Annotated in this window: 42 protein-coding genes and 2 tRNA genes; 22 read left to right on the top strand and 22 right to left on the bottom strand. The window is 66.4% G+C overall.

Annotated features, from left to right (window positions below):
- Window positions 1-214: 214 nt before the first annotated feature.
- From RH91_RS13925 to RH91_RS13940, 4 genes are all read right to left on the bottom strand, one after another.
- The gene (locus tag RH91_RS13925) at window positions 215-976 is read right to left on the bottom strand and encodes a class II aldolase/adducin family protein (RefSeq protein WP_010163455.1); all 762 of its coding nucleotides are present in this window, start codon (window positions 974-976) and stop codon (window positions 215-217) included.
- 58 nt (window positions 977-1,034) lie between these two features.
- The gene (locus tag RH91_RS13930; protein WP_010163456.1) at window positions 1,035-2,153 is read right to left on the bottom strand and encodes a CaiB/BaiF CoA transferase family protein; all 1,119 of its coding nucleotides are present in this window, start codon (window positions 2,151-2,153) and stop codon (window positions 1,035-1,037) included.
- Window positions 2,153-3,337: an acyl-CoA dehydrogenase gene (locus RH91_RS13935; RefSeq protein WP_010163457.1), complete on the bottom strand. Its 1,185-nt coding sequence runs from the start codon at window positions 3,335-3,337 to the stop codon at window positions 2,153-2,155. The genes RH91_RS13930 and RH91_RS13935 overlap by 1 nt, the downstream gene beginning before the upstream one ends.
- Window positions 3,338-3,468: 131 nt before the next feature.
- Window positions 3,469-4,725, bottom strand: a complete 1,257-nt coding sequence (locus tag RH91_RS13940; protein WP_010163458.1) for a TetR/AcrR family transcriptional regulator — start codon at window positions 4,723-4,725, stop codon at window positions 3,469-3,471.
- 156 nt (window positions 4,726-4,881) lie between these two features.
- Between RH91_RS13940 and RH91_RS13945 the strand changes: the two genes are divergently transcribed.
- The 5 genes from RH91_RS13945 to RH91_RS13965 all read left to right on the top strand — a co-directional run bounded on the left by RH91_RS13945 (window position 4,882) and on the right by RH91_RS13965 (window position 10,039).
- Complete coding sequence (locus RH91_RS13945) at window positions 4,882-6,159, top strand: acyl-CoA dehydrogenase family protein (protein WP_010163460.1); 1,278 nt, start codon at window positions 4,882-4,884, stop codon at window positions 6,157-6,159.
- Between the two features lie 111 nt (window positions 6,160-6,270).
- A complete protein-coding gene (locus RH91_RS13950; protein WP_010163461.1) occupies window positions 6,271-7,356 on the top strand; it encodes a Zn-dependent alcohol dehydrogenase in 1,086 nt (361 codons plus the stop codon).
- Window positions 7,356-8,408: a phosphotransferase family protein gene (locus RH91_RS13955; protein ID WP_010163462.1), complete on the top strand. Its 1,053-nt coding sequence runs from the start codon at window positions 7,356-7,358 to the stop codon at window positions 8,406-8,408. Before RH91_RS13950 ends, RH91_RS13955 begins: the two co-directional genes overlap by 1 nt.
- A 43-nt stretch (window positions 8,409-8,451) precedes the next feature.
- Window positions 8,452-9,216 carry an SDR family NAD(P)-dependent oxidoreductase gene (locus RH91_RS13960; protein WP_010163463.1) on the top strand — a complete coding sequence of 255 codons (765 nt, stop codon included), beginning with the start codon at window positions 8,452-8,454 and terminating at the stop codon, window positions 9,214-9,216.
- A 19-nt stretch (window positions 9,217-9,235) separates the two neighbouring features.
- Window positions 9,236-10,039 carry an SDR family NAD(P)-dependent oxidoreductase gene (locus RH91_RS13965; RefSeq protein ID WP_010163464.1) on the top strand — a complete coding sequence of 268 codons (804 nt, stop codon included), beginning with the start codon at window positions 9,236-9,238 and terminating at the stop codon, window positions 10,037-10,039.
- 158 nt (window positions 10,040-10,197) lie between these two features.
- Here the strand turns inward: RH91_RS13965 and RH91_RS13970 are convergent, their stop codons facing one another.
- The 6 genes from RH91_RS13970 to RH91_RS13995 all read right to left on the bottom strand — a co-directional run bounded on the left by RH91_RS13970 (window position 10,198) and on the right by RH91_RS13995 (window position 18,539).
- Window positions 10,198-11,073, bottom strand: a complete 876-nt coding sequence (locus RH91_RS13970; protein ID WP_010163465.1) for an acyl-CoA thioesterase — start codon at window positions 11,071-11,073, stop codon at window positions 10,198-10,200.
- A gap of 146 nt (window positions 11,074-11,219) precedes the next feature.
- A complete protein-coding gene (locus tag RH91_RS13975) occupies window positions 11,220-12,347 on the bottom strand; it encodes an acyl-CoA dehydrogenase family protein (RefSeq protein WP_010163466.1) in 1,128 nt (375 codons plus the stop codon).
- Between the two features lie 141 nt (window positions 12,348-12,488).
- Window positions 12,489-13,670: an acyl-CoA dehydrogenase family protein gene (locus RH91_RS13980; RefSeq protein ID WP_010163467.1), complete on the bottom strand. Its 1,182-nt coding sequence runs from the start codon at window positions 13,668-13,670 to the stop codon at window positions 12,489-12,491.
- Window positions 13,671-13,674: 4 nt separating this feature from the next.
- Window positions 13,675-14,982, bottom strand: coding sequence for an amidase family protein (locus RH91_RS13985; RefSeq protein ID WP_010163469.1), 1,308 nt, complete (start codon window positions 14,980-14,982; stop codon window positions 13,675-13,677).
- A 147-nt stretch (window positions 14,983-15,129) separates the two neighbouring features.
- The gene (locus RH91_RS13990; RefSeq protein WP_010163471.1) at window positions 15,130-17,175 is read right to left on the bottom strand and encodes a 3-hydroxyacyl-CoA dehydrogenase NAD-binding domain-containing protein; all 2,046 of its coding nucleotides are present in this window, start codon (window positions 17,173-17,175) and stop codon (window positions 15,130-15,132) included.
- 128 nt (window positions 17,176-17,303) lie between these two features.
- Window positions 17,304-18,539 (bottom strand): serine hydrolase domain-containing protein, encoded by a 1,236-nt coding sequence (locus RH91_RS13995; RefSeq protein WP_010163472.1) that lies wholly within the window; start codon window positions 18,537-18,539, stop codon window positions 17,304-17,306.
- Window positions 18,540-18,679: 140 nt separating this feature from the next.
- Here RH91_RS13995 and RH91_RS14000 point away from each other — a divergent pair, with 140 nt between their 5' ends.
- Both RH91_RS14000 and RH91_RS14005 read left to right on the top strand, forming a co-directional pair.
- Window positions 18,680-20,425 carry a class I adenylate-forming enzyme family protein gene (locus tag RH91_RS14000; protein ID WP_010163473.1) on the top strand — a complete coding sequence of 582 codons (1,746 nt, stop codon included), beginning with the start codon at window positions 18,680-18,682 and terminating at the stop codon, window positions 20,423-20,425.
- 48 nt (window positions 20,426-20,473) lie between these two features.
- Complete coding sequence (locus RH91_RS14005; RefSeq protein WP_010163474.1) at window positions 20,474-22,222, top strand: chloride channel protein; 1,749 nt, start codon at window positions 20,474-20,476, stop codon at window positions 22,220-22,222.
- A 231-nt stretch (window positions 22,223-22,453) separates the two neighbouring features.
- On the opposite strand, the gene RH91_RS23190 is transcribed toward RH91_RS14005, so the two are convergent.
- Complete coding sequence (locus tag RH91_RS23190; RefSeq protein ID WP_232283511.1) at window positions 22,454-22,681, bottom strand: hypothetical protein; 228 nt, start codon at window positions 22,679-22,681, stop codon at window positions 22,454-22,456.
- A gap of 51 nt (window positions 22,682-22,732) precedes the next feature.
- Between RH91_RS23190 and RH91_RS14010 the strand changes: the two genes are divergently transcribed.
- On the top strand, window positions 22,733-23,785 hold the full coding sequence (locus tag RH91_RS14010; RefSeq protein WP_232283512.1) for a hypothetical protein: 1,053 nt from the start codon (window positions 22,733-22,735) through the stop codon (window positions 23,783-23,785).
- A gap of 438 nt (window positions 23,786-24,223) precedes the next feature.
- Here RH91_RS14010 and RH91_RS14015 read toward each other — a convergent pair whose 3' ends face one another.
- From RH91_RS14015 to RH91_RS14030, 4 genes are all read right to left on the bottom strand, one after another.
- On the bottom strand, window positions 24,224-25,156 hold the full coding sequence (locus RH91_RS14015; protein WP_138995638.1) for a glycosyltransferase family 2 protein: 933 nt from the start codon (window positions 25,154-25,156) through the stop codon (window positions 24,224-24,226).
- A gap of 217 nt (window positions 25,157-25,373) precedes the next feature.
- Window positions 25,374-25,559 carry a hypothetical protein gene (locus tag RH91_RS14020; RefSeq protein WP_010163477.1) on the bottom strand — a complete coding sequence of 62 codons (186 nt, stop codon included), beginning with the start codon at window positions 25,557-25,559 and terminating at the stop codon, window positions 25,374-25,376.
- Window positions 25,560-25,693: 134 nt separating this feature from the next.
- On the bottom strand, window positions 25,694-27,085 hold the full coding sequence (locus tag RH91_RS14025; RefSeq protein WP_010163479.1) for a carbohydrate porin: 1,392 nt from the start codon (window positions 27,083-27,085) through the stop codon (window positions 25,694-25,696).
- A gap of 148 nt (window positions 27,086-27,233) precedes the next feature.
- Window positions 27,234-28,715, bottom strand: coding sequence for an FGGY family carbohydrate kinase (locus RH91_RS14030; protein ID WP_010163481.1), 1,482 nt, complete (start codon window positions 28,713-28,715; stop codon window positions 27,234-27,236).
- Between the two features lie 54 nt (window positions 28,716-28,769).
- On the opposite strand from RH91_RS14030, the gene RH91_RS14035 reads away from it, so the two are divergent.
- The 3 genes from RH91_RS14035 to RH91_RS14045 all read left to right on the top strand — a co-directional run bounded on the left by RH91_RS14035 (window position 28,770) and on the right by RH91_RS14045 (window position 30,257).
- A complete protein-coding gene (locus RH91_RS14035) occupies window positions 28,770-30,002 on the top strand; it encodes an AI-2E family transporter (RefSeq protein WP_010163483.1) in 1,233 nt (410 codons plus the stop codon).
- Between the two features lie 23 nt (window positions 30,003-30,025).
- Window positions 30,026-30,102: transfer RNA gene (locus tag RH91_RS14040), tRNA-Asp, on the top strand.
- A 78-nt stretch (window positions 30,103-30,180) separates the two neighbouring features.
- Window positions 30,181-30,257 (top strand) — tRNA-Asp (locus RH91_RS14045).
- Between the two features lie 56 nt (window positions 30,258-30,313).
- Here RH91_RS14045 and RH91_RS14050 read toward each other — a convergent pair.
- From RH91_RS14050 to RH91_RS23195, 4 genes are all read right to left on the bottom strand, one after another.
- Window positions 30,314-30,526: a DUF2842 domain-containing protein gene (locus RH91_RS14050; protein ID WP_010163484.1), complete on the bottom strand. Its 213-nt coding sequence runs from the start codon at window positions 30,524-30,526 to the stop codon at window positions 30,314-30,316.
- Window positions 30,523-31,104, bottom strand: a complete 582-nt coding sequence (locus RH91_RS14055; protein ID WP_010163485.1) for a 5-formyltetrahydrofolate cyclo-ligase — start codon at window positions 31,102-31,104, stop codon at window positions 30,523-30,525. The genes RH91_RS14050 and RH91_RS14055 overlap by 4 nt, the downstream gene beginning before the upstream one ends.
- Before the next feature lie 459 nt (window positions 31,105-31,563).
- Entirely contained in the window at window positions 31,564-31,863 is a 300-nt protein-coding gene (locus RH91_RS14060) for a cell division protein ZapA (RefSeq protein WP_010163486.1), read from the bottom strand.
- Complete coding sequence (locus RH91_RS23195) at window positions 31,863-32,198, bottom strand: hypothetical protein (protein WP_232283513.1); 336 nt, start codon at window positions 32,196-32,198, stop codon at window positions 31,863-31,865. Before RH91_RS23195 ends, RH91_RS14060 begins: the two co-directional genes overlap by 1 nt.
- Window positions 32,199-32,366: 168 nt before the next feature.
- Here RH91_RS23195 and gap point away from each other — a divergent pair, with 168 nt between their 5' ends.
- The 3 genes from gap to RH91_RS14080 are packed head-to-tail and all read left to right on the top strand — an operon-like array spanning window position 32,367 to window position 35,034.
- Entirely contained in the window at window positions 32,367-33,377 is a 1,011-nt protein-coding gene (gene gap, locus RH91_RS14070; protein WP_010163488.1) for a type I glyceraldehyde-3-phosphate dehydrogenase, read from the top strand.
- Complete coding sequence (locus RH91_RS14075; protein WP_010163489.1) at window positions 33,377-33,835, top strand: MOSC domain-containing protein; 459 nt, start codon at window positions 33,377-33,379, stop codon at window positions 33,833-33,835. Before gap ends, RH91_RS14075 begins: the two co-directional genes overlap by 1 nt.
- Window positions 33,836-33,840: 5 nt before the next feature.
- Window positions 33,841-35,034, top strand: a complete 1,194-nt coding sequence (locus RH91_RS14080) for a phosphoglycerate kinase (protein ID WP_029623878.1) — start codon at window positions 33,841-33,843, stop codon at window positions 35,032-35,034.
- 28 nt (window positions 35,035-35,062) lie between these two features.
- On the opposite strand, the gene RH91_RS14085 is transcribed toward RH91_RS14080, so the two are convergent.
- Both RH91_RS14085 and RH91_RS14090 read right to left on the bottom strand, forming a co-directional pair.
- The gene (locus RH91_RS14085) at window positions 35,063-35,569 is read right to left on the bottom strand and encodes a TlpA family protein disulfide reductase (RefSeq protein WP_010163494.1); all 507 of its coding nucleotides are present in this window, start codon (window positions 35,567-35,569) and stop codon (window positions 35,063-35,065) included.
- A gap of 53 nt (window positions 35,570-35,622) precedes the next feature.
- Entirely contained in the window at window positions 35,623-36,819 is a 1,197-nt protein-coding gene (locus RH91_RS14090) for an MFS transporter (protein ID WP_010163496.1), read from the bottom strand.
- Window positions 36,820-36,955: 136 nt separating this feature from the next.
- Here RH91_RS14090 and RH91_RS14095 point away from each other — a divergent pair, with 136 nt between their 5' ends.
- From RH91_RS14095 to RH91_RS14115, 5 genes are read left to right on the top strand one after another with little or no spacing between them, the layout of a single operon-like run.
- Window positions 36,956-37,864: a class I fructose-bisphosphate aldolase gene (locus RH91_RS14095; protein ID WP_029623879.1), complete on the top strand. Its 909-nt coding sequence runs from the start codon at window positions 36,956-36,958 to the stop codon at window positions 37,862-37,864.
- Between the two features lie 40 nt (window positions 37,865-37,904).
- Window positions 37,905-38,354 carry a hypothetical protein gene (locus tag RH91_RS14100; RefSeq protein WP_010163498.1) on the top strand — a complete coding sequence of 150 codons (450 nt, stop codon included), beginning with the start codon at window positions 37,905-37,907 and terminating at the stop codon, window positions 38,352-38,354.
- Entirely contained in the window at window positions 38,344-39,027 is a 684-nt protein-coding gene (gene thiE, locus RH91_RS14105) for a thiamine phosphate synthase (RefSeq protein ID WP_010163499.1), read from the top strand. Before RH91_RS14100 ends, thiE begins: the two co-directional genes overlap by 11 nt.
- Window positions 39,028-39,059: 32 nt before the next feature.
- Entirely contained in the window at window positions 39,060-39,254 is a 195-nt protein-coding gene (relB, locus tag RH91_RS14110; protein ID WP_010163500.1) for a type II toxin-antitoxin system RelB family antitoxin, read from the top strand.
- On the top strand, window positions 39,232-39,504 hold the full coding sequence (locus tag RH91_RS14115) for a type II toxin-antitoxin system RelE/ParE family toxin (protein WP_010163502.1): 273 nt from the start codon (window positions 39,232-39,234) through the stop codon (window positions 39,502-39,504). Before relB ends, RH91_RS14115 begins: the two co-directional genes overlap by 23 nt.
- A gap of 1 nt (window position 39,505) precedes the next feature.
- Here the strand turns inward: RH91_RS14115 and RH91_RS14120 are convergent, their stop codons facing one another.
- Complete coding sequence (locus tag RH91_RS14120) at window positions 39,506-40,030, bottom strand: DUF882 domain-containing protein (RefSeq protein WP_010163503.1); 525 nt, start codon at window positions 40,028-40,030, stop codon at window positions 39,506-39,508.
- Window positions 40,031-40,233: 203 nt separating this feature from the next.
- Between RH91_RS14120 and RH91_RS14125 the strand changes: the two genes are divergently transcribed.
- The 3 genes from RH91_RS14125 (at window position 40,234) to efp (ending at window position 42,432) form a co-directional block, all read left to right on the top strand.
- Window positions 40,234-41,160 carry a L,D-transpeptidase family protein gene (locus RH91_RS14125; protein ID WP_010163504.1) on the top strand — a complete coding sequence of 309 codons (927 nt, stop codon included), beginning with the start codon at window positions 40,234-40,236 and terminating at the stop codon, window positions 41,158-41,160.
- 16 nt (window positions 41,161-41,176) lie between these two features.
- Complete coding sequence (locus RH91_RS14130; RefSeq protein ID WP_010163505.1) at window positions 41,177-41,803, top strand: M23 family metallopeptidase; 627 nt, start codon at window positions 41,177-41,179, stop codon at window positions 41,801-41,803.
- A 65-nt stretch (window positions 41,804-41,868) separates the two neighbouring features.
- Complete coding sequence (gene efp / locus RH91_RS14135; RefSeq protein ID WP_010163506.1) at window positions 41,869-42,432, top strand: elongation factor P; 564 nt, start codon at window positions 41,869-41,871, stop codon at window positions 42,430-42,432.
- Window positions 42,433-42,534 lie beyond the last annotated feature (102 nt).

Raw genomic sequence — 42,534 nt, forward strand, 5'->3', positions numbered from 1 at the left:
GATTCGGCGTCGGACGTAAAGCAGACGGTGACCGTCACCGTGCCCGCGCGGAAGATGCCCGCGACGTGGCGCGCCCGGTAACGCGTCGAACATAATCCCGTCATCCCGGCGAGGGCCGGGGCCGGTGGGTGGTGGGTAGCGACATCGGACGCACCCACCACCATCACCCGGCCACTACGAGCCCAGCCTGCGCCGGATGGCCGGTCGACGAACGCTAATTCCGCCACCCCGTGTCGATCTTGTCGACCAGCCGCACCATTGCGTCGAAGTCGGCCTTGCCCGGGCCGCCGGGGATCTGGACCATGTGCAGGTCGCGCTGATGGACCGCGACGACCTCGAGCGAGACTTCGAGCGGCGTTCCCATGCTCGCGGTCGCGACCTGGATCTCGCACGCGCGCTGGAGCGACCAATGCTTCAGGAACGCCTCGGGCAAGGTCCGGCCCATCACGAGGATCCCGTGGTTCTTCAGCAACATCACGCGCTTGTTGCCGAGATGCTCGAGCAGTCGCGCCCCTTCCTCGTCGCGCACCGTCACGCCTTCGAAATCATGGTACGCAATCTGCCCGGCGAAATTGCAGGCGTAGAAATTGGTCGGCCGCAGCCCGCCCTCGACCGAGCTCACCGCCATCCCGGCGGTCGTATGCGTGTGCATGATGCAGTGCGCGTCGGGCAGGTGGCGGTGGAACAGCGCGTGCTGGACAAAGCCGGCGCGGTTGACGGGGTAGGGGCTGTCGTCGAGCTTGTTGCCGTCGATGTCGATCTTGACGAGGCTCGACGCGGTCACCTCGCTGAAGTGCAGCCCGAACGGATTGATCAGGAACGCGCCGTCTTCCTCCGGCAGCTTGAGCGTGATGTGGTTGTAGATCATTTCCGACCAGCCAAGCATCGCGAACACGCGGTAGCAGGCGGCGAGTTGCTGGCGGGCTTCCCATTCGGCTTCGGTCATGGGCGCGGTGCGGACGGCGGCAGTGGCCATGGATCGTCTCCTGAGCTGACTTTTCGCGATTATCGCATGTTCGGTATGGTCGCGCAATTCAGAGGAGCGCGGCAATCTCGGCTTGGGTGAACCCCGCTTCGGTGAGAATTCCGACGCTATCCGAAGCTCCGGCCATGCGGGGCGACACCGTCTCGCTGGCGGAATAGCGTGGGGCTGGGGCGGGCTGGACGACGTCGCCCGCCGTCACGAAAGTCCCGCGCGCGACATTGTGCGGATGTGCGGCGGCTTCGTCGAACCCGAGCACCGGAGCGACGCAAGCCTCATGTCCCGCAAACGCCGCCACCCATTCATCGCGCGGACGATCGCGGAACCGGGTCGCAAGCGCCTGCTTCAGGCGCGGCCAGGCCGAGGGAACGAACTGCGCATCCCACTCGGGCCCGTCGAGCGCCAGCACCCGACGAAGGGCCGCGTAAAATTGCGGCTCGATCGCGCCGACCGCGATCCATTTGCCGTCCGCGGTTTCGTAGGTGTCGTAAAAGGGCGCACCGCCGTCGAGCAGGTTAGTCCCGCGTTCGTCGCGCCACTGGCCCATCGCGCGGAACCCCCAGATCATGCTCGCGAGCACCGCCGACCCATCGGTCATCGCCGCATCGACGACCTGCCCTTCGCCCGTCGCCTTCGCATGGAGGATCGCCGCGAGCATTCCGAACGCGAGCATCATCCCGCCACCGCCGAAATCCGCCGCAAGGTTGATCGGTGCGTTAGGTTTGCGCCCTGCTTCGCCGAGCGCATGGAGCGTTCCCGAGATCGCCAGATAATCGATGTCGTGCCCGGGTTCGTCGGCGAGCGGCCCGGTCTGCCCCCAGCCGGTCATGCGCCCATAAACGAGCCGCGGATTGTCCGCGATCAACAGGTCCGGACCCAGACCCAGCCGCTCCATCACGCCCGGGCGATAGCCTTCGATCAGCCCGTCGCAGGTTGCGGCCAGGCGGCGCACCGCGGCGACCGCTTCCGAGCGCTTCAAATCGAGCACGATCGTCCGGCGCGATCGCAGCAGCGGGTCGCGCGCTGGATCGGTCATCCCGCCACGCGACGGTCGCTCGACCCGGATCACCTCCGCGCCATGGTCCGCCAGCATCATCCCGCAGAAGGGGCCGGGACCGATCCCCGCCATCTCGAGGATGCGTAATCCAGCGAGCGGCGGGGCGGTGTGCATCAGAAGGCCGCGATGCCGGTGATGGCGCGGCCGAGGATCAGCGCGTGGACGTCGTGCGCGCCCTCATAGGTGTTGACCGTCTCGAGGTTCATCATGTGGCGCATCACCTGATATTCGCCCGAAATGCCGTTGCCGCCGTGCATGTCACGCGCCATCCGCGCGATATCGAGCGCCTTGCCGACGTTGTTGCGCTTGACGATCGAGATCATCTCGGGCGCGAACCGGCCCTGGTCCATCAACCGGCCGACGCGGAGCGATGCCTGGAGGCCAAGCGCGATCTCGGTCTCCATGTCGGCGAGCTTCTTCTGGAACAGCTGCCGCCCGGCGAGCGGCGTGCCGAACTGCTGGCGATCGAGCCCATATTGCCGCGCGGCATGGAAGCAGAACTCCGCTGCGCCGAGCGACCCCCAACTGATCCCGTAGCGTGCGCGGTTGAGGCAGCCGAACGGGCCCTTGAGCCCCTGCACATTGGGAAGCAGCGCGTCTTCGGAAAGCTCGATCTCGTCCATCAGGATCATGCCGGTGATCGACGCGCGGAGGCTGAGCTTGCCTTCGATCTTGGGCGCGGTGAGTCCCTTCGCGCCCTTCTCGACGATGAAGCCGCGAATGCCGTCGCCATGCGCGTCCGACTTTGCCCAGATGACGAACACGTCGGCGATCGGCGAATTGGAAATCCACGTCTTCGCGCCCGACAGCAGATACCCGCCGTCGACCTTCTCCGCGCGCGTCGTCATCCCGCCCGGGTCGGACCCCGCATCGGGTTCGGTCAGCCCGAAGCAGCCGATCCATTCGCCGGTCGCGAGCTTGGGCAGATACTTCTGCTTCTGCTCCTCGGATCCGTAGGCGAGGATCGGGTACATCACGAGGCTCGACTGAACCGACATCATCGAGCGGTAGCCCGAGTCGATTCGTTCGACTTCGCGCGCGACAAGCCCGTAGGCGACATAGGATGCGCCGACGCCGCCATATTCTTCGGGCACCGTCGGGCCGAGCAGCCCGAGCGCACCCATCTCGCGGAAGATCTCCGGGTCGGTCGTCTCATGCTGGAACGCATCGACGATCCGTGGCGCGAGCTTGTCCTGCGCATACGCCCGCGCCGTATCGCGGATCATCCGTTCGTCATCCTCGAGCTGGTCGTCGAGGAAGAAGGGATCAGCCCAATCGAAACGTGCCATCTCGGCCATAGGAAACTCCAGTATCAAAGTCTTAACCGCTTCCCCGGCGAAGGCCGGGGGCCTGTAGCGGAACGATTGTTATCGAACGCCGCGTTCGCCGCTTCTGTCCAGCGCAACTTCGCGGGGAAAGAGAGGAGGGATCACGTGTTCAACACCCGGTCATCGAACACTCCGAAGACGATGGTGGATGCATAATACGCGATCGCGCGGTCGCGGGGCATGGTGCCCGCCCATTTGCGCATGTCGAACGCGGCATTCTGGAGCGCCATCAGCGCCTGCGCCGCGATCAGCGGGTCGACCGCGCGGATCGACCCTTCCGCGACGCCATCGCTGATCGTGCCGGCGTAGCGCCGCGCAATCCGGTTCGAGCGGTCGACCATGGCGCGCCGCGCATCGGCGGGAAGGCCCGACAGGGCCGTGGTCCGCAACAACGGCCCGCGTTCGGAAAACTGCACGTCGAGCAAGGTCGCGATCGTCCCCGACAGCCGCTCCCACTGCGGGCCACCGCGTTCGTCGGCAAGCTGCTGCGCGTCGGCGATCATGTCGAGGCTGCGCTTGTAGCACGCCAGCACCAGATCGTCCTTGGCGTCGAGATGGTGGTAGAAGCTACCCTTGGTGACGTTGAGCTGCGACGCGATCCGCTGCACCGATGCGCCGCGATAGCCGAGTTCGTTGATCAGCCGCGTCGCCGCGAGCAGGAACGCCTCGCGCCCGGGCTCGGGTTCTTCATGCGCAAGGTCGATCAGCTTGGGCGACCAGCTGCCCCCTTCTGCCGCGATACCGTGCGCGAACACGTCCATCAGCCGTTCCTCGACGCGGGCATATTGGTCGGGTTCGTAGCGCACCAGCCACACCGGCAGCCAGAAGGTGTTTTCGAGCAGCACGTGCGCGCGCGCGCCGAACAGGTCGGTCTGCGCGCGGTTTGTCGGGTTGCCCCACAGGCTTCGCGTCTTTCGGAACACCTCGCGCCAGCCGCTCATCAAGCGCCCGAGAACGGGTTCCTCCATCGCGCGGAGGTCGGAGAGCACCGCGAAAGCAGTCTCCTCGCCCCGCTGGATCGCTGCCAGCCGGTCAAAATTGAGCGCGAGATAGTGCGCGACACGCTCGCGCGGGGTCGCGAGTTCCAGCGATTCGTCGAGCATCGCCTGAAGCCGTTCAAGCGTCTGCTCGAAACAGGCAGCGGCCAGATCTTCCTTGCGTTTGAAATAGTAAGTCACGCTGGTGGTGTTCAGCCCGACCCGGCGCGCAACATCGGCGAACGTCATGCCCTTGGCGCTCTGCTCGTTGATCGCCTCCGCGGCTGCCGCGAGGATCGCATCGCGCTTGGCGCGGAATCGTTTGGTGCTCGTGCCCGGATCCGTCGGATCTGCGGGCCCTGCAGTTGCTGTTTCCTCCATGCCCGAAACTGTAACAGCATCTTTTAGAAGAAACAGTCATTTTTCGACTGACCCTGCACAGCGGTTTTTTCGGGCTCAAACCGGCTTTACCGAAAACCCGGTACGGTATACCCAGCGCTCGTGAAGGCCTTCGACGGGCCCCCTTGGAGAGATGCGATGGACTTCAGCTTCACCGAACGCGAAACCTATTTCCGGGACCGCGTGAAGTCGTTCATCGACGAACAGATACGCCCGCGCCAGGCGGAATATGACGCGCAAGCGCACGAAGGCGAGCGGTGGAAGGTCATTCCGGTCATCGAGGAAATGAAGGAAAAAACCAAGGCGGCGGGTCTGTGGAATTTCTTCATGCCGCCGCATTCGGGGCAGAACCACGTCGACGATACTTTCGTGTTCGAGGGCACGCAGCTCAGCAATCTCGAATATGCGTTATGTGCCGAGGAGATGGGCAAGGTCGGCTGGGCGAGCGAGTGTTTCAACTGCTCGGCACCCGATACGGGCAACATGGAGGTGTTTCACCGCTACGGTACGCTCGCACAAAAGGAGCGATGGCTCCGTCCGCTGATGCACGGGGAGATCCGCTCCGCCTTCCTGATGACCGAACCGGCGGTGGCATCGTCGGATGCGACCAACATCGAAACGTCGATCGTCCGCGATGGCGATGACTATGTGATCAACGGCACAAAATGGTGGTCGTCGGGCGTGGGTGATCCGCGTTGCAAGGTCGCGATCACGATGGGCAAGACCAACCCCGACGCCTCGCGCCACAGCCAGCAAAGCATGATCCTGGTGCCGATGGATGCCCCCGGCGTGACGATCAAGCGCATGCTGTCGGTCTATGGCTATGACCATGCGCCGCACGGGCATGGCGAAGTCGTGCTCGAGAACGTCCGCGTGCCGGCGGAGAATATCCTGCTGGGCGAAGGCCGCGGCTTCGAGATCGCGCAGGGGCGGCTCGGGCCGGGCCGGATCCATCACTGCATGCGCACGATCGGCGTCGCCGAGACCGGGATCGAGGCGATGGCCAAGCGTCTCCTCAGCCGTGTCGCGTTCGGCAAGCGGATCGCGGACCAGTCGGTCTGGGAGCAACGGATCGCCAAGGCACGGATCGACATCGAGATGACCCGGCTGTTGTGCCTCAAGGCCGCGGACATGATGGACAAGGCGGGAAACAAGTCCGCGCAGCTCGAGATCGCGATGATCAAGGTGCAGGCGCCCAACATGGCGCTGCAGATCCTCGACGACGCGGTCCAGGCGCATGGCGGCGGGGGCGTGTCGGGTGACTTCCATCTCGCGCATGACTGGGCGGCGATGCGGACGCTGCGCTTCGCGGATGGCCCGGACGAAGTCCACAACCGCGCGATCGCGCGCAACGAGTTCGGCAAATATGCCGAGCTGCCGGCGGCGGTCGCAGCGAAGGACGCGATGCGGCGGTAACACACCCGTCACCCCGGCCCGATGCCGGGGTCCACTCTTCCACCAGCGCATCCTGCAAGGTGCGCGGTGGACCCCGGCAAGAGGCCGGGGTGACGAAGAAAGCGAAGTGCGATGAAAGCAGCCGTCCTCCACGCGCCCAACACCGATCTGGTGATCGAGGATATCCGCGTCGCCGATCCCGGCCCGCGCGAGGTGCTGATCCGCACCGTCGCGTGCGGCGTGTGCCGCTCCGACCTGCACTTCGTCGATGGCGCATTCCCGCATCCGATGCCGACGGTGCCCGGCCACGAAGCCGCCGGGATCGTCGAGGCGGTCGGGTCGGACGTCGCGCATCTCAAGGTCGGCGATCACGTCATCACCTTCTTCACGGTGTTCTGCGGCGCGTGCGAGATGTGCGTGACGGGGCGACCGTCGCTCTGCGTCGATCCCTCGACGCGTCGGCCGAAGGGCGCGCCGCCCCGGCTGAGCCTTGTCGACGGGACTCCGCTCGCGCCGTTCCTCAACCTGTCCGCATTCGCCGAGATGATGCTGGTGCACGAAAACGCTTGCGTCGCGATCGACAAGGCGATGCCGCTCGATCGTGCCGCCCTGCTTGGCTGCGCGGTCATCACGGGCGCGGGGTCGATCTTCAACGACAGCCGGCTCCGCCCCGGCGAAACCGTCGCGGTGATCGGCTGCGGCGGGATCGGGCTCGCCGCCATCAACGCTGCCAAGATCGCGGGCGCGGGGATGATCCTCGCGATCGACCCGGTCGCGGACAAGCGTGCGCTCGCCGAGAAGCTCGGCGCGACGCATGTGTTCGACGCCAATGCGCCCGACCTCGCGAAGCAGGTCGCGGCGCTGACCGGGGGCGGGGTGCATTATGCGATCGAGGCGGTCGGGCGGTCCAATACCGCCGAGCTCGCCTGGACGATTCTTCGCCGCGGCGGCACCGCGACGATCCTCGGGATGATCGCACCGGGCAACGACGTGAAGATTGCAGGACCGACCTTCCTGACGGGCAAGAAGCTGCAAGGCTCTCTGCTCGGATCGACCCGCTTCCCGATCGACATGCCGCGGCTGGTGCGGCTCTATCTCGACGGCAAGCTCGACCTCGACACGATGGTGGCCGAACGAATCCGGCTGGAGGATATCAACGCCGCCTTCGCAAAGCTGCGGACCGGCGACACGGTACGCTCGGTGATCGAGTTCGCATGATGGATTTTGCCCCGCAAACGATGGACGTGCCCGAGAAGGACCGGCTCGACGAGGCGCGGCTGACCGCGTGGATGTCGGAGCGTGTCGACGGGTTCGAAGGCCCGCTGCGCTACTCGAAATTTTCGGGCGGGCAGTCCAACCCGACCTTCAAGATCAGCGCGCCCTCGGGCGAATATGTGTTGCGGCGCAAGCCCTTCGGGAACCTTCTTCCCTCTGCGCATGCGGTCGACCGCGAATATCGCGTGATCGCGGGGCTGCATCCGACGGGATTCCCGGTCGCGCGGCCGTACGGGCTGTGTACCGACCCGGACGTGATCGGGACCGATTTCTACGTCATGGGTTTCGCGGACGGGCGCAACCTGTGGGACGGGACGCTCCCTGGCTTCGCGCCGGCGGAGCGCACGGGCATCTACAATGCGATGTGCGATACGCTGGCGGCGCTGCACAATACCGATCATGACGCTGCCGGACTTGGCGAATATGGCCGCCCGGGCAACTATTTCGAGCGCCAGGTTGCGCGCTGGACCAAACAGTATCGCGCGTCCGAGACCGAGCGGATGGAGACGGTCGAGCGACTGATCGATTATCTCGAGCGGACCGTTCCCGAGCAGACGCGGACGTCGATCGTCCACGGCGATTACCGGATCGACAACATGATTTTCCACAAGACCGAGCCACGCGTGATCGCGCTGCTCGACTGGGAGTTGTCGACGCTCGGCGATCCGCTGGCGGACTTCAGCTATTTCCTGATGAGCTGGGTGACTGCTCCCGAGGGGCGTTCCGGCGTGCTCGGGCATACCGGTCCGGAGACGGGAATCCCGACGATCGAGGAAATGGTCGCGCGCTATTGCGCCGCGACCGGACGCGACGGGGTGCCCGATCTCAACTGGTATTTCGCGTATAATCTGTTCCGGCTGACCGGGATCGTTCAGGGGATCAAGAAGCGGATCGTCGAGGGCACCGCGTCGAGCGCGCAGGCGGAGAAGTCCGCGGCGGGGGTGTATCGGCTGGCGGACGCGGCGTGGAGTTTCGCGCAGAAGGCAGGCGCTTGAGGCAAGGATCTCGACGGTCGTCGAGGTGGCGGGGGAAGACAGCATGTCGCAATTCGATCTGACCGGCAAAGTGGCGATCGTCACCGGGTCCTCTCGCGGGATCGGCAAGGCGAGCGCGTTCGAGCTTGCCGAGCACGGTGCGAAAGTCGTCATCTCCAGCCGCAAGCAGGACGCCTGTGACGCGGTCGCGGCAGAGATCAACGCGCGATACGGGGACGGCGCTGCCATTTCGGTCGCCGCCAACATTTCGGACAAGGCGGGTTTGCAGCATCTGGTCGACACGACCCGCGCAGCGTTAGGCCAGATCGACGTGCTGGTCTGCAACGCGGCATCCAACCCTTATTACGGCCCGCAGGCGGGCATTGCCGACGACCAGTTCCGCAAGATCCTCGACAACAACATCGTCTCGAACCACTGGCTGATCACGATGGTCGCCCCCGAAATGCGCGAGCGCCGGGCGGGGTCGATCATCATCGTCTCGTCGATCGGGGGGTTGCGTGGCTCGACGATCATCGGGGCTTATTGCATCTCCAAGGCTGCCGACATGCAGCTCGCGCGGAACCTCGCGCATGAATTCGGCCCCGACAATGTCCGCGTCAACTGCATCGCGCCGGGGCTGATCAAGACCGACTTCGCACGCGCGCTGTGGGAGGACCCCGAACGGATCGCGGCGGCAAACTCGACCGTGCCGCTCCGCCGGATCGGCGAACCCGAGGAGATCGCAGGCGCGGTCGTGTTCCTCGCAAGTCAGGCGAGCAGCTTCATGACCGGCCAGACGATCGTGCTGGATGGTGGCGTGACGATTTGAATTCCAGGCGGAGAAGGCCATGACTCAGCGGTTCACGGGCAAGTCGATCATCGTCACCGGTGCGGGTTCGGGCATCGGCCGCGCGAGCGCCCTGCTGTTCGCGCGCGAGGGGGGATCGGTGATCGTCGCCGACCTGAGCGACGCCGTGCACGAAACCGCGGCGCTGATCGACCGGGCAGGCGGCACCGCGCATGCGATCCAGATCGACGCGGGCGACGAACAGGACGTCGTTCGCGTAGTGCATGTCGCAACCGAATATTATGGCGGGCTCGACGTGATGTTCGCCAATGCGGGCATCTCGGGCGGGATGGCGAACATCTTCGACACCGACGTCGCGCTGATCACCGAGGTGTTGCGCGTCAATTTGATCGGCCCATATCTGGCGATCAAGCACGCCGCGCCAAAAATTGCCGAGCGTGGCGGCGGTGCGATTGTGCTGACCGCCAGTGTTGCGGGGATCCGCTCGGGAGCGGGGTCGCCGGCCTATTCGGCATCCAAGGCAGGGGTCATCAACCTGGCGATGGTCTCGGCGCAGCAACTGTCGGGCTCGAACGTGCGGGTCAATGCGATCTGTCCCGGGCTGACCGAGACCGGGATGACCAAGCCGACCTTCGACTATGCCCGCGAGGCGGGGAAGATCGACCGTGTCGGACGGCTCAATCCGCTGCGGCGCGGCGCACAGCCCGAGGAACTGGCCGAAGTCGCGGCGTTCCTGGCGTCCGACGCGGCGAGCTACGTCAACGGGCAGGCAATCGCAGTCGATGGCGGGCTGTCGAGCAGCCATCCGGTGACGAAACAGGAATATGGCAAGACCGCGGTGTAAGGTCAGCCATCGCGCTTAACCCTTCCGCTTCCCCGGCGGAGGCCGGGGCCCAGTAGAGAGGCGTGGGAGACCGAGGGACTGCGCGTCGTTACCTCGGACATTTCGACTGGGCCCCGGCCTTCGCCGGGGAAGCAATTGTGCCTTGAACCCAGAACGCCCTATTCCCGCAACCGGATCAGCCCTTCCTGTGCGACGCTCGCGACCAGCCGCCCATCGCGCGCGAAGATCTTGCCGCGGTTGAACCCGCGGGCATGCCCGGCCCACGGACTGTCGCAGGCGTAGAGCAGCCACTCGTCCGCGCGGAAGTCCTCGTGCAGCCACAGCGAATGGTCGAGGCTCGCGGTTTGCAGCTTGTTCATCATCCAGTTCACGCCATGCGGCAGCGTCGCGGTGCCAAGCAGCGACATGTCGGACGCATAAGCGAGGATCGCACGGTGCATCGCGGGATCGTCGCCGATCGGGGCGACGACGCGGAACCAGCTGTTCTGGAACGGCGCGTGCGCGACCGGATCGAGCCAGCTGCGCGGGGAAACCGGGCGGATCTCGACCATCCGCGGGCGCAGGAACATCGTCCGATACCGTTCGGGAATCCGGTCGATCATCGCGAGCCGCAGGTCGCGATCGTTGGCCAGGTCTTCCGGGGGCGGAACATCGGGCATCGCATCCTGATGCGCGAGGCCGTCTTCCGGGATCTGCAGCGAGCAGGCGAGGTTGAGGATGGGCACGCCGCGCTGTGTCGCAATCACGCGGCGGGTCGAGAAGCTCTTGCCGTCGAAATCGCGTACGACGCGGTAGAGGATCGGGTGATCCTCCGCGCCGGGTCGCATGAAATAGGCGTGGAGCGAATGCGCGGCCTTGGGCGCGTCGGTCGACCGTTGCGCCGCCTGAAGCGCCTGCGCGATGACCTGTCCACCGAACACGCGACCGAACCCGTCGTTACCGCGTGCACCGCGATACAGGTCGGTGTCGATCTCCTCGACGTCGAGGAGATCGACCAGATCCTGGGCGAGCTGGGCAGGGATGGGGTCGGTCATTTCAGGGCTTCACTCTTTTGCACTTCCCCGGCGAAGGCCGGGGCCCAGTCGCGAAGGATGCGGTAACGAAGCGCATCGCCCGGCAAGACCCGGTCCGCTCCTGGCCCCGGCCTTCGCCGGGGAAGCGGTGTTTGGCAAGGGGGCGCTCAGTATCCCGCCGCGCGCGCGATCCGGTCGGCATGGAAGTTTGCGTCGCCGAACATCTCCGCCAGCACGCGCGCACGCTTCATGTAGAAGCCGATGTCATATTCGTCGGTCATCCCGATCCCGCCGTGCATCTGGACGCCTTCCTGTACCGACAGAGTGGTGGCGAGGGCGGTCATCGCCTTGGCGACCGACACCGCCTCGTCCGCGTGCGCGCTGCCCGTATCGAGCAGTTGCTGGGCCTTGAGCACGGCCGCGCGCGCGACTTCCATTTCCGAATAGAGATGCGCCGCGCGGTGCTGGAGCGCCTGGAAGCTGCCGATCAGCATCCCGAACTGCTTGCGCTCCTTGAGGTACCCGACGGTCATGTCCATCGCGCCGCCGCCGACGCCGAGCAGTTCGGCCGACGCGCCCGTTCGCCCGGCGCGGAGCAGGCGGTCGAGCGGGGTGCGCCCGCCGTCGACGTCGCCGATCACCGCGTCCGCATCGACTTCCACGCCGTCGAACTCGAGCCGTGCCGCGATGCTCGAGTCCGCAAGACGTTCGGGGGTGGCGGTCAAGTTCGTGGCGTCCCTCGGGATCGCGAACAGCGTCACGCCCTCGGCATCGGTGGCGCTGCCGGCGGTGCGCGCGGCGACGATCAGCAGGTCGGCGACGTGGCCGTGCGTGACGAACTGCTTCTTGCCCGACAGCTTGAAGCCGTTGCCGGATCGCTCGGCGGTCAGCGTTACGGTGTCGCGATGCTTCGCGCCCTCGTCGATCGCGAGCGCGGCGACGGTTTCGCCGCCGAGGATGCCGGGGAACCAGCGCGCGGCGTGCGCGCTGCCCTTCAGCGCCTCGACTGCGGCGACCGCGGTCGAGAGGAACGGCGAGGGCGACAGGTTGCGGCCGATCTCCTCGAGCACGACGCCCGCCTCGACATGGCCAAGCCCGAGACCACCATCCGCCTCGTCGATCAGGATGCCGGTGAAACCCATTTCGGCGAAGCTGCGCCACAGGTCGCGGCTGAAGCCGGTCGCGTCGTTGGCGTCTCGGAGGTGACGCATATGGCTGACGGGGGCCTGCTCCGCGACGAAATCGCGGATCGTATCCTGGAGGGTGGTTTGATCGTTGTTGAGATACAGCGGCATTGTTCTTCCTTCTTCTCCCTCTCCCCTGTGGGCAGAGGGTCGGGGAGAGGGGCTGTTCCGGACGCTACTGTCCGCGTGTTCGCCCTCTCCCGACCTTCGCTTCGCTCGGCCACCCTCTCCCGCGAAGCGGGAGAGGGAGAGTCAGGCCGGCAGTTCCAGGATGCGCTTGGCGATGATGTTGAGCTGGACCTCGCTGGTCCCGCCCTCGATCGAATTCGCCTTGGTGCGCAGCCACGCGCGCGCCTCGCGGCCGCCGCCCGAGGCGTCGCTCTCCCATTCGAGCGCGTCGGAGCCGCCGGCCGCCATCTGGAGTTCGTGGCGGCTCTTGTTGAGCTCGGTGCCGTAGTATTTCATCATCGAGGGTTGCGCGGGGTGGGCGCGGCCGGCCTTGAGTTCGTCGATGAAGCGTTCGGACATTGCCCCGAACGCCTTCGCACGGACTTCGAACATCGCGATCGTTGCACGGAGCAACGGGTCCGCTAGGCGCCCCTCATGGTCGAGGCCTACGGTTGCAATAGCGCCTTCGATCAATGGGTTACCGCCGGAACTTGCCAGCCCCATGCCGGAGATCATCTCGCGTTCGTGGCCCAGCAGATATTTGGCGACGTCCCAGCCCTTGTTCTCGTCGTGGACGCGCTGCGCCTTGGGGACTTTCACGTTGTCGAAGAAGGTCTCGCAGAAGGGGGAATAGCCCGAGATCAGCAGGATCGGCTTGGTCGAGACGCCTTCGCTCGCCATGTCGAACAGCACGAAGCTGATCCCGCCCTGCTTCGACTCCTTCGAGGTGCGGACGAGGCAGAAGATCCAGTCGGCCTTGTCGGCATAGGAGGTCCAGACCTTCTGGCCGTTGAGGACATAATGGTCGCCGCCATCCTCCGCCGAAGTGGCGAGCGAGGCGAGGTCGGAGCCGGCATTGGGCTCGCTATAGCCCTGGCACCAGCGAATTTCGCCGCGTGCGATTTTGGGGAGATAGTCGAGCTTCTGCTCCTCGGTGCCATATTTGAGCAACGCCGGTCCGAGCATGGAAATACCAAACGAGTTGAGCGGGTTGCGTGCCTTTATTGCGACCATCTCTTCACGCAGAACTTTCGTCTCGGCGGGGGACAGGCCACCGCCGCCATAAGCCTTGGGCCAGTCGGGGACGGTCCACCCGCGCGAGGCCATCGCGTCCATCCATTCCTTCTGGCCGGGCTGGAAATCGGGATTGCGGCCGCCCCAGCAGGCGTCCTTGTCGGAGCGGACGGGTGCGCGCATCTCGGGCGGGCAGTTCGCTTCCAGCCAGGCGCGGGTTTCGGTTCGGAAGGTGTCGAGGTCTTGGGTCATCGGATCAACTCCTCATCAAATCATGCGCCGCGCGCGCGACGGCGATCGCGGTATGGTCGCGGTTATAGTCGGCGATCACCTGCACCCCGATCGGCAGGCCGTCGGGATCGGTCCCGATCCGCACGCTCGTCGCGGGGAGCATCGGGAACGTGGCGAGCCCGGGATAGGCCATCTGCAGCCCGGCGGGGGTGTCGAGCCCGTCGATCCTCGTGATCCGTGTCATCAGTGGGGTATCATCGTGCGCGTAAGCGGTGGTGCCCCAGATCGGCGCGATCACCGCGTCATAGTGGGTGAACAGCCGCGCCCAGTCGCGACGGCATTTGGCTTGCGCATCGACCAGCGTGAACCAGTCGGGGAGGGCTAGCGGCTGCCCGCCCTCCATTGGCGCGCCGCGCGCCATCGCCACGACGAGCATGTGGATATAGGCGCCGTGCTGCGCGACGAGATCGGGCAGGAGCGTGCTGGCGTCGTCGACCTGTGCGCCCGCTGCCCGGAAGGCTTCGCCCACCGCAGCGATTGCGGTCTGGATCGTGGCTTGCGATTTGGCGAGCGGGTGTTCGGGGAGCAGCAGGACACGCCAGTCGCCGGGACCGCGCGGGGCGGGTCTGGCGAGCGCATCGCCCCCCATGACGCCGAACAGCGCTTCGAGATCGTCCGCGTCGCGCGCAAGCGGGCCGACGACGTTGAGCGCGACACCACAACTCTGCGTTTTCGGGAAGTTATGCCCGAAAGATTGGAGCGAATTGTAGGTGGGTTTGTGGCCCCAGACGCCGCAAAAGGCGGCGGGGAGGCGGATCGACCCGCCGATATCCGAGCCGATTTCGATGGGCACGAACCCCGCCGCCAGCGCCGCCGCTGCGCCGCCCGACGAGCCGCCAGGGACGCGGTCGTGATTGAGCGGATTGCGGGTGCGGCCGTAGACCGGGTTGTTGGTCTGGAGATCGGCGAGCGCGACGGGGACGTTGGTCTTGCCGAGGATGACCGCGCCGGCATTCTTGAGGCGGGTGACCTGGACGGCGTCTTCGGTTGCGACGAAGTCGGCATGTTCCTCGAAGCCCCAGCAGGAGACGAGCCCGGCGACGTCGAAGCTTTCCTTGACGGTCATGGGGACGCCGAGGAGCGGGCGGGTGTCGTCCTTGGGGCTGGCGTCGATCGCGCGTGCGGCGTCGCGGGCGTGGTCGAAGTCTCGGACGACGACGGCGTTTATGGTGGCGTCGCCGGATTCGATGCGGGCGATCGCGGCTTCGCATTCGGCGAGCGCGGTGGTTTCACCGGCGCGGATGGCTGCGGCGGTCTGGAGGGCGGTGCGCATCACTTCTCCCTCTCCCCGCGTGCGGGGAGAGGGCCGGGGAGAGGGGCAGTACAGCAGAGCGACCTCTCTGTACTGCCCCTCTCCCGCGCTTCGGCTGCGCCTCGCTTGCCCTCTCCCCGCAAGCGGGGAGAGGGAGAAGAAAGTGCGTTACCCATTGAACCGGCCACCACTCTCAGCCTTCGACTTCAGCAGTTCCGCCACCGCAAACCCGTGCTTCTCCAGCCCCGCGACGATCGTCTTCAGCCCCTCGGTATCCGCCCAGAACATCGGCCCGCCGCGATAGACCGGCCAGCCGTAGCCGTAGATCCACACGACATCGATGTCGCTCGCACGCTGCGCCATCTTCTCCTCGAGGATCAGCGCGCCTTCGTTGACCATCGTGTAGAGCGTCTTCTCGACGATCTCCTGATCGCTGATCTCGCGCTTCTGCAGGTTCGATTTGGAGCGGAAATCCTCGATGATCTCGGCGACCCGCGCAGAAGGCGTCGGGTTCCGCTTCTCGTCATAATCGTAGAAGCCCTTGCCGGTCTTCTGCCCCCAGCGGCCCTCGGCGGCGAGCGCGTCGCGGATGTTCTCGATCCGGTTGGGGTCGCGGTGCCAGCCGATGTCGACGCCGGCGAGGTCGCTCATCTGGAACGGCCCCATCGGCATGCCGAATGCGACATGGACCTTGTCGATCTGCTCTGGCGTGGCGCCTTCCATCAGCAGCTTCATCGCCTCGACCTGACGGGGCTTGAGCATCCGGTTGCCGATGAACCCGTCGCACACGCCGGCGACCACCGCGACCTTCCGGATCGTCTTCGACAGCGCCATCACGGTCGCGAGCACATCGTCTTCGGTCTGTGCGCCGCGCACCACTTCGAGCAGTTTCATCACGTTGGCGGGCGAGAAGAAGTGCATGCCGACAACGTCGCCGGGCCGCTTGGTGACAGAGGCGATCTCGTCGATGTCGAGATACGACGTGTTCGACGCGAGGATCGCACCGGGCTTGGCGATCGCGTCGAGCCGGGTGAAGATCTCCTTCTTCACGTCCATATTCTCATACACCGCCTCGATGATGAGATCGCAGTCCGCGAGCGCTTCGAAATCGAACGTGGGGGTGAGCGCGCCCATCGCCTGCTCGACCTGCTCGGGCTTGAGGCGGCCCTTGGCGGCGGAGGCTTCGTAATTCTTGCGGATCGTTGCTGCGCCACGATCGAGCGCTTCCTGCGCCATTTCGACGATCGTCACCGGGATGCCCGCCGACAGGAAGTTCATCGAAATTCCGCCACCCATCGTGCCCGCGCCGATGACGCCGACGCGCTTGATCTCGCGGAGCGGGATCTTGGGGTCGATCCCGTCGATCTTGGCGGCCTGACGCTCGGCGAAGAAGATGTGGCGCTGCGCGGCGGATTGCACGCCCATCATCAGCTTCATGAATTCCTGCCGTTCGAACGCGATGCCCTCGTCGAAGCTCGAGCCGTCGGTCGCTTTCTCGACGCAGGCGATGTTGGCGGCGGGGGCTTCGAAACCGCGGAAGCGCTTTGCGTTGTCTTTCTTGAACGCGGCGACTGCCTCGGGATCGGCCTGCGCCACCTTGTCGCGCGCGCGGGGCAGGGGCTTGGTGTCGGCGACTTCGCACGCGAAGGCAATCGCATCCGCTTCGAGGTTGTTTTCATTGGCAAGTCTGTCGATCAGCCCGGCGGAGAGCGCGAGCTTGGCGGGGATCGGGTCGCCCTTGGCGGTGAGTTCGAGCGCGAGCTTGACGCCCGCGATCCGCGGCAGGCGCTGCGTGCCGCCCGCGCCGGGGAGCAGGCCGAGCTTGACCTCGGGGGTGCCGATCTTCGCGCTGGGGACCGCGATGCGATAATGGCAGCCGAGCGTCACCTCGCACCCGCCGCCGAGCGCGGTGCCGTGGATCGCCGCGACGACGGGCTTGTCCGATGCCTCGATCATGTCGACCACGGTGGGGAGGCCCGGCTCCTGCATCGGCTTGCCGAATTCGGTGATGTCCGCGCCCGCAAAGAAGGTGCGGCCGTCGCAGCGGATCACCATCGCCTTGACCTGCGGGTTGGCGAGGCCTTCCTTGATGCCGGCTTCGAGGCCCTGCCGCACCGCCGCGCCGAGCGCGTTTACGGGCGGGTTGTTCGAGATGATGACGAGGACGTCGTCGTGGAGCTGGGTGGTGATCGGGCCGGTCATCGGGTCGGTCATTCTTCTCTCCTGTTTGCTTCACCGGCGAAGGCCGGGGCCCAGTCGCGCAGGTTTTTGTAATCGTGCGCAGCGCCCGCCAACTCAGGTGGCGCTACTGGGCCCCGGCCTTCGCCGGGGAAGCGAAGGGGTCAGGTCAACGCACTGTAAATCAACGTCTTCAACTCACGGCGGATCGGGTAGAGGCTCGACGGCGAGAGCTGCGTCATGAACACCATGTGCAGCTGCTCGACGGGATCGATGAAGAAGGCGGTCGAGAACATCCCGCCCCAATAATATTCGCCGACCGAGCCGGGGATCATCGAGCGCGCAACGTCGATATTGACCGCGAAGCCGAGCCCGAACCCCGTCCCCGCATTCGCCGCCTCGCTGAACAGGGACCTGGACATTCTCGACAGGTCAGACCCTCCGGGCAAATGGTTGAACGTCATCAGGTCGATCGTCTTGCGCGCGAGGATGCGTTCGCCGTCGAGGCCGCCGCCGCCCAGCAGCATGCAGCAGAAGCGATGATAATCGAGCGCGGTCGACACCAGCCCGCCGCCGCCCGAGACCAGCTTGGGCGCGCGGCTCCACGCGCTTGCGGCACCGCGGTCGTAAAGAATGCGGCCCTTGCCGGGGACGAAGGTGTAGCAGTCGGTGAGGCGATCGATCTTGCCTTCGGGGACGTGGAAGAAAGTGTCGTCCATCCCGAGCGGGGCGAAGATGCGGTCGCGGAAGACCTGTTCGAGCGGCTTCCCCGAGAGGCGCTGCACGACCGCGCCGAGCACGTCGGTCGCGACCGAGTAGTTCCAGGCGTCGCCCGGCGGGAATTCGAGCGGCAGTTTGGCGAGCGCGGCGACGAAGCCGTCGAGGTCGTGGTTGCCGTGCCAGCTCTCCAGCCGGAGCTCGCGGTGCACAGCGTCGACGTTGGTGCGGTTCTGGAAGCCGTAGGTGAGGCCCGCGGTGTGCCGGAGCAGGTCGATCATCCGCATCGGCTCGGCGGTCGGGCGGGTCGTGAACGGCACGCCGCCACCGCCGCCGGCATAGACGCCCACGCCCTTGAACTCGGGGAGGACGTGGTGGACCGGCGTATCGAGCGCAACGCGGCCTTCCTCGACCAGCATCATGAAGGCGACCGAGGTCACTGGCTTGGTCATGCTCGCGATCCGGAACAGCGAGCGTTCGTCGATCTGTGCGGCCTCGCCCTCGCGCGCCGGGCCGAACGAGGAAAAGTGCGCGATCTCGCCAGCTTGCGCGATCAGGATCTGCGCGTGCGGCAGTTTGCCGGTGTCGAGGTAGCGTTGCTGCAGAAACGCATCGATCCGCGCCAGGCGGCTGGTGTCGAATCGGCCGGTTACGGGTGTCGCGACATTCATCTCGGCTTCCATACCCCCCGTTCGAAACGCTTGCCACCCTATTGCCTTGAGCGGCGCGCAAATCAACACTAACCTGTGCGAAACAGGATCACCTGCAAACCCGACCTTCAACTCGGCGGTTTGCGCGATGGCAGGAGAGAGTCGTCTTGGATATGCAACCGCTTGTCGTGCTCGATCCGGCCTGGCCCCGGATGACGCTCGCCGATGCCGCCGCCACGCTGACCGCGCCGGGGACGAAGTTCGAGATGGAGACCGTCGATGTCGACGGCATCCCGACTCGCGTGTGGAAACATGCGCCGCCGTCGCTCGGCTGGCTGGTCGCGGCGTCGCGTGCGCATGGGGAGCGGGTGTTCACGGTCTATGAGGACGAGCGGGTCACCTACGATGCCAATGCGCGCGCGGTTGCGGCGCTGGCGCAGGCGTTGCTTGCGCGGGGGGTGGCGAAAGGCGACCGGATCGGGCTGGCGATGCGCAATCTGCCGGAGTGGCCGGTGATCTTCTTCGCCGCGGCGAGCGTCGGCGCGATCGTCGTGCCGCTCAACGCGTGGTGGACCGCGGGCGAACTCGCCTACGGGATCACCGATTCGGGATGCCGGATGCTGTTCGTCGACGACGAGCGCTATCGGCGGCTGATCGAGCATGGGGTGGCGTTCCCCGCGGTGGAGACGACGCTCGTCGCGCGCGCCTCGACGCCGCTGGGGGAGGGCGCGGAGCGGCTGGAAGATCTGATCGGCACGCCGCACGCTTATGCCACGCTCCCCGAGCCGGTGTGGCCGGAGGTGGCGATCGCGACCGACGATCCCGCGACGATCTTCTACACCAGCGGCACGACCGGCGCGCCCAAGGGGGCGCTCGGCTCGCATCGCAACCTGACGACCAACATCCTGTCGGCTGCCTATTCCGCGGCGCGCGCGAGCCTGCGTCGGGGCGAAGCGCCGCCCGAGCCGACGCCCAAGACGCTGCTGATGGTGATCCCGCTGTTCCATGTCACCGCCTGCTCGGCGACGATGATGGGGTCGATCGCGGCGGGGAACACGCTCGTCTTCATGCGCAAATGGGACACCGTCCGCGCGATGGAGCTGATCGAGACCGAGCGAGTCCACATGACCGGGGGCGTGCCGACGATCGCGTGGCAGATCCTCGAACATCCCAATCGGTCACGCTACGATCTCTCCTCGCTCGAGGCGATCGCTTACGGCGGCGCGCCGTCCGCACCCGAACTGGTCAAGCGGATCTATACCGAGTTCGGCGCGCTCCCCGGCAACGGCTGGGGCATGACCGAGACGATGGCAACGGTCACCAGCCACGCGGGGGAGGATTATCTCAACCGCCCGACCAGCGCGGGGCCACCGGTTGCAGTGGCGGACCTGCGGATCATGGACGAAGCGGGCGAGCAGGAACTTGCCATCGGCGAGGTCGGCGAACTGTGGGCGCGCGGGGCGATGATCGTGAAGGGCTATTGGAACAAGCCCGATGCGACCGCCGAGACGTTCGTAAATGGCTGGGTTCGCACCGGCGACCTCGCGCGGGTGGACGCGGAAGGGTTCGTCTATATCGTCGATCGCGCCAAGGACATGATCATCCGTGGTGGTGAGAACATCTATTCCTCCGAGGTCGAGAACGTCCTGTACGCGCACCCCGCCGTCACCGATTGTGCGCTGATCGGCGTGCCGCATCGGACGCTGGGCGAGGAACCCGTCGCGGTGGTCCATCTCGCCGCGGGTAAGACCGCGAGTGAGGCGGAGTTGCAGCAATGGGTCAAGGCCCGGCTCGCGATCTTCAAGACGCCCGTCGCGATCCGCTTCGTTCCCGAGACGCTCCCGCGCAACGCCAACGGCAAGATCCTCAAGAAGGACCTGAAGATGCTGTTTGCGGATCGGTTCGAGGCGGCGGCGTGAGCGACCGCCGGGGGTAGGCGGCGCGCGATCCGCACAGTAACGGGCGCCATGTCGTTGCGTCGTCGCCTGTTCCTCCCGCTCGCCTGGATGCGCCGCCAGATCCGCGCGAGCGAATTCGCTTTGATCGCGCTCGCAGTGGCGATCGGCTCCGCGGCGGGGCTGGGGACGGTGATCGTCGCGGCGCTCGCGCGGACCGTGCAGCACTGGATGTTCGCGCTGCCGGTCGGGCAGCGGCTCAGCGAGACGGCTGCGCTCGGGTGGCCGCAACTGGCGATCCTGCCGCTCGGCGGCGCGGTGCTGGCGATCTTTTCCTGGGGTGTGCGGAGCCGGCAGCGGCGGATGGTCGACGCGGTCGAGGCGAATGCGCTGCACGGCGGACGCATGTCGGTTTCGGACAGCCTGGTCGTCTCGGGACAGACGGTCATCTCCAACGGGTTCGGCGCTTCGGTCGGGCTCGAGGCGGCCTATGCGCAGATCGGCAGCGTGATCGCCTCGGTCAGTGGCGCCGCGCTGCACTTGCGGCGGAGCGACTTGCGCAATCTCGTGGGGGCAGGGGCGGGGGCCTCGATTGCGGCGGCGTTCGGCGCGCCGCTGACGGGGGCCTTCTATGCGTTCGAGATCGTCATCGGCGCCTACACCCCGTCGGCGATCGCGCCGATTGCGGCGGCGGCGATTTCCGCGGTGTTCGTGTCGCAACTGTTCGGCGCGCAGCCCTATGTCATCGATTCCTTCGCGACCCTTCCCCCGGAGAGCCACCATTATCTGCTGTACGCGGGGCTGGGCGGGGTGTGTGCGCTGCTCGGCATCGCGCTGATGCGACTGGTCGCGCTGGCGGAGCAGGGTTCGCGAAAAATCCCCTTGCCGGACTGGACGCGGCCGATCCTCGGCGGCGCGCTGCTGATGCCGATCGCTTACTGGTCGCCGCAGGTGTTGTCGTCGGGGCATGGGGCGCTCCACATGGACATCGCGGTGGGGGCGTCGCTGGGGTTCGTGGCGCTGGTGTTCCTCGCCAAGGCCTCGGCGTCGATCGTGTCGCTCGGGTTCGGCTATCGCGGCGGGCTCTTCTTCGCGTCGTTGTTCCTCGGGACGCTGGTCGGGCATCTGTTCGCAGGGATGCTCGACCTGATCGCGGGCTATCCGGTGGTCGATTCGCACAATGCCGCGATGGTCGGGATGGCGGCGCTCGCGGTCGCGGTGGTTGGCGGGCCGATGACGATGGCGATGCTCGTGCTCGAGGCGACACAGGATTTCGCGCTGACCGGCGCGGTGCTTGCCGCCGCGCTGGTGTCGTCGACGATCGTGCGCGAGACGTTCGGTTACTCCTTCTCGACCTGGCGGCTCCACCTGCGCGGCGAGACGATCAAGAGCGCGCGCGACATCGGCTGGATCCGGTCGCTGACGGTCGACACGATGATGCGCCGTGAAACCCGCGCGACCGACAGCGCCATTTCGATTGAAGACTTCCGCCACCGCTTCCCGCTCGGCGCGACGAGCCGGGTCGTGCTGGTCGACGCGGACCTGCGCTACGCCGGGATCGTGCAGACCCCTGCGGCTTATGCCGAGGGGCTGGACGCGGCGGCACCGATCGGCACGGTCGCGATCAACGGCGATGCGGCGCTGGCGGGGGACATGGATATCGCCGGCGTGATGAAGCGGTTCGACGCAAGCGGCGCGGACGAGCTCGCGGTGCTCGACGCGGACCGGCATGTGGTCGGGATCCTGTCGGAATCCTACGTCCGCCGGCGCTATGCGGAGGAACTCGAGAAGGCGCAGAGCGACCTGTTCGGGGAGCGGTGAGGGGCGACGCTGTTTCAGGCGTGCTTTTGAATGCAACCGATACCGGGACTTTGACGTTGGCGTGATGATACACTGGCTGTATAGCCAACCGCGCAAGCTCTTTGTTCAAACAATGCAAGTCGCGCCTTGAACCGGCAATCATAACGCGGTCGAAGGTAAGCGAATCTCATATATGGAGAAACTATACCTATCGGTTCGATGGTAGCGTTTCTGCGTGTTCTGTTTCAGTATTCAGCGTTGGTGGTCGAAATGGTGCGTATAATCCAAATAGTAGAAGGCAACTATAGGCGAATAGCGCATCTGATCCTTCTTGTCGGGCTGTTCGAGCGCGTCTGGTGGCTCGCGGTCAGGGCAAAGGATCAATACGTCGGCGGCGAAGCGCTCAATGTAGCCCAGTCCGTGGCGCGAAACGGAACCATCGCTGATGCCTTCGAGAAGGGGAGTGGCCTTACCGCGCATCTGCCGCCTGTCCTCGTCCTTTACGCGGGCTATGTTTACCGGATCTTCGGCATGAATTCCGCGGTGTCGGACTTCATTCTGAGTTCCACCGCAGTCATCACGGTTCTGGCTGCCGCCTATCTCCTCTTCCTGAGTTTCGGGCACATCGGCATGACGCCGATATGGCGGCTGGCAGCGCTCGCCGCATTCTGCCTCGTCCCCTTGTTCCCGCAACTGGAGATCGTCACCTTCCGGATCTGGGAGGGCGGGCTTGCCAGCTTCTTCAGCGCACTCTTGCTGTATTGCGTGACGCGTCCCGAACAGCCGGGGCCGCAGACGATCCGGCCCTGGGTTGTCTCCAGCCTCGTCGGGTCGTTCCTGTTCTTCCTGAACCCGGCAGCGGGCCTTGCCGGGTTCGCGATGCTGGCGGTCTGGTTGTTCCGCCATCGGTCGATCCGCGAATGGCCGCGCTACATCGCGGCGGGCGCGGTGGTGCTTGCCGTCGTGCTGGCGCCGTGGACGATCCGCAATTACGAAGCGTTCGGCCGGTTCATTCCGTTGCGCAGCAACATGGGGATGGAGCTGGCGCTGGCGAACCATCCCGGTGCGGTCAGCAACCGGGACCAGAAGACCGTGATGCTCGAGCGGCTTCGCGAAATCCATCCGCAGGAAAGCCAGCGCGCGTTCGACACCATGCAGGCGATGGGGGGCGAACGGATCTATGCCGACAAGCTCGGCGCGGAGGCGAAGGCCTGGATCGCGGCGCACCCGACCCAATTCGCCGCGTTGAGCCTTCGGCATGTGGTACAGTTCTATTTTCCGCCCGAATGGCAGTGGAATATCTACGTCAACTTCCCGACCCGAACGATGAAGTTGAAGTTGATGCTCGTGTATCTCTTCTCGGCTTTGGGCCTGCTCGGCGCGCTCTTCGGGCTGCTTAGATGGCGCGGACCGTATTTCTATCCTGCCATCATGGTCCTGGTTCCGGCGGTGACCTATGCCGTGGTTCAGCCGGTTCTTCGTTACCATTATCTCATCCACGGGATAACGATCTTCATGGCGATCGAGTTCGTCCGGCGGATCGTCGGCTGGGTGTTGTCGAGGTCCCGGCCGGCGGCGCAATAGCGCCGTTGCCGGGGCCATGCCGAACAGGACGGCTCGACCTTTTGTCCGTTCGGTTTCCGTTGTATCCGTGGGCACGTTTCCGCGCGACCGCCGGGTTTCCAAGCGGTCGAAATGGTACCGGGTAGACCGTGCTCCTCGGGGAAGGTTCGCTAGCTAAAGCGCCGCGACGACACCGGGGGCATCGCATCGCTGATCCGGTCCACGCGGTCCCTCCGCGAGCGCCGCGCTTGCGGCGTTGGCTCAACGTCCAACGCCCCGCGACCAATTGTCGGCAGGTGGAGCGCGTTCCGGCAGCGGGTCCTTTATTGTGATCCGACACCAAGCGCGCCTTAGCCCGGAGAGCATGCCGCATCGCCGCCCTCCCGGTTCCGCTTGATGCTCTCCGGGCTAAGACTTATTCCGGCACCCTCTGCCGGAAAATCGTCGCGCTGTAGCGCCTCAGCCGCGCGCGCCCGGTGCAGGATAGGACAGATACGCCAGCCGGCGAACCTCGAGCCGCCCGCGCACGACCGTGTCGAGGATCAACCCGGTGAACAGGTTGAGCGCCGCGAGGATGATGATCCCCGAGATCAGGATCGCGGTCGGGAAGCGCGGGACGAGCCCGGTCTGCGCATAGGTCACGACCAGCGGGATCGTCAGGATCGCGGCGATCAGCAGGAACGCCGCGGCGATCGCGCCGAAGAACAGGACGGGGCGCTCGATCCGGTACAGCGTCATGATCGTCCGCAGGATCCGCCAGCCGTCGCGGTAGGTCGACAGCTTCGAGGTCGAGCCCTCGGGGCGTGCGTAATAGGGCGTTTCGATCTCGGCGACGGGCATCTTGAGCTCGAGCGCGTGGACGCTGATCTCGGTCTCGATCTCGAACCCGGCCGACAGCGACGGGAAGCTCTTGGTGAAGCGCCGCGAGAAGACGCGGTAGCCCGACAGGATGTCGGTGAACGACCGCCCGAACAGCTTCGCCAGCATTCCCGTCAGCAGCGCATTGCCGAAGCGATGCCCGCGCCGGTACGATTCCTGGACTTCGCTGATCCGCGAACCGACGATCATGTCGAGCTGCTCGTCGACCAGCTTGGCGACCAGCGCGGGCGCGGACGCCGCGTCGTAGGTCGCGTCGCCATCCGCCATGACATAGACGTCGGCATCGATGTCCGCGAACATCCGGCGGACGACCGCGCCCTTGCCCTGGATCCGTTCGCGCCGGACGATTGCGCCCGCGGCTTCGGCAACCGCGACGGTGCGATCCTTGCTGTTGTTGTCGTACACGTAGATGGTCGCGTCGGGCAACGCGGCGCGGAACCCCGCGACCGTCTGGGCGATCGCCGCCTCTTCGTTATAGCACGGGAGAAGAACGGCAATCTTTGGCGCGGTCATCGCGAACTCCATCTGTTCTGGCTGCGACGCATCGGCGTCCTAATGCATTCGATTCGCGCGATAGCCGGTCCATTTGGATTACGCCACCGCACAAAAGCAGGTTCCGGCCGCGATTCGCGATCGAAGGATCGGTCTGTCCCGTGATGGGCCACGCAATCGTGCCGGGCCCATACACGGCCGCCCGGGTGGTGCCCGGTTGGGAGCGGCGTTCGTTTTGTCAGTCCTGCGCGGGGTCGACCGGCGGAGCAAGTTCGGTCGACCGCCGCTTGAGCCGGATCGCCTCGTCGATCAATTCGGCAGCGTGGCTCTCGTCGCGTTCGCGGACCGCGAAGGTCACGCAATTCATCGCCTCGCGGTGCAATCGCGTCGAACGGGACTCGGAACTGTTGGTCTTGGTCAGCATGGTCGTGGTACGGGTCGCTCAGATGGGAATTCAAAAAGGCTCGGCCGCGCAATAGGTTCCGGCTGCCGGGCGACGCAAGCCCGGTGCGGTGCAGGGGCCTTGAAACGCGCCCGTCCGGCGGTCGCGCGGCGCGGTCAGATCTGTCCGTGCAGCCGCAGGCCGATCACCGCGACCGGTCCGCGATCCCGATTGTACGCCGGATGGTCGATCGCCTGGACATCCGCGGTGAGATGCGCGGCATGGACGAGCGCGATGTCGTAATAGATCTCGGCAATGTCTTCGCTGGCGGGGTGGAGGAGGCTGCCGTCGCCAACGAGGATGCCGAGCCCGCCCGCCGCAAGGAAGCGCTGGCGCGCGGTCGAGGCGGCGTTGACGACCAGCGCCACGCCGACGCGATCGTCCGCGCGGTGCCACCGGTGCCCCGCGATCGATACGCCCGCGGAGACGCTGCGGTCGACATCGGTGAATTCGAACGCCTCGTAGCGCCCATCGGCAAGGCCCGCCCGCGCGAACAGCCCGAGATCGGGGCCGAGCGCCTGTTCGAGGTTGACGCTCACCCCCGCGCGGGTCGCGAAGCGGCGGAGCGGCGCGGGATCGGCGGGCAGGCCGGTCGTCGCCGCAAGCGCGGTCGCCTCCGCCAGCCGCGCCATGCGGCCGTGGTTGGCGAAGCCGGTCAGCTTGAGCTTGCCCGGCTGCCCGGCGATCGTGTGGCGCTCCTCGATCTCGCCGACCAGCTCATACTGGCGCAAGCCGGTATCGATCCGTTCGCTATTGGGGACGGTCGACAGGTTGAGCAGCCCGGCGCGCACCGCGAACCGCCCGCGATACAGTTCCGCGGTGCCGCCGGTGGTGTAGCCCCATGCATCGGCGGCATAATCGAACGCGCCTGCCTCGATCACGGTCCAGTTGAGGAAGTCCGCGCGCGGGTCGTGCGCGTAGCTGTTGGTGTCGAAGATATCGCCGACGCTGATCTTGCCGAGCGTCAGCACGACCCGGTTCGCAGTACGCGCGCCACCGAACTGGTTGAGATCGCCCGCGACCGGTTCGGCGGGACCGCCCAGCGCGATGGTCTGGCGCAGGAACAGGCGTTGCAGCCGGAAATAGGGCGCGCGCTTGCCGACCTTATACGCCTCGCCGCTGGGAAAGCCCGCCGCGCCCAGGGTGTTCGCAAGGCCGAAGCCCTGGTCGATCTCGGGGTTGATCCAGAGCTCCGCACCCGTCCAGGGGCGTACCCCGGCGTAAACGGTGAAATCGGTCGTCTCGCGCGCATCGCCGCCCGATTTGAGGCTGTTGGGGCCATCCGAGGGGGCGCGGAACGCCGCGTTCGCCTGTCCGACGAAGGTGAATTGCGCATGGAGCGCGATCGTCTCTTGCCCGGGGTCAGCCTCAGGTGCTGCGGGCTTGGCGACAACCGGCGCGGAACCGGCGGTCGCGGAGGAACCCGCCTGCGCGAACACCGGAGACGCGCCGAGCGCGAGCGCGAACGGTGCCGCCTGCCGGAGCAGCCGCAGAGCTTGATGAACCATGACGCACCCCTTGCCGCAACGGCGACGACACCGCCGTACCCCGACTCGCCGCCGCGCCTAGCCGGGGGCGCTCGACCGGTCAAAGCCGGAATGCCGGTCGGGCAGGCGGGCCGGGACGGGCATTCAGCGGATGCCCGAGGCGGTCGGCTTACGCGCCGGCGATCACCGCCTCGACCGCGCGTTTCCAGCCCGCCAGGCGCGCCTGACGCGGAGCCTCGTCCAGCGTCGGTGAGAACGTCTCGACCGCGCCGCGCATCGCGCTCGCCGCCTCGAGGCTGTCGAACCAGCCGCAGCCGACCCCCGCGAGCATCGCCGCGCCCAGCGCGGTGGTCTCGGCAAACTTCGGGCGTTCGACGTCGATCCCGAGCATGTCCGCCATGTCCTGCGCCATCCAGTTGTTGGCGACCATCCCGCCGTCGATCCGCACGCACGCCCAGTCGACCCCGTCGGCGGCAAAGGCGGTCATCAGGTCGTGCGCCTGATGCGCCATCGCCTCGAGCGCGGCACGGACGATATGCGCCTTGCGGGTCGAGAAGCTCAGGCCGGACAAGGCACCCCGCGCATCGGGTTCCCACCACGGCGCGCCCATGCCGGACAGCGCGGGGACGAGGTAGACGCCGCCATTGTCCGCCACGCTATGCGCATGCGCTTCGGATTCGGCAGCGGTGCCGATCAGCCCGATCTCGTCGCGCAACCATTTGATCAGCGACCCCGCGACGAACACCGAGCCTTCGAGCGCATAGGAGCGTCGCCCGCCGATTTGCCACGCGATCGTCGAGAGCAGCCGGTTGCGCGAGGTCGGCGGGATCGGTCCGGCCTGGCTCAGCACGAACGCGCCGGTCCCGAAGGTCGCCTTGGTCTGCCCGATCTTGAGGCAGCTTTGCCCGATCGTCGCGGCCTGCTGGTCGCCCGCGATCCCGCAGATCGGGATCGCGGGGCCGAACAGGGTGGTTTCGCCAAATTGCCCCGCGCAATCGACGATCTCGGGGAGCGCGCCGCGCGGTACCCCGAACAGTTCGACCAGCCCGTCGTCCCAGTTCCCGCTGCCGATCGCCATCAGCGCGGTGCGGCTGGCGTTGGTCGCATCGGTGATGTGGAGCCCGCCGCGCCCGTCGGTCGCGGTGAGTTTCCAGATCAGCCAGCTCTCGACCGTGCCGACCGCAAGCCGGTCGCCCGCGTCGCGCACCGCGGGCCAGTGCTGCATTGCCCAGCCGATCTTGGAGCCCGAGAAATAGGGGTCGAGCAGCAGGCCGGTCTTGGCCTGGACCATGCTTTCATGCCCCGCCTCCTTCATCGCGCGGCAGGTCGGCGCGGTGCGGCGGTCCTGCCAGACGATCGCGGGGGCGAGCGGTTCGCCGGTCTCGCGGTCCCAGAACACCACCGTCTCGCGCTGGTTGGTTATCCCGATCGCGGCGATTCGTTCAGCGCCGCCAGCCTCCGCGATCGCCGCGCGCGTCACCGCGAGCGTGCGCTCCCAGATTTCGGCGGCGTCATGCTCGACCCGGCCAGGCTCTGGATAATGCTGGGTCAGTTCCGCCGCGCGAGTCGCGATGCAGGTGCCATCGTGCTGGAACAGCATCGCGCGGGTCGACGTGGTGCCTTCGTCGATAACCAGGATCAGATCTGACATCGCGATACGCTAGCGCCGATTGCGGAACGAGGGAATGCCGCTAGGGTCGTCCGCATGGCGGAACGAGACGACAACACATCGGGCGCCTTCGGGCTGGCGTCACCGGACGGCGAACCGGAGGACGAGGCGCGGATCGGGCTCAGGCGCGACCGGCTGCTGGCGGCGCTGACGCTGACCGCGGGGGTCGGGCTGGCGATGGCGATGCCGTTCGCGCTCAAGGCGGGGGCGGAGTTCTTCCTGCCGACGACGGCGGCGCTGGTGATCGCGATTTCGCTCGTGCCGGTGCTCGAATGGCTCGAGCGGCGGCGCGTGCCCTCCGCGCTCGCGGCGCTGACCTGCGTGCTGTTGTTCCTGGTCGCGGCGAACGTCGCGCTCGCGGCGATCATCGTGCCCGCGACCGAATTCTTCCGCCGGCTGCCCGAGCGGATCGACCGGATCCAGATGAACATCGCGCCGCTGATCGATCTCTATTCGAGCCTCGAGAAATATCTCAACCGCACGGTCCAGCATCTTGCGGCGTCGGGCCCGGTCAAGTCGCCGCAGACCGCGGCGGTCGCGCCCCCCAGTTCGATCCTCGAACTCGCCGCCACGTCCGCGCCCTCGGTCATCATCCAGGTGTTCTTCGGGGTGCTGGTGGTGTATTTCTTCCTCTCGGGCTGGACCCGGATGCGCAAGCGCACGATCACCAGCCGGTCGAGCTTCGGCGGTGCGATGGCGACCGCGCGCGTGATCCAGAACGTGGTCGACGACACCTCGGCCTATCTCGGGACGATCACGATCATCAACTTCACGCTGGGCGTGCTGATCGCGGGCGTGCTGTACGTGATGGGGATGCCGTACCCGCTGATGTGGGGCGGGATCGTCGCATTGCTCAACTACGTCCCCTATTTCGGGCCGATCGCGGCGGCCGGGCTGCTCGCGCTGGGCGGGCTGATGACCTTCCACGACATCTGGGTCGCCTTGCTTCCCGCGTTCATCATGATGGGGTGCCATCTCATCGAGGCGAATGCGGTGACGCCGCTGATCGTCGGGCATCGCCTGACGATCAACCCGATCCTGATTCTCGTCTCGATCAGCTTCTGGTCGTGGGTGTGGGGAACGGCGGGGACGCTGCTCGCGGTGCCGCTGCTGATTATCCTGCAGACCGTGGTGCGCGCGGCGGGCAAGCCCGATATCGCGGGTTTCCTGTTCGAACACGGTACGCTGACCAAGCGCAGCCAGCCGAATTTCGCGACAACCGCGACCGATGCAGAAACGGTTGTTGACAGGGTAGGGGGGGTCGCTTAGGAGCCGCGCCTCACGCTTCTCAAGCGGGTGTAGCTCAGTTGGTTAGAGCGCCGGCCTGTCACGCCGGAGGTCGCGGGTTCGAGCCCCGTCACTCGCGCCATTCCCCCGATTTTTTCGGTGCAGAATGGTACGGGAAGTGTCATGATCCGGTATCTCGGGCCCTTCGGGTCCGATCTGCGCGGGTGTAGCTCAGTTGGTTAGAGCGCCGGCCTGTCACGCCGGAGGTCGCGGGTTCGAGCCCCGTCACTCGCGCCATTCCTCTTACGGGGAATGGCGCTCTGGGCCGAGGCCCGTTCAGCGCGACAAGCCCTTCAGTTCCAGCGGCCGGTTTCCATCCATGCCAGCATGCGCCGCAGCGGCAACACCCAGATCCACGCGATACCCGCTACCAGATAATAAAGCGCCTGCAGCAGCGGGTGCCATCCGCCGACCACGCCCGACAGACTCGCGGCAAGCACGCACCAGATCGTGACGAGCGCGAGAATCGCGAGCATGCCTACGGGTTTGCGCCAGCTCGGGGTCATTCTGCTCGGTCCATCGGTCGGGCAATCCATCCATTTTCGGTAATGATCGCGTGGAGCGGCATGTCCCACGCATCGGTCGGCAGGGTGTCGACCTGTTGCACGCTCCACGCAACCCCGATCCGCCGTGCCTCCGGGAAGGCGGCGAACGCGCGGTCGTAATAGCCCGCGCCCTGGCCGAGCCGGTCGAGCTTCGCATCGAACGCGAGCAGCGGGGCGAGGATGACGTCGGGAGCCAGCGCGGGGGATTCGCGGTGCGGCTGGCTGAGGCCGAACGGGCCGGGGTGGAGGGCGTCGTCGGGATGCCAGGCGAGGAAGCGCATCGGTGCTGCGCGCGTGGTGACGTGCGGGAGTGCGATGCGGCAGCCTGCGGCGATGGCGGCGCGGGCGAGCGGGGCGGGGTCGGCCTCGCTCCCGACGGGGATGTAGGCGGTGACGATGCGGCCGGGCGCGAGCAGCGCGAGGAACGGCGCGGGCGGCGTGAGCGCGGGGGCGTTGGCGGCGTGGAAGGCGTCGCGCGTGGCGCGGATCTTCGCGCGGAGTGCGGGTTTGTCGATTGCGGGGGTGGCTGGGGGCGTCATCCGGCCGGTGATAGGCCGAAGCCGCGTTGGGCGTCGATAGCGTCGCGCCCGACCCTCTGCACCTCGTCACCCTGACCTCGTTTCATAGTCCACCAGGGTGCGCGCTCGTCCGGCGGCAGGATCAGCGGCACGGTGGATCCTGAAACGAGTTCAGAATGACGGCGCTGAGAGGGGGGGCGCTATCACCGCGACGGCGTGTTTGCGGCAAGCGTCGATCGGCGCACTGCTTCGCCTCGACGCCCACATCGAGGCGGGCGGACGCGATATCGAAAGCGGGTGGCGGGACCGCCGTGGCCGTGTGCCGGGTTATCCTCTGACGCACGGTACGTCAGGTGGGGATCATGTGCGTCGGGCCAGGGCCCGGGCAGGGACAACCCCCTTGGATGAAGAATAGCCTCAGGGATAATAAAGGCTCGTACCGGGCAGTGCCCGCCACCTACTGATATAGGCGCTTGCGGCTTATTGCTCAAGCCGGTGCGCGAGCATTTCGAGTTGCTCCGCGATCAACCCCAGCAGCACCTCGTCATGAGAGACGGCGGGGGACGGGGCGGGGCGGCGATTGGCCTCGTCGAGGCTGTCCGCGAGCATCAGCGCGACGAACAGCATCGTGCGCTCGCCGCTGAGTCCGCCCGAGGCTTTTTCGGCGACCGCATAGTTCGCGGCCAGCATCGCGCCGAGACTGCGCAAATGCTCCTCCTGCCCGTCGGGACAGGCGACGGTGTGACGGCGCGTGCCGAACGTGAGCGTGACTTCGGCCATCAGGCGTCTCCCTCTTCGGCGGCATCGGGAGCGGGTTCTGCGGGACTCGCCGCGTCGGCCGCAGCGAGGACCGTATCGAGCGCTGCGACCGTCTGGGTCATCCGCTCGCGCAACGCGCCGTGGCGCTGCTCCATCCGGGACAGCGCCTCCGCCCGCTTGCGGGTGGCAAGGTCGATCCGCGTGAGCGCATCCTCGATCCGGTCGATCATCCGCTTTTGCGTATCTTCGGGCGAAAGCGAGGTCGGCGCCCCCGGCTCTGCCGTGGGAACGGGGGGCTGGGGGGTACGATCGGGCGATACTGCGGGGGGTGCCTGGGTGGCGATGGGGTCTGCCATCGTCGCGAGATAGCATGGGACCGTCCCGCTACAAGGCGCATTTGTGACGGGTTTGCGTCATGCCGGGCGGTTGACGCGCTGGCTTGCGCCCCGCAAAGACGCGCTCGTGCAATTAGAGTCGGCGTCGGCCCGTGCCGCGCCGAGCAAGAGCTTGAGGAGCGCATCACGATGACGGTCAAGGTAGCGATCAACGGTTTCGGGCGCATTGGTCGCCTCGTCGCGCGCGCGATTCTGGAGCGGTCCGACAGCGGGCTCGAGCTCGTCACGATCAACGATCTCGCCGACGCCAAGTCGAACGCATGGCTGTTCAGCCGCGATTCGGTCCACGGACGGTATCCGGGCGACGTCTCGGCCGAGGGCAACGACCTGGTCGTCGACGGCAAGCGCATCCGCGTCACCGCCGAGCGTGACCCCGCCAACCTGCCGCATGCCGAGCAGGGCATCGACATCGTGCTCGAATGCACCGGCTTCTTCACCGATCGCGAGAGCTGCCAGAAGCATCTCGATGCGGGCGCCAAGCGCGTGCTGATCTCGGCACCCGGCAAGGGCGTCGACCTGACGGTCGTCTACGGCGTCAACCACGACAAGCTCGAAGCCGGGCACACGATCGTCTCGAACGCGTCATGCACCACCAATTGCCTCGCGCCGGTCGCCAAGGTCCTCAACGATGCGATCGGGATCGAGCGCGGGCTGATGACGACGGTCCATGCGTACACCAACGACCAGAAGATCCTCGACCAGATCCACCCCGATCTGCGTCGCGCGCGTGCCGCCGCCATGTCGATGATCCCGACCACCACCGGTGCCGCGCGCGCGGTCGGGGAGGTTCTGCCTGAGCTCAAGGGCAAGCTCGACGGTTCGGCGATCCGCGTTCCCGTGCCGGACGGCAGCCTGATCGACCTGACCTTCATGCCCAAGCGCGACACGACCAAGGAAGAGGTCAACGCGATCCTCAAGGCTGCGTCGGAGAGTGGTCCGCTCAAGGGCGTGCTGGTCTATTCAGACGAGCCGCTGGTTTCGATCGACATCGTCCACACGCCCGCGTCGTCGACGATCGACAGCCTCGAGACCGCCGTGCTCGACGGCAAGCTCGTCCGCGTCGTCAGCTGGTATGACAATGAGTGGGGGTTCTCGAACCGCATGGTCGATACCGCGGGGGCGATGGGCAAGTTCCTCTGATGGGGACGCTGGCGGGGATCGCTCGCCATGGTCGGCCCAAGGGACCGATGGAGACCATCGACCACGTCGAAGTGACGCTGGACGGTGGTCTCCACGGCGACTTTCGCGGGACGATCAAGCCCGGCGGCAAGGGGCGGCGGCAGGTGACGTTGCTCGAGGTAGGCGACTGGGCCGCCGCGATGGCCGAGGTCGGGCATAGTCTGCCCTGGTCCGCGCGACGCGCCAACCTGCTGGTCGAGGGACTCGACCTGCCGCAGGTGCCGGGCACGCGGCTGCGGATCGGCGACACGGTCGAGCTGATGATCACGCGCGAGACCGATCCGTGCGAACGGATGGAAGCGCTCGCGCCGGGCCTGCGCGCGGCGATGATGGTCGACTGGCGCGGCGGCGCATGCTCGCGCGTCCTGGTCGGCGGGACGATCCGCGTCGGCGACACGATTTTGATTCTTGGAGAGTGATGGACATGACACGGGCCTTCAAGACGCTGGACGATATCGGCGACGTACGCGGCAAGCGCGTGCTGGTGCGCGAGGATCTCAACGTGCCGATGCAGGACGGCGCGGTCAGCGACGACACGCGGTTGCGCGCGACGCTGCCGACCGTGACCGAGCTGGCGGACAAGGGCGCGATCGTCCTGATCCTAGCGCATTTCGGGCGGCCCAAGGGCACGCCTTCAGCCGAACTGTCGCTCAAGCAACTGGTCGAGCCTTATGCCAATGTGCTCGGGCGGCCGGTCAAATATGTCGACTGGGAAGGCGATGCGGCGGCGGTTGCCGCGCTTGCACCCGGCGACGTCGCGATCCTCGAGAATACGCGCTTCTTTGGTGGCGAGGAAAAGAACGATCCGGCGGTGGTCGATCGGTTCGCGTCGCTTGGCGACCTTTACGTCAACGACGCCTTCTCGGCTGCGCACCGCGCGCATGCCTCGACCGAGGGACTGGCGCACAAGCTGCCTGCTTTTGCCGGACGTGCGATGGAAGCGGAGCTCGACGCACTCGACAAGGCGCTCGGCAACCCCGAGCATCCGGTCGCGGCGGTCGTCGGCGGGGCGAAGGTTTCGACCAAGCTCGACGTGCTCAAGCACCTCGTCACCAAGGTCGATCACCTCATCATCGGCGGCGGGATGGCAAACACGTTCCTAGCCGCGCGCGGCGTCAACGTCGGCAAGTCGCTATGCGAGCATGAGCTGACCGGCACCGCGGACGAGATCTTCGCCGCGGCGGACAGCGCGAATTGCACGATCCATCTGCCCTATGACGTGGTCGTCGCGAAAGAATTCCGTGCCAACCCGCCGATCCGCACGGTCAACGTGCATGAGGTTGCGGCGGACGAGATGATCCTCGACGTCGGACCGGCCGCGACCGAGGCGCTGGCCGACGTGCTCAAGAACTGCCGGACACTGGTGTGGAACGGCCCCCTCGGCGCATTCGAGACGCCGCCGTTCGATACCGCGACGGTCGCGCTGGCGAAGACCGCGGCGGCGCTGACCAAGAGCGGGTCGCTCGTGTCGGTCGCAGGGGGCGGGGACACGGTTGCCGCGCTCAATCAGGCGGGCGTGGCGGACGACTTTACCTTCGTCTCGACTGCAGGCGGCGCGTTCTTGGAGTGGATGGAAGGCAAGGACCTGCCCGGCGTCGCGGCGCTCGCGCGCGGCTGACCCTCTGCTACCGTACCGTCTGGCCGATTCAACCGGCCGGCGGTACGCGCTCCTTGAGCAGCGGCACGAGCTCGCTGTTCAACTCGTCCAGCCCGAAAGCGCTGGCCTTGGCGTAGCGGACCCGTCCGGCGCGATCGATGATGTAGTTGGTCGGGACCGCGCCCAGCGTCTGATACGGTCCCTTGACCGCCCGCGCCGGCGAGATGTGCAACTGCGCGAACAGCTTCTTCATCTGGGAAATCGGGACCGAATCCTCGGTCGCGATTGCATAGACCTTGAGGCCGTGCGACTTCTGCAGGTCGTAATAGGCGTCGAGCAGCGGTAGTTCGGCCTTGCACGGACCGCACCAGGTTGCCCAGAAGTTGAGCACGATGACCTGTCCGCGCAGCTGGTCGGAAGAGACCTTGCTGCCATCGACCAGCGTCAGGACGAACGGCGGCGCGTCGTCGCCGACCTTCGGCGCCTTCGCCCCGATCAGCCCCAGTGCCGCGCATGCGAGTGCGGCACCCCGTGCAATCTTTCCGAACCCCTGCATATCAATGCCCCCATTGACCAAAGCCTGCAGCGTGGGAGACGAATGCCGCTAGGTCAATGCCTTGCGACCTTTTCCTTGGAACGGTCGAACAGCGCGTACAGCCCCAGCGCCACGCCCCCGATCCCCGCGCCGATCAGGCTGGTCAGCGTCCAGCCTCCCGCCGCGATGCTCGCGCTGCCGATCACCGATCCTGTCGCGCCGAACAGGAAGACGATCGTCATGTACGCGGCGTTGATCCGCCCGCCCGCGGCCGGGTCGAGCCCGAAGATGATTCGCTGCCCGGAGATCTGGTTGAGCTGGACCGCCGCGTCGATCAGCACCGCGCCGAGCGCGAAGGCGATCACGCTGCCCGCCGCGACGACCATGTCGGTCGCCAGGAACGACAGCGTCAGCAGCACCAGCGCCCCGAGCGTGGTCGCGCGCGCACGGCCCTTGTCGGCGAAATGCCCGGCGATCGGCGCGGCCAGCGCGCCTCCGGCACCGGCGAGCGCGAACAGCGCGACGCCGTTCGGCCCCAGCCCGAAGCGCTGCGTCAACACGATCGGTGCGGCAGTCCAGAACATGTTGAACGCGATGAACAGCAACGCCTGATACGCCGCACGCAACCGCAGCATCGGGTAGCGCCGGAGCAGGTCGAAGGACGAAGCCAGCAATGCGCCGTAGCGCAACGTGCTGTCCGGACGGCGCGCGGGTAGCATCAGCAGCAGCGCGACGCCGACGAGCGCGGTAACCCCGGCCGACACGTAGAACATCGCGCGCCATCCGGCGAGCCCAGCAACGAAGCTGGCGACGGGCCGCGCGAGCATGATGCCGGTGAGCAGCCCGCTCATCACCAGCCCGATCGTGCGGCCCTGCCGTTCCCGGCTGCTCAATTTGGCGGCGAGCGGCACCAGCACCTGCGCGCCGACCGAGCAGACACCCGTCACGAGCGCGGCGGCGAGGAAGGTGATCGGTCCTTCCGCCATCGCGATCCCGACGCAGCCGAGCACCGCGCCGACCGTCGCGATGAGGATCAGCCGCTTGTTCTCGACCAGATCCGACAGCGGCACGATGAAGGCGAGCCCGAGCCCGTAGCCGAGCTGGGTTAGCGTGACGATCGCCCCCGCCAGGCCCGGCGATAGCCCGATGTCGGGACCGATCGTCTCGATCAGCGTCTGCGCATAATAGAGATTCGCGACCATCGCGCCGCACGCGACCGCCATCAACAGCGTGACCGCGGGGGAAAGATCGTGGGTGTCGGGATGGCTCATTCGGACCGAAAGCCTTGCCGTAGCGTAAAAAGCAAGTGCGCCGCGTGCAATCGCCCGGACGCCGGAATGGCGCGTTGCAGTCCGGCATGCGGCTGACTATCACGCCCGAAAACTACGAATGAAGAGGATCCAGACCATGACGCCTGCCGTCAAAGCCATTCTCGACAAGTATGAGTCGGACAGCCCCGCAACCAAGGCCAACCTCGGCCGCATCCTGATGCACGGCCATCTCGGCGGCACCGGCAAGCTCGTCATCCTGCCGGTCGACCAGGGGTTCGAGCATGGCCCGGCGCGCAGCTTTGCGATCAATCCGCCGGCGTACGACCCGCATTACCACTATCAGCTTGCGATCGACGCGGGGCTCTCGGCCTATGCCGCACCGCTCGGCATGCTGGAAGCTGGCGCGATGACCTTCGCCGGGCAGATCCCGACGATCCTCAAGGTCAACAGCTCGAACAGCTGGGCGCAGGGCGCGAACCAGGCGGTGACCGGCTCGGTCGAGGACGCGGTTCGGCTCGGCTGCGCGGCGATCGGCTTCACCATCTATCCGGGCTCCGACGACCTGTTCGACATGATCGGCCAGATCCGCGAGATGTCGGCGGAGGCCAAGTCGGTCGGGATCGCGACCGTGATCTGGTCGTATCCGCGCGGCGGGATTCTCCCCAAGTCGGGCGAGCTCGCGCTCGACGTCGGTGCCTATGCGGCGCACATGGCGGCGCTGCTGGGCGCGCACATCATCAAGGTGAAGCTGCCGAGCGACCATATCGAGCAGAAGGAAGCCAAGCCGATGTACGAGGGCACCGACTGGTCGAACCAGGCGGACCGCGTGAAACATGTCGTCCAGTCGAGCTTCGCGGGACGCCGGATCGTCGTCTTCTCGGGCGGCGCGGCCAAGGGCGCAGACGCGGTCTACCAGGATGCGCGCGACATTCTCGCGGGCGGGGGCAATGGCTCGATCATCGGTCGCAACACCTTCCAGCGCCCGCGCGACGAAGCGCTCGAGATGCTCGGCAAGATCATCGCGATCTACAAGGGCGAAGCGTAAGGACGCGCAGGCGTTCGCCTATCACCGGAGCCTCGGCCCGGTGGTAGGCGTTCTCCTGGGACTGGCGGTCGTCGAACTGCTGGTCGTGCATCTCGTCGTCGTCGGGCTGTTCGGAACGACGGCTGCGATCGTCGGCGGCGCGCTCGATTTGGCCGTGGTGGTCGGCCTCGTCCTGCTCTTGCGGTCGTTCAGGCGGTTGCCGGTAACGCTCGCCGATGGGGTTCTCACGCTCCGCGCCGGAAGCCTGAAGCGGATTGCCGTCCCGACATCCAGCATCGCCGGTTTGCGAACGGCATGGGATGCCGCAGCATTGAAGCGACCCGGTGTCGTCAACCTCGCGCTGGCAAGCTGGCCGAACGTGTTCCTCGATCTCTCCAAGCCGGTGGCACTCCGTAGCGGTAAACCGATCCTCGCGGTTGCGCACAAGCTTGACGATCCCGCGGCTTTCCATGCCGCGATCTCGGCGCTATCGGCAGCGCATGGATATTGAAGACCCCCTCGGCCCGCTCGACCCCAATTTCGGTGCGCAGTTCCAGCGCGACTATCGCCGGCCGCCGTGCCAGCTGTACCTCGTCTCCCCGCTCGACGTCACCGGGGGATTTGCCGACCGGCTGAAACGCGCGCTCGACGCCGGGCCGGTCGCGGCGTTCCAGTTCCGCGTCAAGGACATCGACCAGCATGCCGCGGCCGCGCTCGCCGAGCCGCTGCAACGGATCTGCGCGGATGCGGACGTCGCCTTCATCGTCAACGACAGTATCGCGCTCGCCAAGCGCCTCGGCGCGGACGGTGTGCATCTCGGTCAGGACGATGGCGATCCGCAGGAGGCGCGGAGCGAGCTCGGGGCTACGGCGCAGATCGGTATCAGCTGTTACGCCAGCCGCCATCTGGCGATGGAAGCGGGGGAAGGGGGCGCGGATTATGTCGCGTTCGGCGCTTTCTACCCCACGACGACCAAGGTCGCGGAGCATGTCGCCGACCCGGTGTTGCTGAGCTGGTGGTCGACCGTGTTCGAACTGCCCTGCGTCGCGATCGGCGGAATTACGCCGAGCAACGCCGCGCCGCTGGTCAAGGCTGGCGCGGACTTCCTCGCGGTGTCGCACGGCGTCTGGGGCGGGGACGAAGCGGCTGCCGTCAAGGCTTTCGCGGAGGTGCTGAAGCGCTAGAGCGCAGGGGCGATTCGTGTTAGGGTTTGCGCATGGCTAAGCTCTCCACAACCGAGCCCGACTTTGAAACGCCGGAAGATGCGGCGGCGTATGACCGGTGGTTTCGCGCCAAGGTGCAGGCTGCACTCGATTCTACGGAACCAGACGTTCCTCACGAAGAAGTGATGGCCAGCATTCGGGAGATTATCGATCGGAAGAAAAACGGTGCGACTCGTCTGGCGGGCTAAGGCGCGCCGGGACGTAGAAGCGATTGTAGAGTATCTCGCCGAACGCAATCCGAGCGCTGCGGATCGTATGGAAGCGCTTATCGACAGAACTGTGGAAACACTGGTGGGGCGACCGCTGCTGTATCGGCCGGGCCGAATGCCAGACACCCGAGAGGCGGTTATTCACCGCAATTACATAGTCATTTACCGGGTGGGCGACGGCGTGGTGACGATCCTGACCATCATCCATGCCCGGCAATGCTACCCTTGACCTACCAGTGCCGCACGCGCCCGGTATCGACATGGACGAACCCGTCGCGCGGATAATAGCCGACGCCACCCCCGCCCAGGGCAAGCGCCGCGCCGCGCAACCGGTCGAGCGACACGCCGGGCACCACGATATCGGTCGCCTTGCCGAGCATGTGCTGGCTCTGGCTCGCAACCCCGCTGTGCGCCCCGCCGCGGGCGCGGAGCTTCGCATTGGTCTGCGGCGAGCGATAACCGCAGATCAGGTCGATCTTGCGGTTACCGCTAAGCTCCAGCTTCTGTCGCAGCGACACGAGCAGCGCCAGCAGGCGTCGATCCATGCCGATCGAATCACCCGTGCGCCAGTCGCGCAGGCCGTGGTTCAACTCGGCGAGTCCGGCCGGCACGAACCGGCCCGAACGCGCGAACACGGCATCGACGCTTTCGTTGGTGTGGACGTTGCGGATCGCGAGACGCCATTCGATCCCTGCCGCCATCGCGGGCAAGGGCAGCGCCAGGGCGGCACCTCCGGCGATCGCGCCGCCGATCAAGGCGCGTCGCGAAAACAGCGCGCTACATTTCGAAGTCGTAACGGACCCAACGTCCCGGTCTGTCGTTATCTGCATGGATTTGCATGTAGGAGACTGAAACCGTGCTCAAAACCTTTGCCGGCGTCGCTTGTCTGGCGTTGGCCCCGGTTGGTCTCGTTGCCGCCAGCGCGGCGGGAACCAAAGCGCCGTTGCCGGCTCCCGCCATGCAGACGAAGCTGGATCTCTCGATTCTCCATGCACAGGTCATCCTCGATCATCTCGGTTTCTCGCCGGGCGTGCTCGACGGGCGGGAAGGCAAGTCACTGGTTGCTGCAGTCACGGGCTTCCAGGAAGTCCAGGGCCTGCCGAAGACCGGTAAGCTCGATCAGCCGACGTTGAAGGCGCTGTACCCGCACCGCGCGTTTCGGCCGACGCAGAAGATCACGCTGACCAACGACATCCTCACGGGACCGTTCACCAACCCGTTCCCCAAGGACCCGGCGCTCCAGTCGAAGCTGCCCGCACTCGGCTACAAGTCGGTAATGGAGAAGATGGGCGAGATGTTCCACACCACGCCCGCAGTGCTGATCGAGCTCAACAGCCCGGACACGAAGCTGACCGCCGGGACGCAGATTGTCGTCCCTAACGCCATCACGACCGAGCGCGCCTATGATCCCAAATTGCCCGAGGCGTGGCGCAAGACGCTGAGCGACCTCAATGTCGACTCGACGCAGCCGCAGGGCGCGAAGATCGTCGTCTCCAAGTCGAGGGAAGTCCTTCGCGTTCTCGACAAGGACGGCAAGCTCGTCGCGCAGTTCATGGCGACGATGGGCAGCACGCACGATCCGTTGCCGATCGGCACGTGGAAGGTGCTCGGGCCAAGCTACAACCCGGAGTTCCACTATAACCCGACGCTGTTCTGGGATGCCAAGAAGGGCTCCAAGCAGGCGCTGTTGCCGCCGGGGCCGAACGGTCCGGTCGGCGTGGTCTGGCTTGACCTGTCCAAGCCGCATTACGGCATCCACGGCACGCCGTCGCCCGAGACGATCGGCCGCGCGGAGAGCCATGGTTGCATCCGCCTGACCAACTGGGATGCCGCCCGCCTGGCGATGATGGTCAAGGCGGGAACGCCAGCCGTGTTCCAGAGCTGATCCGGGACGCGGGGGGATGAAGAAGGTAGGTTTGATCGTCGTTGCCCTGCTGCTCGGGGTCGTCGGCCTGTGGGTGGCGGCGCTGGTGTTCCTGCCAGATGCGCCGGGCGGCACGCGCGCTGGGCCGATCGCGCGGTTGCGGCTCGCGGTCCGTGGTCAGCCGCAGCCGGTCGATATCGGCGCGGGGCGGGGTGGTTCGGTCGTCCTGGCAGTCCCAGTGTCGGGCGTACGGCGCGGCGACATCAGCGACTCGTGGGGCGATCCGCGCGAGAACGGCGAGCGGGAGCATCACGGCACGGACGTGATGGGGGCCGCGAACACGCCGGTCGTCGCGGCCGCACCTGGCGTGGTCGAGAAGTTGTGGGACAGCGCGGCGGGCGGGACGACGGTGTACGTCCGATCCCCGTCGCGGACCTGGACGCTCTATTACGCGCATCTGGCGGGGTATGCACCCGGCCTGCACGAAGGCCAGCCAGTCACGACCGGGCAATTGCTCGGCTATGTCGGCGACACCGGCAACGCGGGGGCAGGGAATTACCACCTGCATTTCGGGCTCACCCGTACCGATCCAGCCCAGCATTGGTATGAGGGGACCGACGTCGATCCGTTCCCCTATCTTGCGGGCGCGCCGCTGCCCGGCTAAGGCCTCGCGCCACGGTGCCTCGCAAACGGGGCGTCGCTTGGCTCTTTGCAACGCAGGCTCACCCCATGAAGATCAACGCGGTCGAAATCCGTCCCGGCAACATTCTCGAATATGAAGGCGGCATCTGGCGTGCGGTGAAGATCCAGCACACGCAGCCCGGCAAGGGCGGTGCCTACATGCAGGTCGAGCTGAAGAACCTCATCGACGGCCGCAAGAACAACGTCCGCTTCCGCTCGGCCGAGAGCCTCGAGAAGGTGCGGCTCGACACGGTCGACTTCCAGTTCCTGTTCCGCGAGGGCGACACGCTGACCTTCATGGACAAGGTCAATTACGAACAGATCACGCTCGACGCGGATATCCTCGGTGATGCGGCGGCGTTCCTGCAGGACGGCATGGATGTCGTGATGGAATTGTGGGAGGAGCGTCCGATCTCGGTCCAGCTCCCCGACACGATCGAGGCGCTGATCGTCGAGGCGGATGCGGTCGTGAAGGGGCAGACCGCCTCGTCGAGCTACAAGCCCGCGATCCTTGAGAATGGCGTCCGAGTGATGGTCCCGCCGCATATCGGCGCGGGGACGCGGATCGTCGTCGACGTCTACGAACAGACCTATGTGAAGCGCGCGGAGTAACGCCTTCTCCCTCTCCCCTTCAGGGGAGAGGGTGGCCGAGCGAAGCGAGGACGGGAGAGGGGCAGTATCGTAGCGCACCGCACTGTACTGCCCCTCTCCCCG

Origin of the sequence: Sphingomonas sp. PAMC 26617 (assembly GCF_000242835.1) — a bacterium.
Taxonomy (GTDB): Bacteria; Pseudomonadota; Alphaproteobacteria; order Sphingomonadales; family Sphingomonadaceae; genus Sphingomonas.

What these genes read in the sequence shown, in the direction of transcription:
- RH91_RS14005 (WP_010163474.1), top strand. Translation starts at nt 20,474, where the DNA reads ATGTCGTTGCGTCGTCGCCTGTTCCTCCCGCTCGCCTGGATGCGCCGC.
- RH91_RS13970 (WP_010163465.1), bottom strand. Translation starts at nt 11,073, where the DNA reads ATGACCGACCCCATCCCTGCCCAGCTCGCCCAGGATCTGGTCGATCTC.
- RH91_RS14025 (WP_010163479.1), bottom strand. Translation starts at nt 27,085, where the DNA reads ATGGTTCATCAAGCTCTGCGGCTGCTCCGGCAGGCGGCACCGTTCGCG.
- RH91_RS14075 (WP_010163489.1), top strand. Translation starts at nt 33,377, where the DNA reads ATGGGGACGCTGGCGGGGATCGCTCGCCATGGTCGGCCCAAGGGACCG.
- RH91_RS14015 (WP_138995638.1), bottom strand. Translation starts at nt 25,156, where the DNA reads ATGACCGCGCCAAAGATTGCCGTTCTTCTCCCGTGCTATAACGAAGAG.
- RH91_RS14085 (WP_010163494.1), bottom strand. Translation starts at nt 35,569, where the DNA reads ATGCAGGGGTTCGGAAAGATTGCACGGGGTGCCGCACTCGCATGCGCG.
- RH91_RS14130 (WP_010163505.1), top strand. Translation starts at nt 41,177, where the DNA reads ATGAAGAAGGTAGGTTTGATCGTCGTTGCCCTGCTGCTCGGGGTCGTC.
- RH91_RS13930 (WP_010163456.1), bottom strand. Translation starts at nt 2,153, where the DNA reads ATGCACACCGCCCCGCCGCTCGCTGGATTACGCATCCTCGAGATGGCG.
- RH91_RS14020 (WP_010163477.1), bottom strand. Translation starts at nt 25,559, where the DNA reads ATGCTGACCAAGACCAACAGTTCCGAGTCCCGTTCGACGCGATTGCAC.
- RH91_RS13975 (WP_010163466.1), bottom strand. Translation starts at nt 12,347, where the DNA reads ATGCCGCTGTATCTCAACAACGATCAAACCACCCTCCAGGATACGATC.
- RH91_RS13955 (WP_010163462.1), top strand. Translation starts at nt 7,356, where the DNA reads ATGGATTTTGCCCCGCAAACGATGGACGTGCCCGAGAAGGACCGGCTC.
- RH91_RS14095 (WP_029623879.1), top strand. Translation starts at nt 36,956, where the DNA reads ATGACGCCTGCCGTCAAAGCCATTCTCGACAAGTATGAGTCGGACAGC.
- RH91_RS13995 (WP_010163472.1), bottom strand. Translation starts at nt 18,539, where the DNA reads ATGGAAGCCGAGATGAATGTCGCGACACCCGTAACCGGCCGATTCGAC.
- RH91_RS14080 (WP_029623878.1), top strand. Translation starts at nt 33,841, where the DNA reads ATGACACGGGCCTTCAAGACGCTGGACGATATCGGCGACGTACGCGGC.
- RH91_RS13925 (WP_010163455.1), bottom strand. Translation starts at nt 976, where the DNA reads ATGGCCACTGCCGCCGTCCGCACCGCGCCCATGACCGAAGCCGAATGG.
- RH91_RS14030 (WP_010163481.1), bottom strand. Translation starts at nt 28,715, where the DNA reads ATGTCAGATCTGATCCTGGTTATCGACGAAGGCACCACGTCGACCCGC.
- RH91_RS13940 (WP_010163458.1), bottom strand. Translation starts at nt 4,725, where the DNA reads ATGGAGGAAACAGCAACTGCAGGGCCCGCAGATCCGACGGATCCGGGC.
- RH91_RS14060 (WP_010163486.1), bottom strand. Translation starts at nt 31,863, where the DNA reads ATGGCCGAAGTCACGCTCACGTTCGGCACGCGCCGTCACACCGTCGCC.
- efp (WP_010163506.1), top strand. Translation starts at nt 41,869, where the DNA reads ATGAAGATCAACGCGGTCGAAATCCGTCCCGGCAACATTCTCGAATAT.
- RH91_RS13985 (WP_010163469.1), bottom strand. Translation starts at nt 14,982, where the DNA reads ATGCGCACCGCCCTCCAGACCGCCGCAGCCATCCGCGCCGGTGAAACC.
- relB (WP_010163500.1), top strand. Translation starts at nt 39,060, where the DNA reads ATGGCTAAGCTCTCCACAACCGAGCCCGACTTTGAAACGCCGGAAGAT.
- RH91_RS23190 (WP_232283511.1), bottom strand. Translation starts at nt 22,681, where the DNA reads ATGCGCGGTAAGGCCACTCCCCTTCTCGAAGGCATCAGCGATGGTTCC.
- thiE (WP_010163499.1), top strand. Translation starts at nt 38,344, where the DNA reads ATGGATATTGAAGACCCCCTCGGCCCGCTCGACCCCAATTTCGGTGCG.
- RH91_RS14000 (WP_010163473.1), top strand. Translation starts at nt 18,680, where the DNA reads ATGCAACCGCTTGTCGTGCTCGATCCGGCCTGGCCCCGGATGACGCTC.
- RH91_RS13945 (WP_010163460.1), top strand. Translation starts at nt 4,882, where the DNA reads ATGGACTTCAGCTTCACCGAACGCGAAACCTATTTCCGGGACCGCGTG.
- gap (WP_010163488.1), top strand. Translation starts at nt 32,367, where the DNA reads ATGACGGTCAAGGTAGCGATCAACGGTTTCGGGCGCATTGGTCGCCTC.
- RH91_RS13950 (WP_010163461.1), top strand. Translation starts at nt 6,271, where the DNA reads ATGAAAGCAGCCGTCCTCCACGCGCCCAACACCGATCTGGTGATCGAG.
- RH91_RS14090 (WP_010163496.1), bottom strand. Translation starts at nt 36,819, where the DNA reads ATGAGCCATCCCGACACCCACGATCTTTCCCCCGCGGTCACGCTGTTG.
- RH91_RS13980 (WP_010163467.1), bottom strand. Translation starts at nt 13,670, where the DNA reads ATGACCCAAGACCTCGACACCTTCCGAACCGAAACCCGCGCCTGGCTG.
- RH91_RS14010 (WP_232283512.1), top strand. Translation starts at nt 22,733, where the DNA reads ATGAATTCCGCGGTGTCGGACTTCATTCTGAGTTCCACCGCAGTCATC.
- RH91_RS14035 (WP_010163483.1), top strand. Translation starts at nt 28,770, where the DNA reads ATGGCGGAACGAGACGACAACACATCGGGCGCCTTCGGGCTGGCGTCA.
- RH91_RS13960 (WP_010163463.1), top strand. Translation starts at nt 8,452, where the DNA reads ATGTCGCAATTCGATCTGACCGGCAAAGTGGCGATCGTCACCGGGTCC.
- RH91_RS23195 (WP_232283513.1), bottom strand. Translation starts at nt 32,198, where the DNA reads ATGGCAGACCCCATCGCCACCCAGGCACCCCCCGCAGTATCGCCCGAT.
- RH91_RS14055 (WP_010163485.1), bottom strand. Translation starts at nt 31,104, where the DNA reads ATGACGCCCCCAGCCACCCCCGCAATCGACAAACCCGCACTCCGCGCG.
- RH91_RS13990 (WP_010163471.1), bottom strand. Translation starts at nt 17,175, where the DNA reads ATGACCGACCCGATGACCGGCCCGATCACCACCCAGCTCCACGACGAC.
- RH91_RS13965 (WP_010163464.1), top strand. Translation starts at nt 9,236, where the DNA reads ATGACTCAGCGGTTCACGGGCAAGTCGATCATCGTCACCGGTGCGGGT.
- RH91_RS14125 (WP_010163504.1), top strand. Translation starts at nt 40,234, where the DNA reads ATGCAGACGAAGCTGGATCTCTCGATTCTCCATGCACAGGTCATCCTC.
- RH91_RS13935 (WP_010163457.1), bottom strand. Translation starts at nt 3,337, where the DNA reads ATGGCCGAGATGGCACGTTTCGATTGGGCTGATCCCTTCTTCCTCGAC.
- RH91_RS14050 (WP_010163484.1), bottom strand. Translation starts at nt 30,526, where the DNA reads ATGACCCCGAGCTGGCGCAAACCCGTAGGCATGCTCGCGATTCTCGCG.